Annotated in this window: 40 protein-coding genes (1 of these 40 running past the window's edge); 36 read left to right on the top strand and 4 right to left on the bottom strand. The window is 70.1% G+C overall.

Annotated features, from left to right (window positions below; genetic code table 11):
- The first annotated feature begins 489 nt into the window (after positions 1-489).
- The 18 genes from kduI to xylB all read left to right on the top strand — a co-directional run bounded on the left by kduI (position 490) and on the right by xylB (position 29,463).
- The gene (gene kduI / locus HNQ61_RS21005; protein WP_170038913.1) at positions 490-1,320 is read left to right on the top strand and encodes a 5-dehydro-4-deoxy-D-glucuronate isomerase; all 831 of its coding nucleotides are present in this window, start codon (positions 490-492) and stop codon (positions 1,318-1,320) included.
- A 421-nt stretch (positions 1,321-1,741) separates the two neighbouring features.
- The gene (locus HNQ61_RS21010; RefSeq protein ID WP_170038912.1) at positions 1,742-4,768 is read left to right on the top strand and encodes a SusC/RagA family TonB-linked outer membrane protein; all 3,027 of its coding nucleotides are present in this window, start codon (positions 1,742-1,744) and stop codon (positions 4,766-4,768) included.
- Between the two features lie 10 nt (positions 4,769-4,778).
- Positions 4,779-6,263: a RagB/SusD family nutrient uptake outer membrane protein gene (locus tag HNQ61_RS21015; RefSeq protein ID WP_170038911.1), complete on the top strand. Its 1,485-nt coding sequence runs from the start codon at positions 4,779-4,781 to the stop codon at positions 6,261-6,263.
- An 83-nt stretch (positions 6,264-6,346) separates the two neighbouring features.
- Positions 6,347-7,582 (top strand): YyaL domain-containing protein, encoded by a 1,236-nt coding sequence (locus HNQ61_RS21020; protein ID WP_170038910.1) that lies wholly within the window; start codon positions 6,347-6,349, stop codon positions 7,580-7,582.
- 508 nt (positions 7,583-8,090) lie between these two features.
- Positions 8,091-10,013, top strand: coding sequence for a glycoside hydrolase family 2 protein (locus HNQ61_RS21025; protein WP_170038909.1), 1,923 nt, complete (start codon positions 8,091-8,093; stop codon positions 10,011-10,013).
- A 155-nt stretch (positions 10,014-10,168) separates the two neighbouring features.
- A complete protein-coding gene (locus HNQ61_RS21030; RefSeq protein WP_170038908.1) occupies positions 10,169-10,978 on the top strand; it encodes an SDR family oxidoreductase in 810 nt (269 codons plus the stop codon).
- A 185-nt stretch (positions 10,979-11,163) separates the two neighbouring features.
- The gene (locus HNQ61_RS21035) at positions 11,164-12,270 is read left to right on the top strand and encodes an ABC transporter substrate-binding protein (RefSeq protein ID WP_170038907.1); all 1,107 of its coding nucleotides are present in this window, start codon (positions 11,164-11,166) and stop codon (positions 12,268-12,270) included.
- Positions 12,267-14,075 (top strand): methyl-accepting chemotaxis protein, encoded by a 1,809-nt coding sequence (locus HNQ61_RS29690; protein ID WP_170038906.1) that lies wholly within the window; start codon positions 12,267-12,269, stop codon positions 14,073-14,075. Before HNQ61_RS21035 ends, HNQ61_RS29690 begins: the two co-directional genes overlap by 4 nt.
- 4 nt (positions 14,076-14,079) lie before the next feature.
- Positions 14,080-15,117, top strand: coding sequence for a mannonate dehydratase (gene uxuA, locus HNQ61_RS21045; protein ID WP_170038905.1), 1,038 nt, complete (start codon positions 14,080-14,082; stop codon positions 15,115-15,117).
- A gap of 73 nt (positions 15,118-15,190) precedes the next feature.
- Positions 15,191-16,501: an MFS transporter gene (locus HNQ61_RS21050; protein ID WP_170038903.1), complete on the top strand. Its 1,311-nt coding sequence runs from the start codon at positions 15,191-15,193 to the stop codon at positions 16,499-16,501.
- Between the two features lie 735 nt (positions 16,502-17,236).
- Entirely contained in the window at positions 17,237-17,956 is a 720-nt protein-coding gene (locus HNQ61_RS21055) for a FadR/GntR family transcriptional regulator (protein ID WP_170038901.1), read from the top strand.
- The gene (locus tag HNQ61_RS29695) at positions 17,953-19,194 is read left to right on the top strand and encodes an enolase C-terminal domain-like protein (RefSeq protein WP_170038899.1); all 1,242 of its coding nucleotides are present in this window, start codon (positions 17,953-17,955) and stop codon (positions 19,192-19,194) included. The genes HNQ61_RS21055 and HNQ61_RS29695 overlap by 4 nt, the downstream gene beginning before the upstream one ends.
- Before the next feature lie 739 nt (positions 19,195-19,933).
- Positions 19,934-22,093: an alpha-glucuronidase family glycosyl hydrolase gene (locus HNQ61_RS21065; RefSeq protein ID WP_170038897.1), complete on the top strand. Its 2,160-nt coding sequence runs from the start codon at positions 19,934-19,936 to the stop codon at positions 22,091-22,093.
- Positions 22,094-22,096: 3 nt separating this feature from the next.
- Positions 22,097-23,179 carry an ABC transporter permease subunit gene (locus HNQ61_RS21070; RefSeq protein ID WP_170038895.1) on the top strand — a complete coding sequence of 361 codons (1,083 nt, stop codon included), beginning with the start codon at positions 22,097-22,099 and terminating at the stop codon, positions 23,177-23,179.
- Between the two features lie 722 nt (positions 23,180-23,901).
- Positions 23,902-25,023: a substrate-binding domain-containing protein gene (locus tag HNQ61_RS21075; protein ID WP_170038893.1), complete on the top strand. Its 1,122-nt coding sequence runs from the start codon at positions 23,902-23,904 to the stop codon at positions 25,021-25,023.
- Position 25,024: 1 nt separating this feature from the next.
- On the top strand, positions 25,025-26,557 hold the full coding sequence (locus HNQ61_RS21080) for an ATP-binding cassette domain-containing protein (RefSeq protein ID WP_170038891.1): 1,533 nt from the start codon (positions 25,025-25,027) through the stop codon (positions 26,555-26,557).
- Between the two features lie 226 nt (positions 26,558-26,783).
- Positions 26,784-27,959: a xylose isomerase gene (gene xylA, locus HNQ61_RS21085; RefSeq protein ID WP_170038889.1), complete on the top strand. Its 1,176-nt coding sequence runs from the start codon at positions 26,784-26,786 to the stop codon at positions 27,957-27,959.
- Between the two features lies 1 nt (position 27,960).
- Positions 27,961-29,463 (top strand): xylulokinase, encoded by a 1,503-nt coding sequence (gene xylB, locus HNQ61_RS21090; protein WP_170038887.1) that lies wholly within the window; start codon positions 27,961-27,963, stop codon positions 29,461-29,463.
- Positions 29,464-30,214: 751 nt separating this feature from the next.
- Here xylB and HNQ61_RS21095 read toward each other — a convergent pair.
- Positions 30,215-31,420, bottom strand: coding sequence for an SGNH/GDSL hydrolase family protein (locus tag HNQ61_RS21095; protein ID WP_170038885.1), 1,206 nt, complete (start codon positions 31,418-31,420; stop codon positions 30,215-30,217).
- A 113-nt stretch (positions 31,421-31,533) separates the two neighbouring features.
- Positions 31,534-33,492: a sialate O-acetylesterase gene (locus tag HNQ61_RS21100; protein ID WP_183685794.1), complete on the bottom strand. Its 1,959-nt coding sequence runs from the start codon at positions 33,490-33,492 to the stop codon at positions 31,534-31,536.
- Between the two features lie 374 nt (positions 33,493-33,866).
- Between HNQ61_RS21100 and HNQ61_RS21105 the strand changes: the two genes are divergently transcribed.
- The 3 genes from HNQ61_RS21105 (at position 33,867) to HNQ61_RS21115 (ending at position 39,094) form a co-directional block, all read left to right on the top strand.
- Positions 33,867-34,220, top strand: a complete 354-nt coding sequence (locus HNQ61_RS21105) for a hypothetical protein (protein ID WP_170038881.1) — start codon at positions 33,867-33,869, stop codon at positions 34,218-34,220.
- 121 nt (positions 34,221-34,341) lie between these two features.
- Positions 34,342-37,380, top strand: coding sequence for a SusC/RagA family TonB-linked outer membrane protein (locus HNQ61_RS21110; RefSeq protein WP_170038879.1), 3,039 nt, complete (start codon positions 34,342-34,344; stop codon positions 37,378-37,380).
- A 25-nt stretch (positions 37,381-37,405) separates the two neighbouring features.
- A complete protein-coding gene (locus tag HNQ61_RS21115; RefSeq protein ID WP_170038876.1) occupies positions 37,406-39,094 on the top strand; it encodes a RagB/SusD family nutrient uptake outer membrane protein in 1,689 nt (562 codons plus the stop codon).
- 529 nt (positions 39,095-39,623) lie between these two features.
- Here the strand turns inward: HNQ61_RS21115 and HNQ61_RS21120 are convergent.
- Positions 39,624-40,109 (bottom strand): TonB-dependent receptor plug domain-containing protein, encoded by a 486-nt coding sequence (locus HNQ61_RS21120; RefSeq protein WP_170038874.1) that lies wholly within the window; start codon positions 40,107-40,109, stop codon positions 39,624-39,626.
- A 115-nt stretch (positions 40,110-40,224) separates the two neighbouring features.
- Here HNQ61_RS21120 and HNQ61_RS21125 point away from each other — a divergent pair, with 115 nt between their 5' ends.
- The 3 genes from HNQ61_RS21125 to HNQ61_RS21135 are packed head-to-tail and all read left to right on the top strand — an operon-like array spanning position 40,225 to position 45,186.
- On the top strand, positions 40,225-42,525 hold the full coding sequence (locus tag HNQ61_RS21125) for a glycoside hydrolase family 3 N-terminal domain-containing protein (RefSeq protein ID WP_170038872.1): 2,301 nt from the start codon (positions 40,225-40,227) through the stop codon (positions 42,523-42,525).
- A 28-nt stretch (positions 42,526-42,553) separates the two neighbouring features.
- Positions 42,554-43,984, top strand: a complete 1,431-nt coding sequence (locus HNQ61_RS21130) for an MFS transporter (protein ID WP_170038870.1) — start codon at positions 42,554-42,556, stop codon at positions 43,982-43,984.
- Between the two features lie 8 nt (positions 43,985-43,992).
- Complete coding sequence (locus tag HNQ61_RS21135; protein WP_170038868.1) at positions 43,993-45,186, top strand: endo-1,4-beta-xylanase; 1,194 nt, start codon at positions 43,993-43,995, stop codon at positions 45,184-45,186.
- 542 nt (positions 45,187-45,728) lie between these two features.
- Here HNQ61_RS21135 and HNQ61_RS21140 read toward each other — a convergent pair.
- Entirely contained in the window at positions 45,729-46,718 is a 990-nt protein-coding gene (locus HNQ61_RS21140) for an aldo/keto reductase (protein WP_170038866.1), read from the bottom strand.
- Positions 46,719-46,934: 216 nt separating this feature from the next.
- On the opposite strand from HNQ61_RS21140, the gene HNQ61_RS21145 reads away from it, so the two are divergent.
- From HNQ61_RS21145 to HNQ61_RS21195, 12 genes are all read left to right on the top strand, one after another.
- On the top strand, positions 46,935-47,654 hold the full coding sequence (locus tag HNQ61_RS21145; RefSeq protein WP_170038864.1) for a FadR/GntR family transcriptional regulator: 720 nt from the start codon (positions 46,935-46,937) through the stop codon (positions 47,652-47,654).
- Between the two features lie 251 nt (positions 47,655-47,905).
- Positions 47,906-48,262, top strand: a complete 357-nt coding sequence (locus HNQ61_RS21150) for a hypothetical protein (RefSeq protein WP_170038862.1) — start codon at positions 47,906-47,908, stop codon at positions 48,260-48,262.
- 129 nt (positions 48,263-48,391) lie between these two features.
- Positions 48,392-48,835: a lysozyme inhibitor LprI family protein gene (locus tag HNQ61_RS21155; protein ID WP_221305276.1), complete on the top strand. Its 444-nt coding sequence runs from the start codon at positions 48,392-48,394 to the stop codon at positions 48,833-48,835.
- 92 nt (positions 48,836-48,927) lie between these two features.
- The gene (locus HNQ61_RS21160; protein WP_170038858.1) at positions 48,928-49,263 is read left to right on the top strand and encodes a hypothetical protein; all 336 of its coding nucleotides are present in this window, start codon (positions 48,928-48,930) and stop codon (positions 49,261-49,263) included.
- Positions 49,264-49,329: 66 nt separating this feature from the next.
- Entirely contained in the window at positions 49,330-49,785 is a 456-nt protein-coding gene (locus tag HNQ61_RS21165; RefSeq protein WP_170038856.1) for a hypothetical protein, read from the top strand.
- Between the two features lie 437 nt (positions 49,786-50,222).
- The gene (locus HNQ61_RS21170) at positions 50,223-50,540 is read left to right on the top strand and encodes a PqqD family peptide modification chaperone (RefSeq protein ID WP_170038854.1); all 318 of its coding nucleotides are present in this window, start codon (positions 50,223-50,225) and stop codon (positions 50,538-50,540) included.
- Entirely contained in the window at positions 50,537-50,944 is a 408-nt protein-coding gene (locus HNQ61_RS21175; protein WP_170038852.1) for a lasso peptide biosynthesis B2 protein, read from the top strand. Before HNQ61_RS21170 ends, HNQ61_RS21175 begins: the two co-directional genes overlap by 4 nt.
- Entirely contained in the window at positions 50,941-52,752 is a 1,812-nt protein-coding gene (locus tag HNQ61_RS21180; RefSeq protein ID WP_170038850.1) for an asparagine synthetase B family protein, read from the top strand. The genes HNQ61_RS21175 and HNQ61_RS21180 overlap by 4 nt, the downstream gene beginning before the upstream one ends.
- A 62-nt stretch (positions 52,753-52,814) precedes the next feature.
- Complete coding sequence (locus HNQ61_RS29310; protein WP_276510326.1) at positions 52,815-52,937, top strand: hypothetical protein; 123 nt, start codon at positions 52,815-52,817, stop codon at positions 52,935-52,937.
- A 45-nt stretch (positions 52,938-52,982) separates the two neighbouring features.
- Positions 52,983-53,111, top strand: coding sequence for a lasso RiPP family leader peptide-containing protein (locus HNQ61_RS21185; protein WP_170038848.1), 129 nt, complete (start codon positions 52,983-52,985; stop codon positions 53,109-53,111).
- Between the two features lie 500 nt (positions 53,112-53,611).
- Positions 53,612-56,521 carry a glycosyl hydrolase 115 family protein gene (locus HNQ61_RS21190; protein ID WP_183685790.1) on the top strand — a complete coding sequence of 970 codons (2,910 nt, stop codon included), beginning with the start codon at positions 53,612-53,614 and terminating at the stop codon, positions 56,519-56,521.
- A 71-nt stretch (positions 56,522-56,592) separates the two neighbouring features.
- A protein-coding gene (locus HNQ61_RS21195) for a glycoside hydrolase family 43 protein (protein ID WP_170038846.1) crosses the window boundary here: on the top strand, positions 56,593-57,671 show its 5' portion. It continues 643 nt past the right edge of the window; the window shows 1,079 of its 1,722 coding nt (coding positions 1-1,079); it begins with the start codon at positions 56,593-56,595; the stop codon falls past the right edge of the window.

Raw genomic sequence — 57,671 nt, forward strand, 5'->3', positions numbered from 1 at the left:
AGGTGGTCCATGACTCGCTCCTTCTGGCCGGAAGGGTTGCAAGCTCAGGGGCAAACTGCCTGCCGCTTTTGTCCACAAAGTGCTAAAGTCTAGATGAATCCGCCGCTCGAACAGCGGGAACCCCCGACTCGCGGCCGCTGTCGCGTCCACGATCGGGGCTTCAACCGCAACGAACCGGGCCGCCCCGCGCCGCTGGTCGCTGTACGCGCTGAGGTCTCCCCCTCTCCCGCTTGCGGGAGAGGGGGCCGGGGGGTGAGGGCTGCCCGCGGCCGCGCCGGACTGTCCGGAGCACATGATCCGCAGTTCTCCCCTCTCTGTGCGCAGTTTGCGCGCGGAAGTGCCGGGGGGAGAGGGCTGCCTGCCGCCGCGCCGGGCCGTCCGGAGCGCACGGATCTGCGTTTCTCCCCGCTCCGCGGTTGTTGTCTGAATGATGATCGATACAGGGCGCGCGGACGCCGCGAGCCGACACCACGGATTGCCTGGAGCACGATGAGCATGCACTACCTGCCGGGGCCGCAGCAGCTTCGCCGCATGACCACGGACGAAATCCGCGACGCGTTCCTGATCACCGGCCTCTTCCAGCCCGGCGCCATCACCCTGCGCGCGGTGGACCTGGACCGCGTCATCCTGGGCGGCGCCGTCCCCGGCGCGGAGCCGCTGCGGCTGGAGCCCGGGCCCGAGCTGGACACCGCCACCTTTCTGGAACGCCGCGAAGTGGGCATTCTCAACACCGGCGGCGCGGGCACGGTGACGGTCGATGGTGAAACGTACGAACTCGCCAGGCTGGACCTGCTGTACGCCGGCCGCGGCGCCGCCGAGGTGACCTTCGCCAGCGCGGACGCGTCGAATCCCGCGCGCTTCTACCTGGTGAGCTATCCCGCGCACGCGTCCCATCCCACGCGTCTGGTAAAGGCGGATGAGGCGCAGGGCGGGGACCTGGGCACGCTGGCGCAGGCCAACCAGCGCCGCCTGAGCAAGTACGTGCACCCCGACGCATTCCCCAGCGCGCAGCTGGTGATGGGCGTGACGCAGCTCAAGGAGGGGAGCGTGTGGAACACCATGCCCGCGCACACCCACCAGCGCCGCACCGAGGTCTACCTGTACTTCGGCCTGCCGCAGGATGGCGTCGTGTTCCACTTTCTGGGCGAGCCGGGCGAATCGCGCAGTGTGGTGGTGCGCGACGGCGACGTGGTGCTTTCCCCCAGCTGGTCCATCCACTCGGGGTGCGGCACCGGCGCGTACACCTTCTGCTGGGCCATGGGCGGCGAAAATCAGGCGTTTGCCGACATGCAGGGCGTGGCCATGGCCGACCTGCGCTGACGCACGGGACCCCCGCGTTCCACAGTCCGGAACACGGGGGTCTTGCCATTCTCGCGGAACGCGCTATCCTGACGCAGCATTAGTTTGAAGTCGCAACGAATTCGTGTCCGGTGATGTATCGGGCGGGTCGCGAAGGTGTCACTGGACGAAGGGTACGAACGTTAGGGAGGTGAAGAGCCCCATCGATCGCCTCCAGACGGGCGCTGGTGAGACACCGGGCCGCCCGGATGGACGCGGAAAAGCCGGTTCCGGGTAGTTTGCTGCAACGAGAAACAAATTCAGGTTCGCCATCGCGGCGCTCCCGCCGCCGATGCCCCCCATTCCCCCTCAGCCTCTTCGCAGTACCGCAGTACCAGTCCCGCAGATCTGCCAATTCCCGCCGTGCCGCAGGATCGCCGGAACCTCTTGAGGAGAGTCGACGATGAGATGGGCGAAGTTCTTTGTTTGTGCAGCCGCGCTGCTGCTGGGGGCGCAACCCGCCACCGCGCAGTCGACGGGCAGGATCGCAGGACTCGTGACGGATGCCGCCACGGGCGTGCCTCTTCCCGGCGCGCAGGTGAGCGTGGTGGGCGGGGCGGCCCGCACCTCCACCGGGGCTGACGGCCGCTACGTGCTGTCCGGCATCGCGCCGGGATCGTACACGGTGCGCGCCACCATGATCAGCCGCGCCACCCGCGACCAGACGGTGACGGTGGCCGCCGGCGCGCAGGCCACCGCCGACTTCGCGCTGGGCGTGCAGGCGCTGGTGCTGGAGGAAGTGGTGGCGGTGGGCTACGGCACGCAGCGCCGCGCCGACGTCACCGGCGCCGTGACCTCGGTGAACGCCGCCGAAATCGCGGAGCAGCCGGTGACGCGGGTGGACCAGGCGCTGGCCGGCCGCGCGGCCGGCGTGGACGTCATCACCACCAACAACCAGCCGGGCGCGCAGATGCGCATCCGCATCCGCGGCGGCAACTCGCTCACCGGCGGCAACGACCCGCTGGTGGTGCTGGACGGCGTGCTGGGCGCGGACCTGAACCAGGTGAACCCCGCCGACATCGCCAACATCGAGGTGCTCAAGGACGCCTCGGCCACCGCCATCTACGGCGCGCGCGGCGCCAACGGCGTCATCATCGTCACCACCAAGACGGGGGTGCCGGGCGAGACGCGGGTGGAGTACTCCGGCTACTACGGTACGCAGACGGTGAGCAACCGGCTGGACCTGCTGACCGCGTCGGAGCAGGCCGTGCTCATCAACGCCAACCCCAACCTCACCCTGCGCTTCGCCGATCCGGCCGCGCTGGGCAACGGCACGGACTGGCAGGACGTGATCTACCAGAGCGCGCCGCAGCAGAACCACGAGCTGTCCCTTTCCGGTGGCGCCGAGCGCACCAAGTACCGCGTGTCCGGCAGCTGGCTTGAGCAGCAGGGCGTGGTGAAGACGTCGGGATTCGACCGCGCCACGCTGAACGTGAACCTGGACCAGACGGTCAGCTCGCGCGTGCGCGCGGGAACGCGCCTCACCTACTCGCGCAGCGAAGCCAGCGGCGTCCGCGTGAACGACGGCTACGGCTCGCAGGGCGGCACGGTCACGCAGTCGGCGCTGGGCTTTTCGCCCATCGTCCCCGTCTTTACGGAGAGCGGCACGTACAGCGGGCCTCTCGTTGCCGGCGCCACGGTGGACAACCCGCTCGCCATCCTGCGCGAGCGCAGCGACCAGACGACGCGCAACTACCTGCTGGGCAACCTGTTCGCCGAGATCGACCTGCTTTCGGGGTTGACCTTCCGCAGCAGCTTCAGCTACCGCGGCAACGAGCGGCTGGCGGAGCGCTACACCTCGCGCCTGCTGCTGGCGGCTTCCGGGCTGGGGCAGGCCAACGTGGACAACGTGCGCAGCACCGACTGGATCGCCGAAAACACGGTGAACCTGCAGCGCTCGGTGTTTGGCGGGCACTCGCTGAACGCGCTGGCCGGCGTGACGGTGGAGCGCGAGCGCAACTGGGGCAGCTTCATCACCGGCCGCGGCTTTCCCAGCGACCTGCTGGGCACGGACGGGCTGGCGCTGGCCTCGGAGCGCACCGTGAGCGCGTTCGACAACACGGTGTCGCTGCTCTCCTTTCTGGGCCGCGTCAACTACAGCATTGGCGGGCGCTACCTGTTCACCGTCAGCGGGCGCAGCGACGGCGCCAGCAAGTTCGCGGAAAACAACAAGTGGGCCTTCTTCCCCTCCGCTGCCTTCGCGTGGCGCGTGAGCGGAGAAGACTTCATGGACGCGGTGCCGGCCATCAACGACTTCAAGCTGCGCGTGAGCTACGGCGAAGTCGGCAACCAGGCCATCAGCCCGTACCAGTCGCTGGCGGCGTACAGCAACGGCAACCAGTACGCGTTCGGCACCAGCTTCTTTACCAACGGCGTGCTTCCCAGCCGCCTGGCCAACCCGGACCTGCGCTGGGAAACCACCACGCAGTACGACGTCGGCGCCGACATGCGCCTGTTCAACAACGTCGTGGGGATCACGGCCGACTGGTACTACAAGCGTACGCGCGACCTGCTGTACAGCAAGCAGCTTCCCTCGCACACCGGCTTCACCTCGCAGATCCAGAACATCGGCAGCCTGGAGAACCGCGGCTTCGAGCTGGGGCTGGACGCGGAGAACTACGTGGGCGCGTTCCAGGTGCGGCTGGGCGGCAACATCTCCGTCAACCGCAACAAGGTGCTGGAGCTGGGCGGCGACAACGAGTTCACCGCCGCGGGCGCCAACAACGCGCTGCCGCGCTTTGCCGGGTCCGCGCTCGTCCGCGTGGGCGAGCCGGTGGGCAACATCTACGGCTACGTGTGGGACGGCATCTTTCAGACGGCCACCGAGGCCGCCGCCAGCGGGCAGACCGGCGCGGTGCTGGGCGGCGACCGCATCCGCGACCTGAACGGCGACAAGGTGATCAACGAGCTGGACCGCAAGATCATCGGCAACGCCCTGCCGGACTTCACCTACGGCTTCAACGGCGGGCTCAAGTACGGCGTGGCGGACCTCGCCTTTACGCTGCGCGGGGTGCGCGGCAACGAGCTGGTGAACCTGACGCGCGTGAACCTGAGCACGCCCGGCGGCACCGGAAACCAGCTGGCGGAAACGGCCAACTACTGGAGCCCCACCAATCCCACCAACACGATGACCGGGATCGGGATCGGGCCGTACGACGCCATGACCTCGCGCTGGGTGGAGGACGGATCGTTCCTGCGCCTGCAGAACGTGACGCTGGGCGTGTCCGTGCCCGAAAGCCTGCGCAGCCGCTTTGCCCGCCGCTCGGCGCGGGTGTACGTGAGCGCGCAGAACCTGTTCACCTGGACCGACTACTCCGGCTTCGACCCTGAAACCAGCTCGCGCGGCAACACCGACATCGAGCTGGGCTGGGACGACGGCAACTATCCCGGCACGCGCACGGTGACGCTGGGCGTCAACCTGGGCTTCTAGGAGCGAACCGATGAAACTTCGATACGCGCTGCCCCTGCTGGCCGTCACGGCCACCGCCGGGTGCGACAACTTTCTGGTGGAAGAGCCGCAGGACTTCTTCTCCCCCGAGAACTTTCCGGCCAGCGAGGCGGACGCCAACCTGGCGCTGGGCGGCATTCAAACGTACCACACGCGGCAGGACTACTTTTCGCGCGGGTGGTGGTTCGTGGCCGAGATCCCGTCGGACCACAGCCGGGTGACGGAGGCCAACGGCGCCCGCCGCGACCATGACGCCTTCAGCGTCACGGCGCAGAACGAGTGGATCCGCCGCGTGTGGCAGGCGGCGTACGGCTCCATCAACGCCAGCAACGTGCTCATTCAGCGCGTGCCCGAGATCACCGCCATCCCCGAGGCGCGCCGCGCGCAGATCGTGGCCGCGGCCAAGTTCTGGCGGGCGTTCGACTACCTGAACCTGGCCCGCGTCTACGGCGAGGTGCCCATCCACGAAACGCCGGTCGCCTCGCTGGAAGAGGCGCGCAACGCCACGCGCGCCCCGCTGGCGGACGTGTACGCGCTGATCGTAAAGGACCTGGAGGAAGGGTGCTCCGTCCTTCCCGCCACGTGGCCGGAAGGGCCGGGCAAGCCCACCAAGGGCGCGGCGTGCGCGGCGCTGGCCGACGCGTACCTGAACATGTCGGGCGAGCCGCTCAAGCAGAACAAGTGGGCGGACGCGGCGCGCGCGGCGAAGGTGGTGATGGACATGGGAACGCACCGTCTGCGGCCCAGCTTCCGCGAGCTGTGGCTGATCGCCAACAAGACGGACCCGGAGTTCATCTTCAGCATCCAGTTTCAGAACAACGACGCCGACGGCCTGGTGACCACGCAGTCGCGCCCCGGCGGCATCGGCACGGAAAGCGGCTTCGACTACTGGAACACCACCGAGGCGTTCATGAACACGTTCGCCACGGCGGACGCGCGCAAGGACCCCACGTTCCTTACCGAGGTGCTGTTCAACAACATCACCTACACCTACCGCGCCGGCGTGGCCGGAACCACGCAGTGGGGAACCAACGTGGAGAACCGCCGCCCGTACTGGGAAAAGTTCTTTGACGACAACCGCACGGTGCACACCGACCGCGGGCGCCGCACGGATGCCAACGTTCCCATCTACCGCTACGCCGACGTGCTGCTGATGTACGCCGAGGCGGAGAACGAGGCCAACGGGCCGGGCGCGGCGTACGCGGCCATCAACCAGGTTCGCCGCCGCGCGAACATGCCCGAGTTCTCGGGGATGAGCCAGGCGGAGTTCCGCGACGCGGTGCGGCAGGAGCGCTCGTACGAGCTGGCCTTTGAGTGCAAGCGCTGGTTCGACCTCAAGCGCTGGGGCACGTGGCTGGAGGTGCTGAAGGCCGACCCGGTGGCCGGGCCGCGCATTCAGCCGTTCCACCGCTGGGCGCCGCTGCCGCAGCAGGAGCTGGACAACAGCCCCGGCCTGGTGCAGAACCCCGGCTACTGAGTTCCATTCGTACGACGATCACCGGCCGGTGCGCCCCCGCGGTGCACCGGCCGCATCCTGAACCCCACTGGCTCCGGGACCGCGTGGCCCACAAGACCCTCGTTGCTTTCGCCGCCTGCGCGGCGCTGCTGGGCGCCTGCGCGCCCGCGGTTTCGTCCGGCGGCGCGCCGGCTCCGTCGTCGGAGCTGGACGCGCTTTCGGAGGACGCGCTGCGCTACGCCGCCGCGCACTACCTGAAGTCGGCGCGGCGGATGGACCCGTCCGCCGGGATTCCGCGAGCCACCACGGCGGACAGCGCGTGGCGCACGGTCAGCATCCACGACTGGACGAGCGGCTTCTTCGGCGGCACGCTCTGGCTGCTGCACGAGCACACGGGCGACGCGGAACTGCGTGCGCAGGCGGAGCGGTGGACGATGCCGCTGGCCGGCATCACGGCCGGGCGGTACGACCACGACCTGGGGTTCCAGTTTCACAACTCGTTCGGCAACGCGCTTCGCATTACGGGGGATGACCGGTTCCGCGCGCCGGTTCTGGGTGCGTCGCGGCTGCTGGCGGGGCGCTTCCGGCCGGCGGTGGGCGCCATCCGCTCGTGGGACAATCCGCAGTGGAAGTATCCGGTCATCGCCGACAACATGATGAACCTGGAGATGCTGCTGTGGGCGGCGCGCAACGGCGGCGATCCGGCGTGGACGGAGCTGTCGAAGCGCCACGCGGAAACCACGATGCGGGCGCACCTGCGTCCGGACGGCGGCTCGTATCACCTGGTGGATTTTGATTCGGCGACGGGCGCGATCGTGGCGCGGAAGACGGTGCAGGGCTACGCGGACAGCAGTACGTGGGCGCGCGGGCAGGCGTGGCTCACGTACGGCTACACGATGGCGTACCGCGAAACGCGCGACCCGCGTTTTCTGGACGCGGCGCGCCGCGTGGCCGCGTACGCCCTTGCCCGTCTTCCGGCGGACCACGTTCCGTGCTGGGACTATCAGGCGCCCGGCTGTCCGGATTCCGCGCCGCGCGACGCGTCCGCCGGGGCCATCACCGCGTCGGCGCTGCTGGAGCTGAGTACGCTGGTTTCGGGGGATGAGGCGGCGGGATACCGGCGGAACGCGGAGTCGATTCTGACGTCGCTGGCGTCGCCGCGCTACCTGTCGCGCGGCACGGACAAGCCGACGATTCTGCTGCACTCCGTCGGGCATCTGCCGGGGAACAGCGAGATCGACGTGGGGATCGTGTACGCGGACTACTACTTCGTGGAGGCGCTGATGCGGTACCGCGCGCTCCGCGGCCTGGGCCCGCGCGGCGTGCTCCGCGCACGCTGAGGTTTCGGCGGGGCGGGGTAGGCTCGGAGGCTGATCTGGGGCGACTGAAGTCGCGGCAACAACGGCGCGAAGTCCGCCTGCGCGGACTGCATCCGAAGCGCCGGCGCAAGCCGACGGGTTGGGCGCAGCCGCCATCCAGGAGCGAATGAATTCGCCGCTGGAAAAGCACGAAGTCCGCCTGCGCGGACTGTGGGGGACAGTGCGGCGCCGGTCGGAGGATGCCGTCCGTCCGCCGGGCGGGAGCCGCGGGTGCGTGCCGAAATTACCGCCACGCTGAGGTCTCCCCCTCTCCCGCTTGCGGGAGAGGGGGCCGGGGGGTGAGGGCAGCCCGCGGCCGCGCCAAACCATCCGGAACGCACGATCCTTTGTCCGCACCTCTTGTTCGCTGAGTATCGCCGCACCAAGGACAGCATTTGATCGACCGAAGCACCGGACGAAACCGTGTGAAAGCGGCTTCGTCCCTTTGATCCACAATCCCAATCTCTTTCGGACAGCGATGATCCACGGAATGACGTTTTCCGTCGATGACACGCGCGGCGCGTCCCTCGCGCGGCGTGCCGGGCGCGTGGCGCGGGCGATCGCATGCGCGGCGGTCTTCTGCGGCGCGGCCACGGCGGATGCGCAGGCACCCGCGGCGGCGGTTCCGGGCGTGGCGCCGCAGATGGTGAACGTGGCCGGGCGCTCCGCCACCACGCTCAACGGACGCTGGCGCAGCATCATCGATCCGTACGAGACGGGCTACTACAACTACCGCCGCCGCCCCGACGCAAACGGCTGGTTCCGCGACCGCAAACCCGCCAACGCGCAGGAGTTGATCGAGTACGACTTCGATCAGTCCCCGCTGCTGAACGTGCCGGGCGACTGGAACTCGCAGCAGGCGGAACTGCTGTTCTACGAGGGAACGGTGTGGTACCGCACCCGCTTTGAGCGCGCGCTGGCGCCCGGGCGGCGGCTGTTCGTGCACTTCGGTGGCGCGAACTACCAGGCGCGCGCGTGGATGGACGGCAACGAACTGGGGATGCACGAAGGCGGCTTCACCCCGTTCGGATTCGAGGTGACGGACGCGCTGGAAGCCGGCACGCACTCGTTAGTGGTCAAAGTAGACAACCAGCGGCACCCGGAAGCGGTGCCCACGGTGAACTCCGACTGGTGGAACTACGGCGGCATCACGCGCGAGGTCACGCTCGTGGAAACGCCCTCCACCTTCGTGCGCGACTACACGCTGCAGCTGGACCCGGCGGACCCGCGGCGGGTGCGCGGCTGGGTGCAGCTGGACGGGCCGGACTCCGCGCGCACCGCCGTCACCATCCGCATTCCGCGCGCGGGGCTGTCGCAAACGGTGACGCCCGACGCGAGCGGCCGCGCGGTGGTTTCGTTCGACGCGCGGCGGCTGGCGCGCTGGTCGCCCGATCATCCGAATCTGTATGACGTGGAGATCGCGACGGCGGCGGAGACCATCCGTGACCGCATCGGATTTCGCACGCTGGCGGTGCGGGGAACGCAGATCCTGCTGAACGGCGAGCCGATCTTCCTCCGCGGCATCAGCATGCACGAGGAGTCGCCGTACGAGGCGAGGCGCGCCTACAGCACCGACGACGCGCGCACCTCGCTGGGCTGGGTGAAGGAGCTGGGCGGCAACTTCGTGCGCCTTGCCCACTATCCCCACAACGAGGCCATGCTGCGCGCCGCGGACGAGATGGGCGTCATTGTCTGGGCGGAAATCCCGGTCTACTGGACGATCCAATGGGAGAACCCGGCCACGCTCGCCTCCGCCCGCCAGCAGCTGGGCGAGATGGTCACCCGTGACCGCAACCGTGCGTCCGTGGCGCTCTGGTCCGTGGCAAACGAGACCCCGCGCGACGCCAATCCCGCCGCGGGCCCGCGCATCACCTTTCTGCGCAACCTCGTCGCGCACGTGCGCGGGATGGACAACACGCGGCTGATCACCGCCGCGCTGGAGCACCGCTACGTGGGCCGCGACACCATCGTGATCGACGATCCGCTGGGCGAGGTGCTGGATGTGATCGGCAACAACGAATACTTGGGCTGGTACGACGGCAGTCCGGAAAAGGCTGATTCCATCACGTGGCGCAGCGCGTTCAACAAGCCGCTGGTGATGAGCGAGTTCGGCGGCGACGCGCTGCAGGGGCTGCACGGCCCGGCCGCCAACCGGTGGACGGAAGAGTACCAGGCGCGCATCTACCAGCGGCAGGCCGCGATGCTGCGCCGCATTCCCATGCTGGCCGGCACGTCGCCGTGGATTCTCAAGGACTTCCGCTCGCCGCGCCGCCCACTGCCGGGCATTCAGGACTACTTCAACCGCAAGGGTCTCATCAGCGACCGGGGCGAGCGCAAGCTGGCGTTCTACGAGCTGCAGCGCTTCTACCTGGAACTGCGCGCCGCCCATCCCGATCCCGGCGCGGAACGGTGATCCGCCCCCCCGTCCTCCCTCCATCGCGAGACAAACGTTGAACCATCCATCGGGTGTGTGGATGGCGGGAAGCGTGTGCTCGCGGCGGCCATTGACGTGGGTCACAGGCGCATCTACTGTGAGATTCATCTTATCACTCGATCTGTACCGGTCTGATGACTGATTTTCGTCTGGATGGACGCGTGGTGGTGGTCACCGGCGGATACGGCGTGCTGGGCGGCGGACTGGCGAGCGGGCTGGCCGCGGCGGGTGCGCGCATCGTGGTGCTGGGCCGGCGCCGCGAGCAGGCCGAGGCCAAGGCGGAGCAGATCCGCGCCGCGGGCGGCGAAGCGATGGCCGTGGTGGCCGACGCGCTGGACCGCGGGCAGCTGGCCGATGCCTGCACCGAGGTGGTGGGCGAGTGGGGGCGGGTGGACGCGCTGGTGAACGGCGCGGGCGGCAACGTGGCCGCGGCGCGCAACGACGACCGCCCCGTGTTCGAGGTGGCGCCGGACGCGTTCGACCAGGTGCTGCAGCTGAACCTGCACGCGACCATCACGCCGTCGCTGGTCTTCGGCAAGGCGATGGCGGATCGCGGTGCGGGGAGCATCGTCAACATCTCGTCGATGGCGGCCATGCAGGCCATCAGCGGGGTGATGGGCTACTCCATCGCCAAGGCGGGGATCGACAACTTCACCCGCTGGCTGGCCGTGGACCTCGCGCGCCGATACGGTGGCGGGATGCGTGTGAACGCCGTCGCGCCCGGCTTCTTCATCAGCGAGCAGAACCGCGCCGTGCTGGTGCAGCCGGACGGATCGCCCACCGCCCGCGCCAACACCATCATCAACCGCACGCCCATGGGCCGCTTCGGCGAGGCGGAGGAACTCGTCGGCGCGGTGCAGTGGCTGTGCAGCGACGCCGCATCCTTCGTGACCGGCATCGTGGTCCCGGTGGATGGCGGATTCAGCGCCTTCAGCGGGGTCTGAGGAGAAAAGAAGTGCCCAGGATCGAGTGCCCAGTGCCCAGGATCAAGGGCCCGGGGTAAGGCCTCATGCCCCAACGCGCACCTGACACTCTCGTACTTTCGTACTCCCGTACTCTCGTACTTCGCCGTCCCCCCTCCCCATCCGTTCCGCCACACTCGATGCCGACCCAACCCGCCATCCGTCATTTGGTCCGACTGGGAACAAAGCCTTTCCGATGTCTGTTTCCCGCCATCGCCGCGCTGATTGTCTCCGCGTGCGGCGGATCGCGCGAGCCGGTGGTGGTGGCCGCGGTGGGCGAGTGGAGCGGGCCCGACGAGATCGCCCTCAAGCAGGGGATTGAACTCGCCGTGCAGCAGGTGAACGACGCGGGCGGGGTGAACGGGCGCCCGCTGCGGGTGGACTTTCACGATGACAAGCACGACGTGACCGAAGCCGCGCGCGTGGCCGCCGAACTGGTCGCCGACCCCGAGGTCGTCGCCGTCCTCGGCCACACGCGGTCGGACCCCACGCTGGTCGCCATGAAGGTCTACGACGGGCAGATGCCCGTCATCAACCCGCGGCTGAGCTCGCCGGACCTCACCGGGCTTTCCACCTGGCTCTTCCAGGCCGTCCCCACGGATTCGGCGTACAGCGCGGCGGTCGTGCGCTTCGCGGCGGAGCGCGGGCTGCGGCGCACGGCGCTGCTCTTCAACAACACCGCGCGCGGGCGCGCGACGGCGGAGCACTTTCAGAAGCAGTACCGCGGCAGCGTGGTGGCCATGGACCCCGCCTACTTTCCCGCGCCGCTCCCGGGCGACCTCAAGACGTTCGTCGATTACCATCGGCAGCAGGCGCCGGACCTGGTGTTCGCCCCCATCGGCGAGCCCAAGGAGTACATCCAGCAGGCGCAGGCGCAGGGGCTGCGCGCCGTGGTGGTGGGGTGGGATGTGTGGTCGTCGCAGACGCGCGATCCCTCGCTCCCCGGCGACTTCTACCACGTCGTCCCGGTGGATCTGGCCTCGCAGCGGGACGAGACGCGCGCCTTCCTGCGGGCGTTCCGCAACGCGGCGCACGCGGAGCCTACGCCCTTTGCCGCCATCGGCTATGACGCCACGCGGCTCATCGCCCGGGCCGCGGCGGAGGGCGGCGACCGCGCCGGCATCCGCCGCTGGCTGGCGGCGCTGCGGCCGGAAAGCGCGCAGGCCGGAGTGATCGGCTCGCTTTCCTTTGCGCCGGACGGCACCGCGGTGGGGCCGGAGCCGGTGATCGTTCCCGTGCGGACGGCGGCGGCTTCCGCGGGAGGGCGGCCGTGAGGGCGCGGGGGCAGGCCCGCACCATGGCGGGCGCGCTGCGGGCGGGGATGGCCGCCGTCTGCGTGCTGCTGGTGGCGGGAGGGGTGATGAGCTGGTGGTCCGTGCGCCAGCAGTCGCGCGAGGTGCGCGCCACCATGAACGTGGTGCAGCAGGAGGTGGATCTGACGCTGCGCCTGTCCACGGGGATCGCGCAGGAACTGCTGGGGGCGGAGCGCTACCTGGACGGCGACCGCGCCGGGCGGCAGGACTTTGACAAGCTGGGCTTTCAGGTACGGCGCGACTACCGCGCCTTGGACCGGCTGGCCGGCCGCAATGCGCAGGACGCGGGGCTGGTGAGCGGCATCATGCGCAACGTGGCGGATGCGGAGGCTCACTACGCCATGGCGCACCGGCTGGCGGACCTGGGACGCGCGGGCGAGGCACAGGCGCGCGCCGCCCGGGCCGCCCCGCACACCCGCGACGCACTGGCCGCGCTGGCGGGGCTGGGCGAGGTGCAGCGGCGCGCCATCGCCGACGCGTCCGCCGGGCTGGAGGTGGCGGCGCAGCGGCGGATGTGGCTGCAGATGGCGCTGCTGCTGGGCGCCGTGCTGCTGGCCGCGTGGATCGCGCGCCGGACGATCCGCGCCGTCGCCGGGCCGCTGGCCTCCGTGGTGGACCACGCGCGGCGGCTGAGCGAGGGCGACCTGGGCGCGCGCACGCGGACGGACGGGCTCCCCGCGGAGTTCGTCGTCCTCGCCAGCTCCATGAACCAGGCCGCCGCGTCGCTGGAAGAGGTGGCCACCGTCGTCGTGCGCACCGCGGACCAGCTGGCGGAATCGGCCAACGCGGTGGCCGCGGGCGCGGAGCAGATCACCGCCACCGCGTCGGAGGTGGCGGAAAGCATGGGCCACGTATCCACCGGCGCGGAAGACCAGGTCGCCCAGCTACGGCGGGTGGACGCCGCGCTGGCCGGCATCGGCGACAGCGCGCGCGAGGCGGGGGAGGGCGCGGGAGAGGTTCGGACGCTGGCGGAATCCATCGGACAGTCGGCGCAGGCCCGGCGCGTGGAGGTGGGGCACTCGGTGGAGGTGCTGCGCGGCGTGCGCGATTCCGTGCACACCGCGGCGGAAGAGGTGGAGGCGCTGCGCGAGGCCACGGCGCACATCCGCCGCTTCGTGGACCTGGTGCGCGCCATCAGCAGCCAGTCGGACCTGCTGGCGCTGAACGCGGCCATCGAGGCGGCGCGCGCGGGCGAGCACGGCCGCGGCTTCGCGGTGGTGGCGGATGAGGTGCGCAAGCTGGCGGAGCAGACGCAGAACGCCGCCGCCGAGGTCATCGGCACCACGCGGCTGGTGACGGGGCGCATCGAGACCGCCGCGCGGTCGATGACGGAGGGCGTGGCGCGAGTGGGGGAGATCGAGCGCGTGTCGCACAACCTGGACGCCGCGCTGGCGGAGATCGCCGGGGCCGCGGCGCGCACCGGCGAGGCGGCGGCACGGGTGAGCGACGTCGTCATCCACAACACGCAGGCCGTGCACGCCGCGGCCGTGGGATTGACGGAAATCGCCGCGCGCGCCGAGTCCAACGCGGCGTCGGCGGAAGAGGTGAGCGCCGCCACGCAGGAGCAGAGCGCGGGGTGCGAGGAGGTGAGCGCCATCGCCGCGGACCTGCTCGTGGGGAGCACGCGGCTGCGCGAGGCGGTGGGGCGTTTCCGGCTGGGCGCGGCGGTGCCATCCACCGCGACGCTTTCGGAGGATGACGAGACACCCGCGCCGTGGACGGAATCCGCGCGGGGCGAACTGGTGGCGACGGGATCAGGGAGATAGACGGATGCGGATGACCTTTCGGTGGTTCGGCCCGGATGATCCGGTGCCGCTGGAGCACATCGGCCAGATCCCCGGCGTGGGCGGAATCGTAAGCTCGCTGCACGATGTGCCGCCCGGCGAAGCGTGGACGCGCGACGGGCTGGAGCGCATAAACGGCATGATCCGCGGCGCCGGGCTACGGTGGGACGTGGTGGAATCCATCCCCGTGCACGAGGACGTAAAGCTCGGCCGCCCGGAGCGCGAGCGGTGGGCGGACGCGTGGTGCCGCTCCCTCGAACTCGTCGGCGCGATGGGGATTCCCGTCGTCTGCTACAACTTCATGCCGGTGTTCGACTGGACGCGGACGGAGCTGGCCATGCCCATGCCGGACGGCAGCACCGCGCTGGCGTACGATGATGAAGCCTTGCGCCGCATCGACCTGTCCAACGGCACGGGCGACCTTCCCGGCTGGGCCGCCGCCTACGACGCGGAGGCGCTCGGCGCGCTGCTGGAGGGGTATCGCTCGGTAGATAACGAGCGGCTGTGGGACAATCTCGCCTGGTTCCTGGAGCGCGTCGTTCCCGTGGCGGAAAGCGCGGGGGTGCGGCTCGCCATCCACCCGGACGATCCGCCGTGGCCCATCTTCGGGTTGCCGCGGATCATCACGGACGGCGCGGCGCTGGAGCGCGTCTGCCGGCTGGTGGACAGCCCGATGAACGGGGTGACGTTCTGCACCGGATCCCTCGGCGCGGACCCGGCGAACGACCTGCCGGCCATGGTGCGCCGCCTCCCCGGGCGCATTCACTTCGCGCACTGCCGCAACGTGCGGGTGACGGGGGAGCGGGCCTTTCACGAGGCGCCGCATCCGTCGCGCTTCGGCAGCGTGGACATGCGCGCCGTGCTGGGCGCGCTTCGGGAGATCGGCTTCGACGGCCCCATGCGGCCGGACCACGGGCGGATGATCTGGGGCGAGCGGGGGCGTCCGGGCTACGGCCTGTTCGACCGCGCGCTGGGAGCGACGTATCTGCAGGGCATCTGGGAAGGGCTGGGCGGCGCGGACTGATCCGCGCCCCCATCCACACCTCTCACGCGGGGCGCGGTGACGCCCCGCCGCAACGTCATTGGAGGAGCACGCCATGGCCGCAGTCCACGTCCCGCAGACCCCGCCCGGCACCCCGCCCGCCGCTCCCGACGGAGTGATGACGCGCTACCGGTGGACGATCTGCGCGCTGCTCTTCTTTGCGACGACCATCAACTACATCGACCGGCAGGTGCTGGGCATCCTGGCGCCTTCCCTTGAAAAAGAGCTGGGATGGAGCGAGGTGGACTACGGCGCCATCGTGTCGTGGTTCACCTTTGCCTACGGCCTGGGATTCCTGGTGATGGGCCGCCTGCTGGACCGCATCGGCGTGCGGAAGGGGTTTGCGCTGGCGATCGTGTCGTGGAGCCTGGCGGCGATGGCGCACGCGTTCGCCCGCGGGGCGGGCGGATTTTCCCTCGCCCGCGCGGCGCTGGGGCTGGGCGAGTCGGGCAACTTTCCCGGCGCCATCAAGGCCACCGCGGAGTGGTTTCCCCGGCGCGAGCGCGCGTTCGCGACGGGGATCTTCAACGCGGGCAGCAACGTGGGCGCCATCGCCGCGCCCCTGCTGGTGCCGTGGATCACGCTGAACTACGGCTGGCGGATGGCGTTCATCGTCACCGGCGCGCTGGGCTTCGTGTGGCTCGCCTTCTGGCTGCTTCTGTACCGCGAGCCGGAGAAGCATCCGCGCGTGTCTGCAGCGGAGCTGGCGCACATCCGCAGCGATCCGGCGGAAAGCACGGCGCACGTGCCCTGGCTGCGGCTGCTGCGACACCGGCAGACGTGGGCGTTCTTTCTGGGCAAGCTGATGACGGACCCGGTGTGGTGGTTCTACCTGTTCTGGCTGCCCAAGTACCTGGATTCGCGCTGGGACGTGCAGCTTTCCGCGCTGGCCGCGCCGCTGGTGGTCATCTACCTGATCGCGGACGTGGGCTCGGTGGGCGGCGGATGGGTGAGCAGCGCGCTGATCAAGCGCGGATGGACGGTGAATGCGGGGCGCAAGACGGCCATGCTGATCGCGGCGCTGCTGATCGTGCCGACGATGCTGGCGCCGCGGGCGGGGAGCATGTGGGTGGCCGTGGCGATCGTGAGCGTGGCGGCGGCGGCGCACCAGTGGTGGAGCGCCAACCTGTTCACGCTGGTGAGCGACACCTTTCCGCGGCGCGCGGTGGGCTCGGTCGTCGGCATCGGCGGGTTCGCCGGGGCGATGGGCGGGTTCGCGTTCCAGCGCGCGACGGGGTACGTGCTGGAGCGCACGGGGAGCAACTACAGCATCATCTTTACCGTGTGCGGATTGGCGTACATCAGCGCACTGGTGATCATCCACCTGCTGGTGCCGCGGCTGGAGCAGGCGGATCTGGAGTCGTAGGGCTTCACGGCGGCCCCACCCGGGCCGGCACCACCGGCCCACCCGCCCCCCGCGAGAGCGGATGAATCCGCCGCTCAGACAGCGGGAACCCCCGACATACCGCGCTTCGCGCGATGTTCGGGGCTTCAACTGCATGGGCATCCGCATCGAGATTGCCATCCGCAGTCCGCGGAGGCGGACTTGGTGTCTTTCGAGGCGCGGTTTCAACCGCCGGGCGGAAGCCGCCGATCCGCGCCGCACCGGCCCCGGCGCTGAGGTCTCCCCCTCTCCCGCTTGCGGGAGAGGGGGCCGGGGGGAGAGGGGTGCCCGCGGCCGCGCCAATCCATCCGAAGCACACCAGACCGCGGTTCTCCCCTCTCCGCGCTTCTGCTTCGGCCGGGAGGGGAGCGGGGAGGGGAGCGGGGAGGGGCCGGGGGAGGGGCCTCCAAGCCGTCCGCCCGCACCGCACCATCCGCAACGCACGGCACTGGTGTGTGCTCCCTCTCCCACATCCGTTCGTGGGAGAGGGTCGTCGTGCGCAGCACGCGGGGTGAGGGCGCCACTCTCCGGCGCGCACCAGCCCTCCCTCGTCCCGCTGAGTTCCTCTTCCGCCGACGTCCGGACCCAGCTCCCGCCCCATCCCCGCCCATGCAGCAGCGCGGATTATCCGCACATCAACGTGCTTGACAGTCCGCGCGGCGAAGCATAGGTTCTCAGGTCATAAGATGAATTGATCTGTCGCCGTGATGGATGCCGATGGAAGACCGTCCAGGGCGGGTGCAGCGGCAGAGCCTGTCCGACGAGCTGGCGCAGCGGGTTCGGCGGCTCATTCAGCAGCGGGACCTGCAGCCGGGCGACCGGCTGCCCAGCATTCTGCGGCTGGCCCGCGACTTCGGCGTGGCGCCGCCCACGGTGCGCGAGGCGCTGCGCAAGCTTGAGATGCTGGGCGTGGTGGACATCCGCCACGGGCTGGGCGTGTTCGTGGGCAGCGACAGCGATCCGCTGCTGGTGCGCAACCCGTTCGAGGGCGCGCCCGGCGCGCGCATGCTGCTGGACCTGGTGGACGCCCGCATCAGCATCGAGCCCACCTGCGTCGCGCTGGCCGCGGAGAACGCCACCCCCGCGCAGCTGGCCGCCCTGGGCGCCCTGCTGGACCGCGCGGAAGAGGCGCTCCCCGCCGCCGAGGCCGCGCTCAACGAAGCCAACCTGGGCTTTCACCGCGAAATCGCCCGCGCGTCCGGCAACCTGGTGCTGCACCAGCTTCTGGACGCGCTGGGCACCGCCATGCGGCAGGAGCAGCGCATCGTGAACCACACCCGCCCGCTTCGCGAGCGGTTCCATGCGGAGCACCTGGCCATCCTGCGCGCTCTCGAGCAGCGGGACCCGGCACAGGCCGTCGAGAGGATGCGGACCCACCTGGAAGGCGTGCGACAAGCGCTGCTCACGGCCGGGTCCCCCGACATCAATCCAACGTGAAGATCACCGACATCCGGGCCACGCCCGTGACCGTGCCGCTGCAGGCGCCGCTGCGCCACGCCAACGGCGCCCACTGGGGCCGCTTCGTTCGCACCATCGTGGAGGTGGAGACGGACGAGGGGCTCATCGGGCTGGGCGAAATGGGCGGCGGGGGAGAGGCCGCGACAGCCGCCTTCGAGGGGCTCAAGCCCTACCTGCTGGGGCGCGACCCCGCCCAGCTGGAGGAAATGCGCTTTCTGATCGCCAACCCCACCGCCTCGCTGTACAACAACCGCACGCAGATCCTGGCCGCGCTGGAGTTCGCCTGCCTGGACCTGATGGGGCAGAAGTGGGGCGTGCCGGTGCACGACATCCTGGGCGGCAAGCTGCGCGACAAGGTGCCGTTCGCCTCCTACCTCTTCTTTCGCTACGCGGATGGGGACGGGCGCGGCGAGGTGCGCACGGTGGATCAGGTCGTGGCCGAGGCGCTGGCGCTCAAGGCGCAGCACGGGTTCACCTCGCACAAGCTCAAGGGCGGCGTGTTCGCGCCGCGCTACGAGCTCGAGGCGTACCGGGCGATGGCGGAGGCGCTTCCCGGCGACTCGTTCCGCTTCGATCCCAACGGCGTGTGGAGTACCGAGCAGGCCATCTGGTTCGGCCAGCACATCGAGGACCTGAACAACGACTACCTCGAGGACCCCGTCTACGGGATGCACGGCATGCGGCGCGCGCGCGAAAAGCTGCGCATGCCGCTGGCGACCAACACCGTCGTCGTGGGCTTCGAGCAGCTTGCCGCCAACGTGCTGCAGACGGCAGTGGATGTGATCCTGCTCGACACGACGTTCTGGGGCGGCATCCGGCCGTGCGTAAAGGCGGCGTGCATCTGCGACACGTTCCAGCTGGGCGTGGCGGTGCACAGCAGTGGCGAGCTGGGGATTCAGCTGGCGACCATGCTGCACCTGGGCGCCGTGCTCCCCAACCTGACCTTCGCCGCGGACGCGCACTATCACCACCTTGCGGACGACGTGATCACCGGCGGGCTGATGAAGTACCGCGACGGGTGCATCGACGTCCCCACGGGGCCGGGGCTGGGGGTGACGCTGGACCGCGACAAGCTGGCGCAGTACCACGAGAATTTTCTGCGGCTGGGGGGATACCCCTACGATCAGGATCCCATGCGGCCGGGGTGGACGCCGCTGATCCCCAACAGCCGCTGGGCCGATCCGCTGGATGCACGGACGCCGGTGATTCCGCGGTAGTACGGCGGTTCTGGTGGATGGATCGAGCGCGGCGGGCGGAGTTCACGGGCGGCCCCCACCCGGGCTCGTACTACTCGCCCACCCTCCCCCAAAAAAGACTGGGGGAGGGTTGGGGCGCGGCGGAGGGTCTGGTGCAATAGGCGGAGATTGGCGGTTGAGCGGATTCTCTTGAGCGAATGAATCCGCCGCTCGAACAGCGGGAACCCCCGACACGGCGCTATTCGCGCCCCGTTCGGGGCTTCACCTGCGACAAGCGATAGTCGCCGGATCGCACTGGACGCCGCGCTCGCGCTGAGGTCTCCCCCTCTCCCGCTTGCGGGAGAGGGGGCCGGGGGGAGAGGGGCGCCCGAGGCCGCGCCAAACTCCGTCGCGCCGGGCAGCAAACTCCGCCCGCGACCAACCGCGCGCCCGGAGCCGCAGCCGGCGCTCGCGCTGAGGTCTCCCTTTCTCCCGCGGAGCGGGGGAGAGGGCCGGGGAGAGGGGGCCCGTCCGCGTGCGCCGCACCGTCCGGAACGCAGCCGACCCGCAGTTCTCCCCTCTCCGTGCGTCTGTTTGCACGGGGAGGGGCCGGGGGAGGGGCCTCCCCGCAGAGGACGCACGCTGTACCTGATCGTCCACACCGAACCGGCTCGTGATACAGCCCGGCTTGGTTCGCCGCGTTTGTCAGCCGGCAGCACAAAAGAACTGCACGCGGGCCCGCGCCACGGTCCGCCCCTTCAGCGGACCAGTGAACGGGACCATGAAGACTGCCCTCCTCCGCATCGCCCTCGTCCTCGCCGCGCTGGGCACCGCCGCCCCTCTGCGCGCCGACGACGGCTACGACCTGTGGCTGCGCTACTCGCTCGTCAAGGACGCCACGCGCCTGGCCGAGTACCGCGCCGCCATTCCGCGCATCGTCATCGACTCGCGCACGCCCACGCTGGCCGCCGCCCGCGACGAGCTGGGCCGCGGCCTGCGCGGGCTGCTGGGCGCCGAGCTCCCGTTCACGCCGCGGGGGCCGCGCGGGCCGTATCTGCTGGCGGGGACGCCGTCCTCATCCCGCGAGATCGACGCGCTGGAGCTGAAGCGCGAACTGCTCGCGGCGGGGAGCGAGGGCTACGTCATCCGCTCCATGGACGTCGGCGGGCGGCAGGCCACGGTGATCGCGGCGAACACCGACGTCGGCGTGCTGTACGGCGTGTTCCATCTCCTCCGCCACATGCAGACGGAGGGCTCGCTGGAAGGGCTGCGCATCGAGGAAAAGCCCCGGGTGGAACGGCGCATCCTCAATCACTGGGACAACCTGGACCGCAGCGTGGAGCGCGGGTACGCCGGCCGCTCGCTGTGGGACTGGAACGCGCTTCCCGGCACGCTGGACCCGCGCTACACCGACTACGCCCGCGCCAACGCATCCATCGGCATCAACGGCACGGTGCTGACCAACGTCAACGCCAACGCGCAGGTGCTGACCCCCGCGTACCTGCAGAAGGTGCGCGCCCTGGCCGGCGTATTCCGCCCGTACGGCATCCGCGTGTACCTGACGGCCCGCTTCAGCGCGCCCATCGAGATCGGCGGGCTGCGGACGGCGGACCCGCTGGACCCCGCCGTGCGTGCGTGGTGGAAGGCCAAGACGGACGAGATCTACCGCATCATCCCCGACTTCGGCGGCTTTCTGGTCAAGGCCAACTCCGAAGGCCAGCCCGGCCCGCAGGACTACCGCCGCACCCACGCGGATGGCGCCAACATGCTGGCCGAGGCGGTCGCCCCGCACGACGGCATCGTGATGTGGCGCGCCTTTGTGTACAGCCCGGACGAGCCGCGCGACCGCACCATGCAGGCGTACGACGAGTTCCATCCGCTGGACGGCCAGTTCCTTCCCAACGTGCTGGTGCAGGTCAAGAACGGGCCGCTGGATTTTCAGCCGCGCGAGCCGTTCCATCCGCTCTTCGGCGCTATGCCGCGCACGCCGCTGATGCTGGAGCTTCAGGTGACGCAGGAGTACCTGGGGCAGCACAGCGACCTCGTCTACCTCGCCCCCATGTGGCAGGAAGTGCTGGACGCCGACACGTACGCGCGCGGCGCGGGATCGACCGTGGCGAAGGTGATCGACGGCTCGCTGGAGGGGCACCGGGTGACGGGCGTGGCCGGCGTGGCCAACACGGGGACGGACCGCAACTGGACCGGGCATCCCTTTCATCAGGCCAACTGGTACGCATTCGGGCGGATGGCGTGGAACCCCGCAGCGCGCTCCGACGCGATCGCGGACGAGTGGATCCGCATGACGTTCACCAGCGACGAGGCGTTCGTCCGGCCGGTGAAGCGGATGATGATGGAGAGCCGCGAGGTGGCGGTGAACTACATGACGCCGCTGGGGCTGCACCACATCATGGCGCGCAGCCACCACTACGGCCCCGGCCCCTGGGTGACGGGCGGGCGCGCGGACTGGACGGCGCTGTACTACCATCGCGCGGACACGCTGGGGATCGGCTTCGACCGCACGGCGGCGGGGAGCAACGCGGTGGGGCAGTACGTCGGCCCCGTGCGCGACCGCTTCAACGATCGCGCGACGGTGGGGGACAGCCTGCTGCTGTGGTTCCATCGCGTGGGATGGAACGACCGCGTGGAGAGCGGGCGCACGCTGTGGAACGAGATGGTGCACCGCTACAGCGCCGGGGTGGATTCGGTGCGCGCCATGCGCCGCGCGTGGGACGGCTTGGCGGGAAAGATCGACGCGGAGCGGCACGGCGAGGTGGCGCGGCGGCTTGCGACGCAGGAGCGGGCGGCCCGCTGGTGGCGCGATGCGTCGCTCCTCTACTTTCAGCAGTTTGCCAGACAGCCCATTCCGCCGCAGTATGAACGTCCCGCGCGGCCGCTGGAGTTCTACACGGCCCACACCAGCGACACGATCCCCGAGTTCTGACGCGTGACCAACCCCCCGTCCACCCGGACCAACGCCGCGCGCTCGCTGGGGCGCAGACTGATGGGGCGCCAGGAAGCCGGCCTGGTGCTGGTGACGGCATTCGTGGCGGCCGCGCTGACGCTGCTGGCGGGCAGCCACCTGGACCGCCGCGCCGGCGTGATGGTGAACGACTTCTGGAACTCGCACACGCTCGTGCAGACCGCCACGGACGCCAGCTTCTTCGCCATCATGGCGGTGGGGGCCACGGTGGTCATCATCTCCGGCGGCATCGACCTGTCGGTGGGGTCCATCTATGCGCTGAGCGGGGTGGCATCTGCCATCCTGCTGCGGTCGATGGGAGAGATGCCGGCGGCGGCGACGGTGCTGGTGGCGCTTCTGGTCTGCGCGGGGGTGGGGCTGCTGTGCGGGATCGTGAACGGCGCGCTGGTGGTGGGGCTCAAGGTGCACCCGTTCATCATCACGCTGGGGACGATGTGGGTGCTGCGGGGGATCGCGTTCGTGGCGACGCGCGCGGAAAGCATTCTGCTGCCCCCCGCGCTCACGGGGTTCGCCAAGGCGTCGCTGGGGCTGGGGGGCGGATTGTATCCCGTGCCCATGCTGCTGATGCTGGGGGTGACCGTGGCCGGCGCGCTGTACCTGACGCGCACGGTGCCGGGGCGGCACGTCTTTGCCTTCGGCGGCAACCTGGAGGCGAGCCGCTTTGCCGGGCTGCCGCTGGGGCGCATTCAGATCGGCGTGTTCGCGGTGTCCGGACTGACGGCGGGATTGGCGGCGTTTCTGGGGGCGGGGTTCTACGGATCGGTGTCGTCGGGGGACGCGCAGGGATACGAGCTGTACGTGATCGCGGCGGCCGTGGTGGGCGGGGCGTCGCTGATCGGGGGGCGGGGGAGCGCGGTGGGGGCGTTGCTGGGCGCGCTGCTGATCGTGCTTTTCCGGCAGAGCATCCGCACGCTGCGGTTTGACCAGAACTACGAGTGGATCGTGGTGGGATGCGCAATCATCGTGGCGGTGGTGGTGGACCAGTGGAGCACCCGCGCGGCCGCCCGCCGCATGAGCCGCGCGGCCGAAGCGGCCCCAGCGGCGTAGGCGAATGATCGTGCTCGGGTACGGTGTGGAGGTTTCCGATTGCCCGTGAGCATGTCATTCTGAGGGAGGCGCCGGCCGATGCATCCGTCGGCGCTGGAGTGTGGCGCCGACCGAAGAATCTAGCCAGCGCCAAGCCAACTCTCCATGTTGGAGCGGAATGTCCGCGGCACCGTTCGAGGTGGGCTGAGCAGGGTTCGGGCGATGGGTCCCGTGGGTGGCGCGAACATCCCTGAGCGAATGAATCCGCCGCTCGAAAAGCGGGAACCCCCGACTCATGGCCGCTGACGCGTCCATGATCGGGGCTTCAACAGCCCGAGGCCGCAGGTCCGGCGATGATCCACGCCGGCGATGAGCGTCGCCGCCGGTGCCGACCCATCCGCTCGCGCTGAGGTCTCCCCCTCTCCCGCTTGCGGGAGAGGGGGCCGGGGGGTGAGGGCTGCCCGCGGCCGAGCCAAACCATCCGGAACGAGCTGAGTTGCCGTTCTCCCCTCTCCGTGCGGCAGTTTGCACGGGGAGGGGCCGGGGGAGGGGCCCGCCCGCCGCCGCGCCACACTCCGCTTCTCGCTCCATATTCTCCCATCCTCCGGAGAAGCCGGGCATTGCGGGGAATGATCCGCCGCGCCATTTGTTCGCAGTCGGGCCGAATGCATTCCATCAACCCCGCCATTCACGCCGCGCCCATGCGGCGCGCAGATGCGGGCAACACTCACCGGGTGAGCGAGATGATCCGAAAAGGCGTGGTGGTGCTGGCGGCGGCCCTTCTGGCGGCGTGTGGCGGCGGCGGTGACGCGGGGCAGGCAAAGACGGCGGAGCAGCCCAAGGGCGGCGCCCCCGCCGGGGACGGCACCATCCGCATCGCCGTCATCGCCAAGAGCAGCAACAACCCCGTGTTCCTGGCCGCGCGCACCGGCGCGGAGGCGGCGGCCAGGGAGATCAGCGCCAGGCCCGGCGGCCCCAAGGTGGAGATCATGTGGCTCACCCCGCCGCAGGAAGACGGGCAGGTGCAGGCCCAGCGCATCGGCCAGGCGGTGAACGAGGGCGCCAACGCCGTTCTCATCTCCGCCAGCGACGCGGGCAAGGTGGCGGGCGCCATCGACGACGCCGTCGCGCGCGGCGTGGAGGTCATGACGTTCGACAGCGACGTGCCGCAGTCCAAGCGCTTCGCCTTCTACGGCGTGGACGACATCGAGATCGGCCGCACGGTAATGCGCGAACTGGCCGTGCAGTTGAACGAGCGCGGCTCCGTGGCCATCCTGGCCGGCAACCAGAACGCGCCCAACCTGCAGCGCCGCGCGCAGGGCGTGCGCGAGGAGGCCGCCAAGCACCCCGGCATTCGCGTGGTGGACACGTTCAACCACATCGAAACGCCGCAGGACGCCGCCGCCGAGGTCATCCGCGTCAACAACGCCTATCCCGAAGTGACGGGCTGGGCGATGGTGGGCGGATGGCCGCTCTTTACGCAGACGCTGCTGACGGACCTGGATCCCGCGCGCACCAAGGTCGTTGCCGTGGATGCGCTGCCGGCGCAGCTGGCGTACGTGGAAAAGGGGATCGCGCCGGTGCTGGTCGCGCAGCCCGTGTACCAGTGGGGCTACGTGGGCGTGCAGAACATCGTCACCAAGCTGCAGGGCGGAACTGTCGCGCAGCGCATTCCCATGGAGCCGGTGCGCGTGACGAAGGACAACCTGAACCAGTGGGCGGCGCAGCTGCGCGACTGGGGCTTCACGGACGTGCCCGCGCGCTTTCTGACCGGCGCTCCGGCCGCTTCGGCTCCCGCGCAGTCGACCGCCGCTCCGGCCGCTTCGGCGCCCGCGACGACCGCCGCTCCGGCCGCGCGGCCCTGACGTGAGCACGCCCGCCGTCCGCTTCGAGGACGTCCGCAAGCGCTTTCCCGGCTCCGTGGCGCTGGACGGCGTCACGCTGGAGATCGCCGAGGGAAGCTGCCACGCGCTCTGCGGCGAGAACGGCGCGGGAAAAAGCACGCTGGGCAAGATCCTGGCGGGCATTCATGCGCCGGACGGCGGGCGGGTGCTGGTGCACGGCCGCGAGGTGCGCTTCGGCGGGCCGCGCGACGCCTTGGCGGCGGGGGTGGGGATGGTGCACCAGGAACTCGCCTTCTGCGACAACCTTTCCGTGGCGGAAAACCTCTGCCTGGGCGCCCTTCCCGCGCGGCGGGGATGGACGGACCCGGCGGAGACCATCCGCCAGGCGGAAGCGCTTCTGGCCGAAACGGGCGCGGAGCTGGACGTGCGCCGCCCGCTCGGTGAGCTGAGCACGGCGCAGCGGCAGCTGGTGCAGATCGCCGCGGCGGTGGGCGGCGGCGCGCGCATCATCATCTTCGACGAGCCCACGAGCAGCCTGGGGCAGCACGACGCCGAGCGGCTGTACGCGCTCATCGGGCGGCTGCGGGCGCGCGGGGTGACGTGCATCTACGTGAGCCACCGCATGCCGGAGATCTTTCACCTCTGCGACGCGGTGAGCGTGCTGCGCGACGGACGCCACGTGGCCACGCGCCCCACCGCCGGCCTTACCGAGGCGGAGCTGGTGCGGATGATGATCGGCAGGCCGGCCGCGGAGTACCTGCCCGCGCCGCCGATGACGGGCGAGGCCACGGAGCTGCTGCGGGTGGATGGACTGACGTCGCCCGGCCGCTTTCACGACGTGGCCTGCACGCTGCACGCGGGCGAGGTCGTGGGCCTGGCGGGGCTGGTGGGCGCAGGGCGCAGCGAGGTGGCCGAGGCCATCTTCGGGCTGGACCCGGCGGCGCGCGGGAGCGTGTGGGTGGAGGGAAAGCCCGTACGCATCCGCACGCCGCGGCAGGCCATCGAACTGGGCCTGGGCCTGGTGCCGGAGGATCGCAAGAAGCAGGGGCTGGTGCTGGGCGCCAGCGGCGTGCACAACACCTCGCTCCCCATCCTGCGCCGCCTGTCTCCCGGCGGATGGATCCGGCGGCGGGCGGAGCGCGCGCTGGCGGTGGACTACTTCGGGCGGATGAAGGTGCGCACGCCCAGCCCCGAGACGCCGGTCGCGGGCCTTTCCGGCGGCAACCAGCAGAAGGTGGTGCTGGCGCGATGGCTGGCCGCGCAGTCGCGCATTCTGATGCTGGATGAACCGACGCGCGGCGTGGATGTGGGTGCCAAGGCCGAGATCCACGCGCTGATCACCGAGCTGGCCGCCCGGGGAAGCGCCGTGCTGCTCATCTCCAGCGAACTGCCGGAGCTGCTGGCCCTGTCCACGCGCATCGTGGTCCTGCGCGGCGGCCGCATCGCCGGGGAACTGCACCGCGCCGAGGCCACGCAGGACCGCCTTCTGCGCATGATGGCCGGCCTCGCGGACGAGGCCCCATCATCCACCGGCGCGGGATCGATGGAAAACTGACGAGGCACGACGACGGACGCTGATCCTCCGTGTCCTCCGTGCATCCTCCGTGGCCTCCGTGTGAAACGGCAGTTCCCAAGCCGTCCCGCACGCGGGCACCGATCGAACGAAATCAGGACCGCGATAAGGCTCGCGGCGACGTTGCCACACCGCAGGACATCCCAGGCCTTCTCCGTATCGTGGAGCCGGCCCGACATGCCACATTCACGCGTTCCGAAGAGATAAGATGACATTGCGAACTGACGAGTACACGCCCAAGCCCGAGCACCACTTCACCTTTGGCCTGTGGACGGTGGGCAACACGGGGCGCGACCCGTTCGGCGATCCGGTGCGCCCGGCGATTTCGCCCAACTACATCGTGCAGAAGCTGGGCGAGATCGGCGCGTACGGCGTCAACTTTCACGACGAGGACCTGGTGCCGCGCGATGCGTCGGCCGCGGACCGCGACCGCATCGTGCGCGAGTTCCGCGCGGCGCTGGACGCCAGCGGCGTGCGCGTGCCCATGGCGACCACCAACCTGTTCGGCGACCCGGCCTTCCGCGACGGCGCGTTCACCAGCAACGACCCGCGCGTTCGCCGCTACGCCCTGCAGAAGACGATGCGCAGCATGGACCTGGGCGTGGAGTTCGGCGCGGAGACGTACGTGTTCTGGGGCGGGCGCGAGGGGACGGAAACCAACGCCGCCAAGGACCCGCGCGAGGCCATGAAGTGGTTTCGCGAGGCCATCAACTACCTGTGCGAGTACAGCAAGTCACAGGGATATGAGTACCGCTTCGCGCTGGAGCCCAAGCCCAACGAGCCGCGCGGCGACATCTATCTCCCCACGATCGGCCACGCGCTGGCATTCATCCACACGCTGGATCATCCGGAGATGGTGGGCGTGAACCCCGAGGTGGCGCACGACACCATGGCCGGGCTGGACTTCGCGCACGGCGTGGGGCAGGCGCTGGACGCGGGCAAGCTGTTCCACATCGACCTGAACGACCAGAAGGCCGGCCGCTACGACCAGGACTTCCGCTTCGGCGCCGTCGATCCCAAGAGCGCCTTCTTCCTCGTAAAGCTGCTGGAGGATTCGGGATACGACGGGATGCGCCACTTTGACGCGCACGCCTATCGCACGGAGGATGAGGACGGCGTGTGGGACTTCGCGCGCGGATGCATGCGCACGTACCTGATCCTCAAGGACAAGGCGGCGCGGTGGAACGCGGACGCCGAGATCCAGCAGATCGTGGGCGGCTTCCGCACGCGCGGTGGCGAAACGGGTGAGGCGGTGCGCTTTTCCGCGGAGCACGCGGCGGGGCTCAAGGAGCAGACGCTGGATCTGGAAGCCATCCGCGCGCAGGGCTACGGCTACGAGCGGCTGGACCAGCTGACGATGGAGATTCTGCTGGGGGTTCGCTGAGGTGGCCGGCGCGCTGTTCCTGGGGCTGGATGTAGGGACGAGCGGCGTCAAGGCGATCCTTGTGCGCGAGGACGGCGAGGTAGCCGCGTCCGCGCTCACTCCGCTGACGCTGAGCACGCCGCAGCCCGGGTGGGCGGAGCAGGACCCGGACGCGTGGTGGCAGGCGACCATCGCGTCTATCCGCCAACTGCGGGCGGAGATGCCGGACGCGCGCATCGTGTCGGTGGGCATCAGCGGGCAGATGCACTCGTCCGTGTTTCTGGACCGCGCGGGCGAGGTCATTCGCCCCGCGCTGCTCTGGTGCGACGGGCGGACCACGGAGCAGTGCGCCGAGATCACCCGCCGCGCGGGCGGCGAAGACCGCCTGCGCGACTGGGTACGCAATCCCGCGCTCGAGGGCTTCACGCTGCCGAAAGTCCTGTGGCTGCGGCAGCGCGAGCCGGAGGCGTACAGCCGGCTGGCCACGGTGCTGCTGGCCAAGGACTTCATCCGCTACCGGCTGACGGGCGCGCTGGCCACGGAGCCGTCGGACGCATCGGGCACGCTGATGTATGATCCGGCCAACCTGCGGTGGAGCGACGACATCCTGAACGCGGTCGGCGTGCCTCGCGCGCTGCTTCCGGAGGTCGGCGGCTCGTCGGAGGTGCTGGGGACGGTGACAGCGGATGCGGCGCGGCTCACCGGGCTGGACGCGGGAACGCCGGTCGTCGGGGGCGGGGCGGACAACGCGTGCGGCGCGGCGGGGGTGGGCGTCGTGACGCCGGGCGAGGCGGTGGCGAGCTGGGGGACGTCCGGCACCGTGCTGGCGCCCACCGCGCAGCCGCTGGTGGACCCGGGGCTGCGGGCGCACACCTTCTGCCACGTGGTGCCCGGCGTGTGGTACCTGATGGGCGTCGTCCTGTCCGCGGCGGGTGCGTTCAACTGGTACCATCAGCAGTTGGCGCGCGAGCTGGACGAGAGCGGGGCATCACGCCGCGCGCTGGACGCAGAGGCGGCGTCGGTGCCGCCCGGGGCGGAGGGCGTGACGTTTCTGCCGTACCTGCAGGGCGAGCGCACGCCGCACCGCGACGCGTCGGCGCGGGGCGCGTTCGTGGGGCTGAGCCTGGCCCACACGCGGGCGCACCTGACGCGCGCCGTGCTGGAGGGCGTGTGCTTCGCGCTGCGCGATTCCGTGGCGATTCTGCAGGAACTGGGGCTGTCGCCGCACTCGCTGCTGCTTACGGGCGGTGGCGCGAAGAGTCCGTTTCTGCAGCGGCTTCAGGCGGAGGTGTTCGGGCTTCCTGTGGGCACGGTGAACCGCGAGGAGGGGCCGGCATACGGCGCGGCGCTGCTGGCCGCGGTAGGCGCGGGCGCGTTCCCGGACATGGCCGCCGCCGTCCGCTCCACCCTCACGCGCATTCCCGGCGACACCCCCTCGCCGTCGTCGCACGCCGCCTACGACGAGGCGTACGCGCGCTTCCGGGCGCTGTATCCCGCGCTCAAGGGCGTGGCCGGGGCGAACTGATTGGGCGGTGCTGGTTTGCGATTGACGAGCGGGCGCTCCCTCGCGGTTGGAGGGAGCGCCCGTTTGGATTGTCGAGTTGCTCAGGTTCTGGCGCAGCCGCGGGCACCCCTCTCCCCCCAACCCCCTCTCCCGCAAGCGGGAGAGGGGGAGCCGTTCGGCGCGTGGGCATGATCAGGCACGGCGCCGCGTCTCCGTTGAGCGAATGAATCCGCCGCTCAAACAGCGGGGAACCCCCGGCTCGTGGCCGCTGGCGTGTCCTCGCCCGGGGCTTCAACCACGTTCAAGATGCCCCGCCCACGGCGGAACGAACCGCTGTCCCGTAGCTCAACGAACCGTTAACCCGTAGCTCAACGAACCGTTATTCCGTAGCGGAACGAATCGTTATCCCGTAGCGGAACGAACCCGCGTCCCGCGCTCCCGGTCGTTCCCGCCACACACGCCCAAGGCGTCATCCTGAGGAGGCGCCGGCCGAAGTCTCGGCCGCGCAGATGTTTGGCGCCGACGAAGGATCTACCATCCGCCCGTTCCAACCGTCCCGGCGCGCGTCGAACCTGCCCCGCGATGCGGTTGAAGCCCCGATCGTGGACGCGTCAGCGGCCACGAGTCGGGGCTTCCCGCTGTTTGAGCGGCGGATTCATTCGCTCAACGGAATCGCGGCGGCTTCCTGCTTGTCGGAACGGTCAGGATCGTCGGCGCCGCGCGCCGCAATCACTGTCAAACCGCTGCTCGGTCACTCTTCTGGCGATACGATTCAGCGGATGAACAGCGCCAGGTCGATGGCTTCGCCGATCATGCGATGGCCCTCTTCGTTGGGATGCAGGTGATCGCCCGTGTCCGCGATCTCCTGGAGGCGCGACGGGTTCGCGGGATCGCGCATCGCCGCGTCCAGGTCGATGACGGCGTCGAAGCGGCCGCCGGTGCGGATCCACGCGTTTACCGCCTGCCGCGCGGCTTCGCGCTCCGGCGAATCGTAGAACGATCCGCCAAAGGGCAGCAGCGTGGCGGCGTACACGCGGATTCCCTGCGCGTGCGCCCGGTCAATCATCTGCCCGTACGCGGCGATCAGCCCGCGCGCCACGCCCTGCGCGCCCTCCGCTCCCTGCGCCTGCCCGATGTCGTTGATCCCCTCCAGCACGATCATCCACCGCACGCCCGGCTGGCGCAGCACGTCGCGCTCAAAGCGGGCGACGGCGGCGGGGCCCAGGCAGTCGCGCAGCACGCAGTTGCCGCCGATGCCGGCATTCAGCACCGCGACGTCCGCCGTGCGCGCATCATCCCGAAGCCGCCGCGAAAGCTCGTCTGGCCAGCGGTTCTGGCGATTGGTGCCCGACCCTCGCCCGTCCGTGATGGAGTTGCCGAGGGTGACCACCGCGCCGCCCGCCCGATCATCATCCACCACGTCGATGCCGGCGAGCGCGTACCAGTGGTCCGTGCGCGCCGCCCCGTCCAGCGTCGCCGCGGACACGTGATCTCCCGCCGCGAGGTACGAGGTCGTGCGCGAACCCGGATGCCCCGTGACGGCGGCGGGAAAGGCGCCGAACCGCATTGTGACTGCCACGTTCTGCAGCGGCGTCAGCGGGAACGCCAGCCGATCGGACATTACCTCCTCCCCGGCGGCAATGGTGATGGACGGCTGTCCGCCGAACGACAGCGGACGCGCGGTTTCCGCCACGACCGTGTCTGCCCAGCGCGCCGCCGCAATCCGCGCGGCGGTGATGGTCATTGGCCCGTCGCCGAACAGGTTGCTGAAGCGCACCCGCACCACGTTTCCGCCCGTGGACACGTGGACGATCTGCCGCAGCGTGTTTCCCGGCAGCCCCGGCGCGGGCGGAAGGTTCGCGGGCTCCGTCAGCTGCTGCGACGTGCTCCACGTCCCCACCCACCGGGTGTTGTCCACCACGGGCGCCGGAGCCGCCGTCGCGCACGCCCCGCAGGCCAGCAGCAACCCCGCAACCATCGCCCGTAATCCACCGGAACGGCGCTGATCACGCAGAGCAGCAGAGGAGCAGAGAAGACCTCTCTGCTTCTCTGCTGCTCTGCGTGAGACCGTCTTTTCCCGCCGCGGCGCCATCACCATGCGTCCGTCCGGAAGGGCCGCGCGGGAAAGCCCGCGGCGTTGCGGAGGGGCGTGCTCGCGGGGCTGTTGCTCCACGCGTAGCGCACGGCGACGGGGTTCGGCACCTCCGGGCTCCAGACCACGAGCCGCCCGTCGCGCACCTCCGCGCGCGCCCACACCCAGCGCCGGTCCGCGCCGGCCACGGCGAACACGCGGTCCGCCGCGCCGCGCAGCGCCAGGCCCGCGGCGTGGTCCATCTCCACCGTCACCCGCCCGTCGCGCACCTCGTGGCGGCGGTAGGTGGGGCCGGAGTCCTCCACCCGCTCGCCATAGACCACCCGCCGCGCCACCGCCGCCAGCCGCTCGCCGACGGGCCGCTTGTCGCGCGGATGCAGTTCCCCCGCTTCGCCCAGATCGATCGCGACGACCTGGCCTGTGGCGGGAAGGGCAAGGGCCGCCGTCTGCGACTCGCGCAGGAGCGCCCATCCACCGGTGGCGGGCGGCACGGAATCCACCGCGCCGTAGTTGGGAAGCTGCACCCAGAGGAAGGGCATCTCCCGCCCCCCGGTCCACCGCCCGCGCCAGTCGCGGATCATCCCCGCGAACAGCCCGGCGTAGGCGCGCGCCTGCTCATCGTTGTTCGCGTTGGATTCGCCCTGGTACCAGATCACGCCACGCACGGGGTAGCGCAGAAGCGGGTGGATCATGCGGTTGTACAGGTACGACGGCACCTTGTTGATCCGCTGCCCGTCCTCGCGGAAGCTGACTTCGCCGACGCGGAACTTCCACGTCCCCGCCAGCGGCCGCCGCCCCGCGGAGGTCTCCACCCACACGCGGTCCGCCGGCCCGGTGATGCCGCCGCCCCCGCCGCCATCCGCCACGCGGATCGCGATCACGTTGCGCCCCGCGCGCAGGGCGGTGGCGGGAAGGGTGTACGTCCGCGCCACGTTGTATCCCGAGGTGCGCCCCGCCTCCACGCCGTTGATCCAAGTGAGGTCGTCGTCGTCGATGGCGCCAAGGGAAAGGCGCACGCCGGCCCGCGCCTCCTCCGCCGTCAGCGTGAACGCGGTGCGGTACCACGCCACGCCGTCCAGCCCGCCGAAGCCCGCGTCCTCCCACGTCCCCGGCACGCGAAGCTCCGTCCATCCGCCCTCGTCCAGCGCCGGGTCCGCCCACACGGCGCGCCCGTCCACCAGCCCCGCGTCCTGTTCCGGCAGCGCGCCGATTTTGCGCGTCAGCGTGTCGCGGACGGCGGCCTCGCGCCCCCGCTCGCGCTGGAGCACGGCGGCCCAGGCGGCGTCATCCATCCCCAGCCCCGGCCGGCTCGTCCACGATTCCACGTTGGCGCCGCCCCACGACGTGTGGATGATGCCGACGGGAACGCGCTGCGTCGCCCGCACCTGCCGCGCGAAAAACCAGGCGACGGCGGAAAAGGTGCCCGCGTGCGCGGAATCGGAGCGCGCCCAGCTTCCCCCCGCGAGGTCCTCCGCCGGGTCCGCCGCGTACGAGTGCGGAACGGCGAACTCGCGCAGCATGGGATCGTTCGCCGCGGCAATCGCCTGCGCGCCGCCCGTGGCCATGGCGAGCGGCCATTCCATGTTGGACTGCCCGCTCGCCACCCACACGTCGCCCACGAGCACGTCCGCGACGGCGACCCGCGCCCCGCCGCCCTCCACCGCCAGCGTGTGCGGCCCGCCCGGGGGAAGGCCGGGGAAGCGCACTTCCCACCCGCCGTCCGCGCCGGCGACGGTCCGCTCCGTCCGTGCATCCAGGGCCACGGTGACCGCGGTTCCCGGCGGCGCCCACCCCCACACGGGAATGCGGGCGCCGCGCTGCAGCACCATTCCGTCCTGAAACAGACGGGGAAGCCGCAGTCCGTCCGCGCGCTGCGCGGCAACCGGCGCGGCGCCGAGCGCGAGAAGGAGGGCCAGCGCGGACGCACGGGCGCGTCCGCCAGAGCAACGTGGGAGCATGGTCACCGGTGCACGAGGGGCGGAGAAGGCCGAACCGCGGGACGACCCCGCGCATCGGAGAAAGAAGGATGATGCAGCAAACATGCGGGCGTTGCGCGGCGACTCGCAAGGTGATCTTATGACGCGATCCGTGCCGCCGCTCCGGCCCGCTCCGCCGAACACCGTTCGTCGCGAAACGGATTTGCCCATCCGAGTAACAAAGTCTTGACGCTTTTGTTCTCGGCGTGTACTATGGCAAAGTCATATTATCACCTGCCGTATTTCTCCCCAGAACCACCACGGGGAGAGTGGTTCCCGAAGCACCGCTGGACCCGCTGCACAGGCCTGACGCCGGCCCGATCCGCCACCCCTTCCATTTCCGGAGGACCTGTACGATGCAACGACGTACACGCTGGACCGCACTGCTGTTGACCGCCGCCGTGACCGCGGGCGGTGCGGCGGCGTGCGGGGACCCGCTCCGGCCGTACCCGCAGTTCACCATCAACCCGCGCGCGGTGAACGTGGCCCGGGGCGCCACCGTCCCCGTAAAGATCGTGCTGGCGGGCCCCAACAAGTCGGAAAGCTGGACGGTGGAAAGCGGCAACCCCGCCGTGGCCACGGTGGTCCAGACGGAAACCGGCGCCACGGTGAGCGGCGCGTCCACGGGCTCCACCAGGCTGTACGTGGTGACCCGCACCGAGGGCTTCGGCACGGTGCGCGACTCGGCCACCATCAACGTCGCGCCGTAGGCAGGCTCCCCGCGGCCGCGCCGGCCGCGAATCCACACCGGGACGCCCCGCACCCCGCAGCCGGCGGGCGGCGCGGGCGCACACGATCCTCCTCACCACCCGCTCCGCGAGGCATGCCCCAATGAGATGTTGGATCCTGCCGCTCGCCGCGTGCCTGCTGTTCGCAGGAAGCGCGCGTGCGCAAAGCACCGGACAGATCAGCGGTACGGTCACCGAGGCCGAGGGCGGCCCCGTGGCGGGCGCCACGGTGGCCATTCCGGCCATCAACCGCACCGTCGTGACCAATGAGCGGGGCCGCTACACGCTGAACGCCGTTCCCGCCGGCAGCCAGACCGTCACCGCCAGCCGCATCGGCCGCACCAGCCAGACGCGCCAGGTCACGGTCACCGCCGGGCAGACCGCCACCGCCGACTTCTCGCTGGGCGCCTCCACCCTGGTGCTGGACGAGGTCGTGGCCATCGGCTACGGCACGGCGCGCCGCGCCGACGTCACCGGCTCGGTGAGCTCCATCCGCTCCGAAGACATCACCCAGGTGGTGGCCGCCAACCCGGTGGACGCCATCAAGGGGCGCATTCCCGGCGTGGACGTGACGCTCAACAGCCCCGAGCCGGGCGCCACCGCGCGCATCCGCATCCGCGGCGCGCGCAGCATCGGCGCCAGCAACGACCCGCTCTTCGTGGTGGACGGCATTCCCATCCAGGGCGACCTGCGCGACATCGACCAGAACAGCATCGAGAGCATCGACGTGCTCAAGGACGCGGCGGCGGTGGCGGTGTACGGCAGCCGCGGCGCCAACGGCGTCATCCTCATCACCACCAAGCGCGGCGCGGCGGGCCCCACCCGCTTCAGCTACAGCACCTCCATCGGCACCAGCCGCATCCTGTCCCCCGTGGACCTGATGAACGGCGAACAGTTCGTGGAGATGCGCCGCGAGGTGGCCCGGGCCGGCGGCACGTACAACTGCCCCGGACGCACCGCCTGCGCGGCGGGCGACGCGGCGATCCTGGACCCGCTGAGCCTGCAGAACTACTCGGCCGGCGTCAGCACCGACTGGCAGAACGAGATTCTGCGCACCGGCTCGCTGCAGAGCCACGAGGTCAGCATCAGCGGCGGCAACGCGGCCACGCAGTTCCGCGTCTCCGGCGGGCTGCTGGACCAGACCGGCATCACCATGGGGCAGGGCTTTGACGCCAAGCGCGGCAGCGTGAGCCTGAGCCACAACTACCGCCGCCTGAGCCTGCAGGCCACGGCGCAGGGCTCGCGCACCTTTCGCGAGATCGGCGTGGGCGCGCGCCTGTGGGACGAGGCGCTGTTCAACTCGCCGCTGGGCCGCGCGCGCAACGACGACGGCACGCTCCCCTTCCGCCCCACCGGCGACGACCTGCGGGTGAACCCCATCCTGGAAGGGGAAAACAACATCCGCGAGCTCACCCGCACCAACCTGCTGGGCACCTTCAGCGGCACCTTTCAGCTGACGGACTGGCTTTCCGCCGTGTCCAGCTTCGGCCCGCAGCTCAGCACGGAAAACGACGGCTCGTTCGTGGGCACGCTCACCCGGCGGCAGTCGGGCACCAGCCTTCCCGCGGCCTTCGTCGACATCGAGCGGCGCCAGAGCTACACCTGGAGCAACTACCTGCAGATGAACAAGGCGTTCGGCGCCGCGCACCGCCTGCAGGGAACGCTGCTGTACGAAGTGGCCTCGGTGCGCGCCGAGTTCGACTCGCTGGGCGCCAACGACCTGCCGTACTCGCAGCAGCTGTGGCACAACCTGCGGACCGGCTCCGGCGCCACGGTGGTGAACAGCAACCTGTCGGAGTTCGAGCTGCAGTCCTACATGGGCCGCCTGAACTACACCCTCAACGACCGCTACACCATCACGGCCACGGGCCGCGTGGACGGCAGCAGCGTGCTGGCGGAAGGGAACAAGTACGCCTTCTTCCCGGCCGTGGGTGTGATGTGGCGCGCCAGCCAGGAGCCGTTCTTCAGCCGGATGGGCTTTCTGGACGACCTCAAGGTGCGCGCCAGCTTCGGCCGCGTGGGCAACAGCGCCATCGGGCCGTACCAGACGCAGGGCCAGCTGAGCCAGCAGTCGTACACCTTCGGCACGCAGCTCGTCGTCGTCGGATTCGCGCCGGGCGCCATTCCCAACCCGGACCTGAAGTGGGAGACCACGGACAAGTACAACGCCGGAATCGACTTCGCGGTGTTCAACAACCGCGTGTCGGGCGCGCTTGACGTGTACCGCGAAAACACGCACGACCTGCTGCTTCCCCGCGCGCTCCCCTACACGTCGGGCTACACCAGCGTGCTGCAGAACGTGGGCAGCACCACCAACGCCGGCGTGGAGTTCAACATCAGCACGGTGAACCTGGACGGGTGGAAGGGGCTGAACTGGGAGTCGGACTTCAACATCAGCACCAACCGCAACCGCATCACCGCGCTGCAGAGCGGCTCGTACTTCGACGTGGGCAGCGGCCGCTGGGTCAACGCCCCCATCAACGTCAACTTCGAGTACGAGTTCGACGGGATCTGGCAGACCGAGGACGCCGCGCAGGCCACCGCCATGTGCGGGTGCAAGCCGGGCGACATCCGCGTGTCGGACACCAACGGCGACGGGGTGCTGAACTCCGACGACCGCGTCTTCATCGGCAACCACTACAACTTCCCGCGCTACCAGGGAAGCTTCAACAACCGCTTCACCCTGGGCGCGTTCGACTTCGCGGTGCTGGCCACGGCGCGCGTGGGCTACCACGTGAGCAACGGCTTCATCCAGGCGTACAGCAACCTGCAGGGCCGCTTCAACGGCCGCGAGGTGGACTACTGGACACCGGAAAATCCCAGCAACGAAAACCCCCGCCCCAACGCGGGCGGCCGGGGCACGTACGGCGGCGCCAGCTACTACCAGAACGCCTCGCACATGCGCATCCGCGACATCACGCTGGGCTACCGGCTGCCGGAGTCGCTGCTGGGCCGCGTGGGCGGCGACCGCATGCGCGTGTACCTGAAGGCCCAGGACCCCTTCCTGTACGCCCCGCACTTTGACGGATGGGACCCGGAAGCGGGCTACAGCGTGGGCGACGGCAACCAGACCTTCTCCCAGCCGGACGTGGGCGGGCCGTCGTTCCGCACCTTCTTTCTGGGCGCCGACCTTTCCTTCTGACCGCCAACGCAACGCGAGAGACATGATGAAGAGCAGAATCACGGTCCTGGCGCTGGCCGCGGCGACGGCCGGTCTGGGCGGATGCAAGGACCTGGTGGAAACGCCGGTTTCCGGCGTCACCGGCGAGTACTTCGCCACGCCGGAGGGCGCCGACGCGGCCACCTCCGGCGCGTACGCCCGCCTGCGCGACTACTACGGGCAGCAGCAGGAGATCTACCTGGGATGGGCGGGCACGGACGTGTGGAAGCGCGGCGAGCAGCTGGTGGCCAACGGCGCCGGCTGCTGGAACGACTACACGCCGCAGATGTCGCCCACGGGGTGCACCAACGAAAACCGCGACATGTGGCAGCAGTCGTACTTCGCCATCAACTCGGCGAACACGGCCATCCAGTACATCGGCGCGTCCACGGCGCTGGCCCCGGCGCTGCAGGCCACGCGGCTGGGTGAAATGCGGTTTCTGCGCGCCCTGTACTACCACAACCTGGTGCGCAACTACGGCGCGGTGCACCTGACGCTGGCGCCCACCGAGGGCGCGGTGGTCACGGCCAGCCGCACCGCCCCGGCGGAGATCTACGCGCAGGCCATCATCCCCGACCTGGAGTTCGCGGTCGCCAACCTGCCGGCCACGCAGTCGCAGCGCGGCCGCGCTACCAAGGGCGCCGCGCAGACGCTGCTGGCCGAGGTGTACCTCACCCGCGGCGCGCCGGGCGACTTCGACCGGGCGCGCGACCTGACGACGGCGGTCATCGGCAGCGGAACGTACACGCTGAACGCCAGCTACCGCTCGCTCTTCTGCGGGCCGGAGCGCCCCACGGGCCCGTGCGACTTTGTCCCCGCCACGGAAACCAATCCGGAGTACGTGTTCCAGGTGCAGTTCAGCGGCGACGGGGTGCAGGGGCGCGACCTCTACGGCAACAGCCTGCACTGGTACATCACCATGGCGTACGACGCGGGGCTCAACGCCCCGGGCATTTCCCGCTCGCTGGAGTACGGCCGCCCGTTCCGCCGGGTGAGCCCCACGCGCTACACCATCGACCTGTGGAACCGCGCCACCGACAGCCGCTACGCCGCCACCTTCCAGACGGTGTGGCGCAGCAACAACGGCTCGTCGGAGCCGGGCCGCGGCGGCGACACCGCCATCTACCTGCCCGGCACGGACGTGGTGGACCCCATCTACACCACCAACAAGCGGTACCGCACGCTGGGGCAGAACCAGTACACCGAGCTGCACTTTCCCACGCTGCTCAAGTGGCAGGACCAGACCAAGGCCAACGTGGCCGCAGGCCCCAGCCAGCGCGACCGGCACCTGTGGCGCTTGGCGGATGTGTACCTGCTGCGCGCGGAGGCCAACATCCGGGCCGGGCGCGGCGCCGAGGCCATCGCCGACTTCAACGTGATCCGGCGGCGCGCGGCGTTTCCGGGGATGGAGTCCGCCAACGAGCTGAGCGCGGCGCAGGCCGACAGCGCGCGCGGCCCCGTCGCCACGCAGGGGCTAGAGCTGCTGCTGAACGAGCGGGCACGGGAGCTTACGGGCGAGGAGCAGCGGTGGTACGTGCTGGCCCGCACCGGCAAGCTGGGCGAGCGGGTGCGCCGCTACAACCCGACGGCGACCGGCTTTACGGAGCCCAAGCACCTGCTGCGCCCCATTCCGCAGCAGCAGATCGACGCCACCGAAGGCAACGCCGCGGCGTTCCCGCAGAACCCCGGCTACTGACGCGGGTCTGCGGGGCAGGGTCGGAAACGGCTCCCGGAGCGGAGTGCTCCGGGAGCCGTTTCGGTTGATGGACAGCGGCGGCTCGCCGGTCGGTTTTCGGAGGATGGCGATCAATCGACCGCGGCTGGCCGGAGCGCCGCAAAGGACCGGCTGGCGCACGTGCGTCACGCGACGCTGGCTTGGCGCAGGCCAGATCCTTCGGTCGCGCATGGGCTCGGCGCTACGGAACGCGCGGCGCACGCTCCCTCACGATGACGCCTCTCGGCGCAGGGACGGCGACACACGCAGTCAAACGCCATCGGCGTCATCCTGAGGCCCGGGCGCGCCGGACCGGCCCACGAACCGGGGCCATGCGGGCCGAAGGATCTACCGTCCGCCACGCCTCAACCCGGGCGCGGCAGCGGCACGCAGCGCCGCGAGGGAACGCGGGTCGGGCGAGGGTGATGGAAACGGCGCGGATCGGTTGATCCTGATCCGCGCCCTTGCAGGATGGACCGCGGCCGGCCGTCATGCGGCCGCGGGATGATGGTCAGGGCGCGTCGCGGGTGGTGATGAGGATCACCCCGTTGGCGCCGCGCGCGCCGTACCCGGCCAGGGTGCCCGCGTCCTTGAGCAGCTCGATGCGCACGATGCTGGACGGCGCGATGGCTTCCAGCGAGGTGAGCGTCCGCGGCATCCCATCCACCACGAACAGCGGCTCGTCGCTCCCCGCGAATGTGCGCGAGCCGCGCACGCGAACCGTGAACTGCCCGCCGCCCCGCCGGTTCACCGTCACGCCGGGCACGCGGTCCAGCAACTCGACGAGCGTGGTGTTGCCGCCCCGGGGCATGTCGTCTTCCGCCAGCGACGAGACGGCGGCGGTGCTGGTGGCGCGGCGCTCGGTGCCGTAGCCGGTGCCCACCTGCTCCTCCTCGGGCGCGGGTTGCGGTCCAGGCGCGACGGACGGCGCGCAGGCGGACAGCGCCAGCACGGCGGCGGCGCGGAGGACGGCGGATGGACGGGAGCGCGGGTGCATGGACGTCCTTTCCGCCGCGGGCGGCGGGGCGGGGAAGGGCCGCGCGGCCGGAACGGCGGCGGGGCATGAACACGATGGTTCTTCGCACAGTGAATCACAAGCGTTTCGGAGCACGATGACGCGTTACCGCGATTCCGGAGTCCCCGCGCACGAGCGGGTGGCGGACCTGCTGTCCCGCATGACGGTGGACGAAAAGGCCGCGCAGATGATGTGCGTCTGGCAGAAGAAGGCCGAGACGCTGGTGGATGAGCACGGCGCGTTCAGCGCGGACAAGGCGCGCGCGGCGTTCGCCGACGGCAACGGCATCGGCCAGGTGGGCCGCCCCAGCGACGCCGGCGGCAGCGGGCACGAGCCGGAAAAGGGCCGCGGCCCCCGGCAGATGGCCGAGCTGACCAACGCCATCCAGAAGTTCTTCATCGAAGAAAGCCGCCTCGGCATCCCCGTGATCTTTCACGAGGAGTGCCTGCACGGGCTGGCGGCCGTGGGTTCGACGAGCTTTCCGCAGCCCATCGCGCTGGCCTCCACGTGGAATCCCGAACTCGTGGAGTCGCTGTACGCCATGACGGCGCACGAGGCCCGCGTCCGCGGTACGCACCAGGCGCTCACGCCGGTGGTGGACGTGGCGCGCGACGCCCGCTGGGGCCGTGTGGAAGAAACGTTCGGCGAAGACCCGCACCTGGTTTCGCGCATGGGCGTGGCCGCCGTCCGCGGCTTTCAGGGCGACGCGAGCTTTCAGGACGGCACGCGCGTGCTGGCTACCATGAAGCACTTCGTCGCGCACGGGCAGCCGGAGGCGGGAATGAACTGCGCCCCGGTGAACGTGTCCATGCGCGAACTGCGCGAAGTCTTTCTCCCCCCGTTCGAGGCGGCCATCCGCGAGGGCGGGGCGGCCAGCGTCATGGCCAGCTACAACGAGGTGGACGGCGTTCCGTCGCACGCCAGCGAGTGGCTGCTGCGTGACGTGCTGCGCCAGGAGTGGGGCTTCGAGGGCTTCGTGGTCAGCGACTACTACGCCATCTGGGAACTCAACGACCGCCCCGACACGCACGGCCACTGGGTCGCGGCCGACAAGCGCGAGGCGTGCGCGCTGGCCGTCCGCGCCGGCGTCAACATCGAGTTCCCCGAGCCGGACTGCTACCTCCACCTGGCCGAACTGGTGGCGGACGGAACGCTTTCCGAGGCGCAGCTGGACGACATGGTCGCCCCCATGCTGCTGTGGAAGTTCCGCATGGGGCTGTTCGACGATCCGTACGTCGATCCCGCGGAGGCGGAGCGCGTCGTGGGCTCGGAGGAGAACCGGAAGCTGGCGCACCAGGCCGCGTGCGAGTCCATCACCCTGCTCAAGAACGACGGCGTCCTTCCGCTGGATGCGGCCAAGCTGTCGACGATCGCCGTCGTGGGGCCGAACGCGGGGCGCGCGCTGCTGGGCGGCTACAGCGGTGTCCCCCCGCGCACTGTCAGCGTGCTGGACGGCATCCGCGCGCGTGCCGGCGAATCCGTCGAAGTCCTCTACGCCGAAGGCTGCAAGATCACCGTCGGCGGCTCGTGGAACGAGGACGCGGTCGTCGCCTCCGATCCCAAGCAGGACCGCAAGCAGATCGCGGAAGCGGTGGAGATCGCCGCGCTGGCGGACGTCATCATCGTAGCGGTGGGCGAGAACGAGCAGACGTCGCGCGAGGCGTGGTCGCGCGCGCACATGGGCGACCGCACCTCCCTCGATCTGGTCGGGCGGCAGCAGGAACTGGTGGACGCCATGATCGCGACGGGAAAGCCCGTCATCGTCCTCCTCTTCAACGGCCGCCCGCTCGCGCTTCCCGCCATCAAGGAGCACGCGCCCGCCATCCTGGAATGCTGGTATCTGGGCCAGGAAACCGGGCACGCCGTGGCGGAAATCCTCTTCGGCGACGCCGATCCGTCGGGACGCCTGCCGATCAGCTTTCCGCGCTCCGTGGGTCATCTGCCCGTCTTCTACAACCACAAGCCCTCCGCCCGCCGCGGCTACCTGTGGGACGACGCCTCTCCCCTGTGGGCGTTCGGCGAAGGCATCGGCTACACGACGTTTTCGATCGATAACGTGCGGCTGGATGACGCGGAGATTGGGATCGACGGAACCACGCGCGTGCTGGCGGACGTGACCAACACGGGCGACCGCGCGGGGACGCAAACGGTGCAGATGTACGTGCGCGACCGGGTGAGCTCCGTCACGCGGCCCGTCAAGGAACTCAAGGGATTCCGGCGCGTCACGCTGCAGCCCGGGCAGACGGAGACGGTGCAGATCCCCATCGGCCCGGAGCAGCTGGCGTTCTGGGACGTGCGCATGAACCGGGTGGTGGAGCCCGGCGAGTTTGAAATCCGCGTGGGCGCCTCGTCGCGCGACGCGGACCTGCAGACGGTCGTTCTGCGGGTCACCGGCTGATCCGCCCCACACACCAGAGAGCACACGCATGGCGCAGACGATAGAGGCGGCCGCGGTCCCGGTGGCGTCCGGGCCGCGCGCGGCGGATGGAACCGAGAAGCTTTCCGTACGGGAGAAGGTGGGCTACAGCCTGGGGGATACGGCGGCCAACTTCATCTTCCAGACGATGATCATCTTTCAGCTTGCCTTTTACACCGACACCTTCGGGATCTCGGCGGCGGCGGCGGGCACGCTGTTCCTGGTAGTGCGCGTGTTCGACGCCGTGTTCGATCCGGTGATGGGCATCATCGCCGACCGCACCAACACGCGCTGGGGCAAGTTCCGCCCGTGGATCCTGTGGACGGCCGTCCCCTTCGGCATCATGGGGCTGCTGACCTTTACCACGCCGGACCTGTCGCCCAGCGGGAAGCTGTTCTACGCCTACACCACCTACATCATCCTCATGATGGTGTACAGCGCCAACAACCTCCCCTATTCCGCCCTCAGCGGCGTGATGACGGGCGACGTGGGCGAGCGCACCAGCCTGAGCCAGTACCGCTTCATCTTTGCCATGCTCGCCCAGCTCGTCATCCAGGGCCTGGCGCTGCCGATGGTGAACTACTTTGGCCAGGGCAACGACGCGGTGGGCTACCAGTGGACCATGGGCATCTTCAGCGTCCTGGCCATCGCCTTCTTCTTCATCACCTTCTCCACCACCAAGGAGCGGATTCTTCCGCCGCCGGACCAGGAGCAGAACGTCAGCCGCGACTTCGCGGACCTGGGACGCAACCGGCCGTGGCTGGTCATGTTCGTCCTGACGCTCGTGCTCTTCATCACCCTCGCCCTGCGCGGCGGGACGGTGTTCTACTACTTCCGCTACTACGTGGGGCGCGAAAACCTGTTCAGCATGTTCAACGTGCTGGGCACGGCGACGACGATCCTGGGCGTCATCCTCAGCAAGCCGCTGGGGCTGCGCTACGGCAAGCGCAACCTGTTCATCGGCGGGCTGGCGTTCACCACGCTGTTCACGGCCGCGTTCGCCGTCATCCCGCGCGAGGCGGTGACGATGATGTTCGCGGCGGAGATGCTGCGGCAGTTCGCGTACGGATTCACCATCCCGCTGCTCTGGGCGATGATGGCCGACGTGGCGGACTACTCGGAGTGGAAGAACAACCGGCGCGCGACGGCCATCGTGTTCTCGGCCATCGTGTTCGCGCTCAAGGCGGGGCTGGGCTTCGGCGGGGCGATCGGGGCATGGCTGCTGGCGGCCTACGGCTACGTTCCCAACGTGGAGCAGAGCGCGCGGGCGCTGGACGGCATCCGCATGAGCATGAGCGTGTACCCGGCCATCGCCTTCGGCCTGTGCACTGTCATCCTCTGCTTCTACCGCATCGACCGGCGGATGGAAACCACGATCGCGGATGAGCTTGCCGCCCGCCGCCGCGCCTTTTCGCACACGCCCATCGCCAGCGCACCGTGAGGATGATGATGAAGATGCAGACGCGCGGCGCCCTGGCCGCGGTTCTCCTGCCCGCCGCGCTGGCCGCCCAGCCGGGACGGATGGAGCCGCCCGCGCCGGTGTCGTCGTTCCCGTCGCTCAAGGCCGCGTACCCCGGCCTGCGGATGGGAACCACGCTGAACCTGGACGAGGTGTACGGGCGCGACCTGCGCGGCGGCGAGATCATCCGCCACCACTTCAGCGCCATCAGCCCGGAGAACCTGCTGAAGTGGGAGTCCGCGCAGCCGCAGCCGGGGCGCTTCGCCTTTGAGGCGGCGGACCGCTACGTGGAGCTGGGGGAGCGCAACGGGCAGTTCATCGTGGGGCACGCGCTGGTGTGGCACAGCCAGACGCCCGCGTGGGTCTTTCAGAACGCGGACGGCTCGCCGGCCAGCCGCGACACGCTGCTGGCGCGGATGCGCAACCACATCCACACCGTCGTGGGCCGGTATCGCGGCCGCATCGGGGGATGGGACGTGGTGAACGAGGCGCTGGACGAGGACGGCACGCTGCGCCGCTCGCCCTGGCTCAACATCATCGGCCCGGACTTCATCGCGCAGGCGTTCCGCTTCGCCAACGAGGCCGATCCGCAGGCGGAGCTGTACTACAACGACTACTCGCTGGAAAATCCCGCCAAGCGCGCCGGTGCCGTCCGCCTGATCCGCGACCTGCAGCGGCAGGGCGTGCGGGTGACGGCGGTGGGGCTGCAGGGCCACCACAAGATGGATTGGCCGACAATTGCCGCAGAGGACAGCACCATCACCGCGTTCGCCGACCTGGGCGTGAAGGTGGCCATCACCGAGCTGGACATCGACGTGCTGCCGCGCGTGGTGCCCGGCAACACGGCGGAGATTTCGGCGCGCGGCGAGGCGGCGGGGTGCAACTGCGAGTCGAACCCGTACGTGCTGGGGATGCCGGACTCGGTGCAGCAGGCGCTGGCGCAGCGGTACGCGCAGTTCTTTGACCTGTACCGCCGCCGATCGGACGTGGTGAAGCGGGTGACGTTCTGGGGCGTGTCGGACGATGACTCGTGGCTCAACGACTGGCCCCTGCGCGGGCGGACGAACCACCCGCTGCTCTTTGGGTGGCGCGGCGAGCCCAAGGCGGCCTTCTTCGCCGTCCTGCGCGCCGCCTCGCCCGGTGGCGGACAGGCGGCCACGGCCACGCAGTCGGAGCCGGAGTAGCGCGTTCGACCGGCCGCCCGCGCCGTCCATCGGGCAGGATGGGCGGTGCGCGGAGGGTTCGCGGGCGGCCCCAACCCGGGCCGGCACCACCGGCCCACCCTCCCCCAAAAAAGACTGGGGAGGGTTGGGCGGGGCGGAGGGTTCGACGCGGATGGCGAGCACCAGCGCGGCGCAGGATCTTCTGAGCGAATGAATCCGCCGCTCTAACAGCGGGACCCCCCGACACGGCGCTATTCGCGCCCCGTTCGGGGCTTCAACCGCTCAACAGCGCGGGGGACGTGCCGAACGTCGCCCTCGAGCTGAGGTCTCCCCCTCTCCCGCTTGCGGGAGAGGGGGCCGGGGGGTGAGGGCTGCCCGCCGCCGCGCCGAACCATCCGGGACGTGATGACCCGCAGTTCTCCCCTCTCCGTGCGGCAGTTTGCACGGGGAGGGGTCGGGGGAGGGGCCTCACAGTCCGGCGATGAGCAAAGTCTTCCACAGCGAGCCTGAAACGCCGGTTCCTGCTCTAAAGTACGTGCAGGCCCGAACCTTTCCGCCTCGCCCTACCAGCGCGGATGCACCGCGGCGCGGAAGTGGCGATCGTACACGTCGCGGACCTTGGCCATCGCCTCGGCGGAGAGCGGCGGAAGCCCGGCGGCGTGCACGTTGGCCTTCGCCTGCCGCGCGTCGCGGGCCCCGGGAATGGTGGTCGTCACTTCGGGGAACATCAGGATCCAGCGGAGCGCCACCTGCGCCAGCGTGGCGCCTTCAGGAACGAGCGCGCGGAGTTCCTCCACCGCGGCCAGGCCGGCCTCGAACTCCACCCCGCTGAACGTTTCGCCTTGGTCGAACGCCTCGCCGCGCCGGTTGAAGCGGCGATGGTCCTCCGCGGAGAACGGCGTGTCCGCGCGCATCTTTCCGCTCAGCAGCCCGCTGGCGAGCGGAACGCGGGCCAGGATGCCGACCCTGGCCTCGCGCGCGGCGGCAAAGAACTGTTCCGCGGGCTTCAGGCGGAACATGTTGACGATGATCTGCACCGACTGCACGGCGGGGTGGCGGATGGCGGCCAGCGCCTCGTCCACCCGCTCCACGCTGACGCCGTAGTGGCGGATCGTTCCCGCCGCCACCAGGTCGTCCAGCACGCCGAACACCTCCGGCATGTGGTAGACCTCGCCGGGCGGACAGTGCAGCTGCAGCAGGTCGATGCGGTCCACGCCCAGGTTCGTCAGGCTGCGCTCGGCAAAGGCCGTCAGGTTTCTGCGGTCGTAGCCGGACGCCACGTGCGGGTCCAGCCGGCGGCCGGCCTTGGTGGCGACGACAAGCTCCTCGCCCGGGCGCTCGCGCAGCACCTGGCCGATCAGCCGCTCGCTGTGGCCGTCGCCGTACACGTCGGCCGTGTCGATGAAGTTTACGCCCAGGTCGATGGCGCGGTGCAGCGACCGCAGCGACTCGGCGTCGTCGGTGCGGCCCCAGGCGTCGCCGCCAATGGCCCAGGCGCCGTAGCCGATGGCCGACACCTTCCACCCGGTGCGGCCCAGTTCACGATGCTCCACGTCGGTCTTCCCGCGCTGAGGTGAGGGAACGCGCGGCCCCCGTTTCGCGACGGCCGCCGTACGGACGGCGCGGTTTGGAGCGGGGCCCCGGAACTGTTATTATGATCTGATCTGTTGCGGGTCTCTGCAAGCGTCGTGCGGGCGGGGACGGCAACGTGCCGGCGAACGGTCCGATTCTGGTCATCGGGCATTCGCCGCGACCCGAGCGAGGTGTGCATGAAAGACGCGTTGGCGCCGGTGATGAAGCAGAGCCTGGCCGACAAGCTGGCCCAGCTGATCTGGCAGCTGATCCAGACGTCCGGGTACAAGGCGGGCGACAGGCTTCCCACCATCATGGAGATGGCCCAGCGCTTTCAGGTGGGGCACCCCACCGTCCGCGAGGCGCTGCGCAAGCTGGAAACGATGGGCACGGTGGAGATCCGCCACGGCTCCGGCGTGTACGTCACCCGCAGCGACGACGTGCTGGTGCTGGCCAGCCCCGGCTACGCGGGCGAGGTCACCAAGAAGCTGCTGCTGGATCTGATCCAGGCGCGCATCCCCATCGAGGTGCAGTCCGTGGCGCTGGCGTCGCGCAACGCCACGGCCGAGCACCTGGCCGAGCTGCGCAGCCTGCTGGACAATGCCGGCCGCAGCCTGGACGACGACGCGCTGCTGAACCGTATCAACATGGAGTTTCACCGCTCCATCGCGCTCAGCAGCGGCAACATGGTGCTCACGCAGCTGCTGGACGTGCTGCGCGAACTGTTTGCCGAAGAGCAGCGGCTGATTCTGGACATCTTCGGCTCGCGCCGCCGCGACCACGAGGAGCACGTGGAGATCCTGGCCGCGCTGGAGGCCCGCGACGAGGCGCTGGCAGTAGAGCGCATGCGGCTGCACCTGGAAGGCGTGCACAAGGCGCTGCTGCGCTGGGATTCGGAGAAGCACCCGGTCAAGTAGCGCGCGGACGCGGCGGCGGGGAAAAAGAGGAGGGCAGGGTGGACGATCGGCGTCCGCCATGCCCTCCTTTTCCGTCGCCGAACGAACTTTGGCCTCCATCGCTGGACCGCGTGAGCGCGAATGCAATCGCCGCGACAATCCCGGAGGGGAGGATGATGCGCCGAACCGTTTCGGCAGGCTCCTCGATGGGAGTCCGCCGATTGCTCCTGCTCGCCATCATGGTTCAGGCGTGTGCCGGTGCCGGAGCGCGGGTGACGGCTCCCGCCGAGCCCGGCTTCATGATCCCCGGCTTGGCCGCGGCCCGCACGTTCGGCCTGCCTGCGGGAGACACGCTGTACGAGGTGGCTCCCGCGGAGGTCCCCGCATCCGTCAGCGGCAACGCCGCCGAGTACGCCCGCCGCGCGCACCGCGATCCCGTCTGCACCCGCTTCTTTGGGGGAGCGGACGTGTACCTTGCCCTGTTCACCGCATTCTGTGGGGAGAATCTGGGCAGGGAGGCCGATTCACGGCCGATGGCGGCTTTCACCCGCGCGGGCGTTCCGCTCGGCGAAATCAGCTGGCGGCCGTCAGAAGCCGGGGCGAAGGTCGTTCCCTGGCGGCGCTTGTGATCATCAGCTCCCGCGGCGTTGCCCCATCCTCACCAGTATCGAAGTCCATCGATGATGACATCCCGCGCGATCGGGCGGCTCTCATCGCGCCACCGGATGAGCAACTCCGTGCACTCGAGAGATCGATCAATGCGGATGCCGGCCTGGCCGGCTCTCGCGATCGTGCTGCTCGCCGGGTGCCACGCGCCTCGCGAGGGCAGCGTCGATGTACGTGAAACCCAAGCCGCCTCGCCCGCCGTTGGCCAGTCTTTCGCGCAGGCCCGGCCGGAGTGCGACGCGCCGATGCCCATCGTGGAAAAGAATGCGTGCCTGGCGCGCGAACTGGCGATGGCGGAAGCCGAGCTGCGCCGCACGGAAGCCGCGATCCTGCAATCGCTTCCGGACTCCGTGGCGGCCGCAACATTCCGGCGGGCGGCCCGTGCCGGGACCGAGTATCGCGACCTGCTCTGTCTCAGCCTGTACCAGTCGTACCAGGGAGGGAGTCTGGGCGGCATGTCGATCATGCTCTGCAAGATCCGCCTGACGCGTGAACGGACGCGTGCCGAAAAAGAGCAGTTTACCATGAATGGATGATGCTCGTGCGCGTGCACACTCCCTCTGGCCAGCGCTCGGCCGGCGGAGGGGGCGCGATCGCACGGGTACCACACTCTGTGCTCCGGACCGAAATGGATGGCGGACTGGCGGTGGGACTGGCGCATGTGATTCTGCTCAGCCTGCTGGCTGATCGGTTCAGCCATGCGCACGCAAGGCGTTGGATCCCGATCCTCGCCGTCGCGGCGACCGTGGCATGCTCGCTCACGTGGATGGTCACGGGATTCTATGCTGACGCGTCGCGGGAATTCATGGCGGTGTTCAGCGCCGTCTACGTGACTGCGACGTTGCTGAGCGTACTTGCCGTCGCCCGGCGCGAACAAAGCGCGCTGCTGCGGATCGGCGCGGGTGTCCTGGGCGGGATGGCCGCGTTCTTTCTTGCCGCGCCGCTGTTGTTCCTGATCCTCTAGCCAAGCTCCAGGCTCATCCGTTTGCCGCAGACGTATGCCATCCACCGCCATCCACCTCGGCCGATCATGATGCGAGCATTGCTGGGCCTGTGCGTTGTGCTGGGATGCGCCCCGGCCGGCGCCCCACACCCCACCCCCCGCGAGCAGGGTTGCGACCGAAGTCACGTAACGTCGCGTGCGCAACTCGCCTCCATCCTCACGCGCGGCGGGTTCAGCGGGATCATCGATCGCGCGGCGTCCATCCGGCTGGTGGGATGCGTGCGGTCCGCGCAGGGCGGGGTGGGCGTCTACTACTACCAGCGGGTGTTCGGAAATCATCGGATGACGCACCGGCTGATCTTCATCTCCAACGTGGAGGGCTACATGGGGATGTACGACGTCCCCGGTCCGCCGTCGCGGATTGAAGGCGAGCGAATCATCTATGATCTTCCCGTCGATGAAGGAAACGAGATCCGCATCCGCGACGGCCGTCCGCCCCGCAGCGTGCACCTGGATGGTGAGGTGAAGGAACTCTTCCGCTAGCCTGCACCGAAGCCGCCGAACCGTGGTGCGGCCGATGGTCGTCGAACGCTCAAGCCACGACAACGAAAGAGGATGCGGAGCTTCGGCCCCGCATCCTCTTTTCCGTCCAGCGTGGCCGCCGGCCGCGCGGCATCGCAGAAATCCGTCGATCATAGCCGTATCGAGGCACGGCGTTGCGCAGCGAAGCCCATCCGCCACACAGGTCTGGGGTGTGCTCCCTCTCCCACATCTGTTCGTGGGAGAGGGTCGTCGTGCGCAGCACGCGGGGTGAGGGCCCACCCCGGCACCGTCCGCACACTCTCCAACTGTCCACGCCGAACCCTTCCCGCGGCGCTGGAACAATTCTTCCGTCCCCCTGTAATCATGGAATCAGACAGATTTCGACAGTGACTCTCCCCCACGCGCAGCTCGCCTGAGCGCTTGAGAAAGGACGTCTCGTGCTGAACCTGTTTCGCCGTGGCAGCGCAGCGACCGCCGCGGCGCCCGGACCGGAGGCGCGCTTCCGCCATTCGCCGCAGGTGACGTCCACGCGCGAGGGAGACCGCACCGTGCTGCTGGATCACCGCGGCGGCGCGTACTTCGGGCTGGACGAGGTGGGCACGCGCCTGTGGGAGCTGCTCGGCGGCGGATCGTCGCTGAACGAGGTGGCGGGCGCGCTCGCCGCGGAGTACGACGCGCCTGCGGACGTCTTGCGCCGCGACACGATAGAGCTTGTTTCGCGCCTTCGCGCAGCCGGACTGGTGGTGGAAGGATGACCAGCCGTCCATCTCCCGAAGCACCGGGCGTGCTGCGCTCCATGCTCACGCTGCTCGCGGTGCGCCTGCACCTCAAGACGCGCGGATTCGGGCGCTCGGTGGCCCGCGCGCGGTGGATGGCGGAGCGCGCGCCCGTGGCGGGGTTTGATCCGGACCTGCCGGAGCGCACGGCGCACCGGGTGGCCGTCGCGGGCGCCTTCTTTCCCGGCCGCGCCGTCTGCCTGGAGCAGTCGCTGTCGCTCTACCTTCTCCTTCGCCGCCGCGGCGTCCCGGCGGAATTGCGGCTGGGCGTGACCCCGTCGCCCTTTCACGCGCACGCCTGGGTGGAACTCCACGGCGAGCCGGTGAACGAGGACGCGGAAACGGTCGCCAAGTTCCTTCCCATGCCCGTCGCCCCCGCATGAGCGCGTTCGTCTGCACGCTGTCGCCCGACGCGGCCCCGTCCGCCGACGCCGCGGGCCGGCTGCGCCATCTGGGGATCGCGGCGCATTCGGTCATCAGCGACGGACCGTTCTGCGCCGCCGCCGGAGAGCCCGTGCTGCGTCCGCTGACCGCCCGGCGCGGCGCGCTGGCCGCGGCGGGAGACGTGCGGCTGGACAACCGCGCGGACCTGCTGCGCTTCGCCGCGCCGGTGCGGCCGGACGCGCCGGACCTGGAGTTCGTACTGGCGCTCTTTGACGTGCACGGCGAGCACTGCATCCCCATGCTGGCGGGCGACTTCGCCGTGGTGCTGTGGGATGGCCGCACGCGCACCCTAGTGGCCGCGCGCGACGCGTTCGGCGTCCGCCCGCTCTTTCACGCCACGGCGGGCGGCACGCTCCGCATCGCCTCCCGGCTGGAGGCGCTGGCCCAGGACGCGGCCTACGACGAGGCGTGGGTGTCGGGCTTTCTGCTGGGCGGCAGCAGCAACCCCGAGCGCACGCTGTGGGAAGGGCGCCGCGCCGTTCCGCCGGGCGGCGTGCTGGTCGCCGCGGAGGGCAGGGTGCAGGAGCGGCGCTGGTGGCGGGCGGAGGACTTTGTTCCCGCGCGGCACGCGGACGGCGCGGAGGCCGCCGCCCAGGTGCGGCGCCTGTTCGCCGACGCGGTGCGCGTCCGCCTGGGCGCGCCGGGCGAAACGTGGTCGCAGCTTTCCGGCGGACTGGATTCGTCCGCGGTCGTGTCCACGGCGCAGTGGCTGGCGGAGGCGGGAGAAGCGCCGGGGCTGGCGGGAACGGTGTCGGTGGTGGACTCGCTCGGGGATGGGGACGAGACGCGCTATTCGGATGAGGTGCTGCGGCGGTGGAACGTGCGCGGCGAGTCCGTCCGCGACCCCTGGCCCTGGCAGGACGATGGCGAGCCGCCCGTCGCCACGGATGAGCCGCGCCCCATGTTCCCGTACTGGGCGCGCGACCGGCGGATGTGCGCCATCGTCCGCGACGCGGGCGGGCGGGTGATGCTGAGCGGGCAGGGCTCCGACCACTACCTGGACGGCCCCGGCACCTTTGCCGCCGACCTGCTGCGGACGGGGCGCGTGGGCGAGGCGCTGCGGACCGTGACGCTGCACGCGGTGGCGCGCCGGCAGTCCTTCTACCACGGCTTGTGGCGCGACGCGCTCCGTCCCCTGCTTCCCGCCGCGCTGAGCGGCGCGGGGGCGCGGCCGGCGGCGCCCGCCTGGGTGCAGCAGCGGTTCGCGCGCCGCGCGGGAATGACAGCGGCGCGCCCCCGCTCGCGCCCGGGGCGCGTGTGGAGCGACGAAACGGGCGTCTACCTGCGCATCCTGGCCGGGCAGCTGGAACGCGGGCCGTTCACGGAGGGGATGGAGGTGCGCTACCCCTTTCTGGACCGCCGCCTGGCCGAGTTCTGCCTGCGACTGCCGGTGGAGCAGCGCGTGCGCCCCGGGGGCTCCAAGTGGGTGCTGCGCGAGGCGATGCGCGGCATTCTCCCCGAGGCGGTGCGCACGCGCCGCGGCAAGGGCGGCATCGACGCGCGCATCCTGTGGGCGCTGCAGCACGAGGCGCCGCGCGTGGGCTGGCTGCTGCGCGACCCGTGGGTGGCGCAGGCGGGGTGGGTTGATGCGGACGCACTCCGCGCGGCGGTGGAGCGCGCGCGGCAGGGCGAGGTGGACAACCTGTCGCACCTGCTGGGCACGCTGTCGCTGGAGACATGGCTGCGGGTGCGCGCCGGCGCGTGGGCACCGGTGCGTGCGGAGACGCGGGACGCCGTCGCGGCGTAAGGCGTGAAGGCCGCCGCGGCCCGGCCGCGGCGGCGTAGTTCAACCCAGACCGGAGGTGCACGATGGAAGCACGCAAGCGCTACACGGCCCCGACCCTCACCCGTCTCGGCGGCGCCGTGGAGAAGACGCTGGGACGCTTCGGCAACCGGCCGGAGTTCATCAGCTTCTTCATCTTTCTCCGGTAGCCCGCCCGGGCCGCCGGCGTTCACCGACCAGACTCGGAGGATCGCATGCAGAACCACAAGAAGCCGTACACGGCGCCGACCCTCACTGCGCATGGCACCGCAGTGGAAAAGACGCTGGGGCAGCGCGGCAAGGTGGCGGAATTCATCAACTACTGGATTCCGCCGCTCCCCTGATCGCGCGGGGCTGAATGAACGGGGAGCAGCGGAGAATGTCTCCGCTGCTCCCCGTTTCTCGTCAATCACTCCGGGTCGGCAGATGGCCATCCGTGTCATGGATCGTTCGGCGGGCGCGGCGAAGATCGCACCACGCTCCATGCCTTCGTTGATCGAACGAATCCGCCGCCTCGGACAGCGGGCCCCCCGAATCGTCCGCTGTCGCGTCCACAATCAGAGCTCAAACTGCATCATGGGACGTGTGCCGCATCCGCCGCCCGCGCTGAGGTCTCCCCCTCTCCCGCTTGCGGGAGAGGGGGCCGGGGGGAGAGGGCTGCCGGCCGCCGCGCCACACCCTCCGAAACGGGATGAGTTGTCCTTCTCACCGCTCCCGTTCGTGGCGCCTTGTGGATGCGGATTCATGCGGATTGTCATCCCGGGGGACAAAAGCCTTGTGTCAGGGCATCAAGTCATATTATGAATCAGGCTCACACGTCGAACTTGTCCCGCATGGACGGCTGATGCCCCGGTTTCTTTCGCTCGTCTCCATTCTCCCGCGCCGCGCCCTCATCATCCTCGGCGCGCTTCTGCTGGCGGCGGGGGACGCCGCCGCGCAGGCGGCGCCCTACGTCACGGACCGCGCGGAGCGGTCGCGGTTCGCTCTCGCGGCGGGCGGGCGGCCGGTGCCGCTGCACGTGTCCGCGGGGGAGCACGCGGGCGTGGTGCGCGCCGCGCGCGACCTGCGCGCCGACATCGAGCGGGTGACGGGCGCCGCGCCCGAGCTGGCCGTGGGCGACGTTCCCGCCGCGCGGCAGATCGTCCTCGTCGGCACGCTGGGGAGCGATCCGGTCATCGACGGGCTGGTGCGCGCGGGAAAGCTGAACGTGTCGGCCGTGGCGGGAAAGTGGGAAACGTTCGTGCTGCAGGTCATCGAGCGGCCCCTCCCCGGCGTGGACCGCGCGCTGGTGATCGCGGGCAGCGACAGGCGCGGTACCATCTTCGGCATCTACGAACTTTCGCAGCAGATCGGCGTCTCGCCCTGGTACTGGTGGGCCGACGTCCCCGTCCGTCATCAGCCAGAACTGCACGTTTCCCCCGCGCGGCACACGCTGGGCGAACCGGCGGTGCGCTACCGCGGCATCTTCATCAACGACGAGGCGCCCGCGCTCAGCGGCTGGGCGCGCGAACGGTTCGGCGGGTTCAATCACCAGTTCTACGAAAAGGTGTTCGAGCTCATCCTGCGAATGCGCGGCAACTATCTGTGGCCGGCCATGTGGGGGAGCGCTTTCTATGCGGATGATCCGCAGAACGCGCGGCTGGCGGATGAATACGGCGTGGTGATCGGCACCAGCCACCATGAGCCCATGATGCGCGCCCACGACGAGTGGCGGCGCTTCGGGGGGGGCGGTGTCTGGAACTATGCGACCAACGACAGTTCCCTGCGCGCGTTCTGGCGGGAGGGGATCCGGCGGATGGGGAGCAACGAGAGCATCGTCACCCTCGCCATGCGCGGCGACGGCGACGAGCCCATGACGCAGGGCACCGCCATCGCCCTCCTGGAGCGGATCGTGGCGGACCAGCGCACGATTCTGGGCGAGGTGACGGGGCGCAATCCGTCCGCACAGCCGCAGGTGTGGGCGCTGTACAAGGAGGTGCAGGACTACTACGACCAGGGAATGCGCGTTCCGGAAGACGTGACGCTGCTCTTTGCGGATGACAACTGGGGGAACATCCGGCGCCTGCCGCGCGCGGCGGACCGTGCGCGTTCGGGCGGATTCGGTGTGTACTACCACTTCGACTACGTGGGCGGGCCGCGCAACTACAAGTGGATCAACACCACCCAGGTGTCGCGCGTGTGGGAGCAGATGCACGGTGCGTGGCGCCAGGGCGCGGACCGCATCTGGATCGTGAACGTCGGCGACATCAAGCCCATGGAGATGCCCATCTCCTTCTTTCTGGACTACGCGTGGAATCCGGAGGCCTGGCCCGCGGAGCGCATTCCCGAGTGGACGCGGCAGTGGGCGCAACGGCAGTTCGGCGCGGAGCACGCGGACGCCATCGCCCGCATCCTGAGCGAGTACACGCGCTTCAACAGCCGCCGCAAGCCGGAACTGCTGGATACCGCCACCTACGGCCTGACCGCGTACAACGAAGCGGAGCGCGTCACCTCGGAGTACGCCGCCCTCGCCGCGGAGGCGGAGCGCATTGGCGCGCTGCTGCCGGCGGACGCGCGCGATGCGTACTTCCAGCTCGTTCTCCATCCCGTTCACGCCAGCGCCAACCTGCACGACCTCTACGTCTCCGCCGCGCGCAACCGCCTGTACGCGCGGCAGGGGCGGGCGTCCACCAACACCTTTGCGGACCGCGTGCGCGCGCGCTTCGAGACGGACGCCGCGCTTTCCCGCCGGTACAACACGGAGATCGCGGGCGGCAAGTGGGCCCACATGATGGACCAGACCCACATCGGCTACACCTACTGGCAGGAGCCACCGCGCAACGTCATGCCGCGCGTGGAGGTGATCCAAGTGCCGGTGATGGCGGAAATGGGCGTGGCGGTCGAGGGATCGGACGCGTGGTGGCCGGCCTCGCGCGACACCGCCGTCCTCCCGCCGATGGACGCCTTTTCCCGCCAGACGCGGTGGATCGAGATCTTCAATCGCGGCTCCGTGCCGTTCGCCTTTTCCGCCGCATCCGCGCAGCCGTGGGTGACCGTCTCGCCGTCCGCCGGGCGGGTGGATGCGGAAACGCGCATCACCGTCTCGGTGGATTGGGATCGCGCGCCCGCCGGCATCCAGCGCGTGCCGGTGACGATCACGGGGGCGGATGGCCGGCGAGTCGTCGTCCACGCCGTCATCCACAATCCCCAGACGCCACAGCGCGGGCAGGTGCGCGGCTTTGTGGAGGGCGGGGGAGTGGTGGCGATGGAGGCGGAGCACTACACCCGCGCCGTGAACGCGGGCGCCATCCGCTGGACGCGGATTCCGCAGATCGGCCGCACGCTGAGCGGAATGACGGTGCCCATCGACGCGCCCAGCCAGACGCCGGGCCGCGGCACGCCGTCCCTCGAATACCGCATGCACCTGTTCACCCCGGGCGAGGTGGAGGTGCGCGCGTACTTCTCGCCCTCGCTGGACACGCGCGGCGGCGAGGGGCTGCGCTACGCGGTGTCGATCGATGGCGGCGCGCCCGTCATCGTAAACGCGCACGCGGACGGCAGCAGCCGCGCGGGCGACCGCAACGCGGCGTGGGAGCAGATGGTGGCGCAGAATATCAACGTTTCCATCAGCCGCCACCGTGTGGACGCGGCGGGGGAGCACGTGCTGCGCTTCTGGATGGTGGATCCCGGCCTGGTGCTGCAGCGCATCGTGGTGAACACCGGCGGGCTCAAGCCCAGCTACCTGGGCCCGCCAGAAAGCTTCCGGGCGCCCTGACTCCGCGCTTCCGGCCGCCCGGCATCCCGCCGCGCGGCCGCACCTTCGTTCCTCCCGCACCCGTCCGCCCGATGCGCGCACCGTCCGCCCTCCGCCCGCTCGCCCTGCTCCTTCCGCTCGCGGCGGCCTGCGCCACCGCCCAGCCGGAACCCGCCACCGCGCAGCCGTCCGACGCGCGCTTCGAGTGGTTCGAGTACATGGGCGACGATCCCGCTTTCCGCCAGAACCGCGCGGGCGCGAACGAGTACCTGAACCCCGTGCTGGCCGGCTTCTATCCCGACCCCAGTATCGCGCGCGCGGGCGACGACTACTACATGGTCACATCAAGCTTCGCGTACTTTCCGGGCGTCCCGCTCTTTCACAGCCGCGACCTGGTCAACTGGACGCAGATCGGCCATGTGCTGAGCCGTCCGTCGCAGCTGAACCTGGACAGCGCCGGCATTTCGCGCGGCATCTTCGCCCCGGTGATTCGCTACAACGCGGGCACCTTCTACATGATCACGACCATCGTGGACCGCGGCGGAAACTTCATCGTCACCGCCACCGATCCGCGCGGGCCATGGTCCGATCCCGTCTTTCTCCCGGAAGTGGACGGCATCGATCCTTCCATCTTCTTTGACGACAACGGCAAGGCGTACATCGTCAACAACGGTCCGCCCATCGGCGCGCCGCTGTACGAGGGGCACCGCGCCATCTGGATGCAGGAATTCGACGCCGCCAGCCAGCGGATGACCGGCCCGCGGCGTCTGATCGTGAACGGCGGGGTGGATCTGGCCAGGAAGCCGATCTGGATCGAGGCGCCGCACATCCTGAAGGTGGACGGCCGCTACTACCTGATCTGCGCGGAAGGCGGCACGGCGGAGCAGCACTCCGAAGTCGTGTTCCGTGCGGATTCGCCGTGGGGACCGTGGATTCCGTGGACGGAGAATCCCATCCTCACGCAGCGCCACCTAGACCCCGCGCGCCCGCTGCCCATCACCACGACGGGCCACGCGGATTTCGTGCGGACGCCCCGCGGCGAGTGGTGGGCGGTCTTCCTGGGCGTGCGCCCGTACCGCGGCGACCACTACAACAACGGCCGCGAGACGTACCTGCTTCCCGTTCGATGGACGGAGGACGGCTGGCCGGAGATCCTGCGCGGCGACGCGAC

The sequence above is a fragment of the Longimicrobium terrae genome (assembly GCF_014202995.1).
GTDB lineage: Bacteria > Gemmatimonadota > Gemmatimonadetes > Longimicrobiales > Longimicrobiaceae > Longimicrobium > Longimicrobium terrae.

Bases quoted from the DNA above. Each gene is read 5' to 3' on its own strand.
- HNQ61_RS21145 (WP_170038864.1), top strand. From the start codon at position 46,935: ATGAAAGACGCGTTGGCGCCGGTGATGAAGCAGAGCCTGGCCGACAAG.
- HNQ61_RS21010 (WP_170038912.1), top strand. From the start codon at position 1,742: ATGAGATGGGCGAAGTTCTTTGTTTGTGCAGCCGCGCTGCTGCTGGGG.
- xylA (WP_170038889.1), top strand. From the start codon at position 26,784: ATGACATTGCGAACTGACGAGTACACGCCCAAGCCCGAGCACCACTTC.
- HNQ61_RS21100 (WP_183685794.1), bottom strand. From the start codon at position 33,492: ATGCTCCCACGTTGCTCTGGCGGACGCGCCCGTGCGTCCGCGCTGGCC.
- HNQ61_RS21055 (WP_170038901.1), top strand. From the start codon at position 17,237: ATGGAAGACCGTCCAGGGCGGGTGCAGCGGCAGAGCCTGTCCGACGAG.
- HNQ61_RS21120 (WP_170038874.1), bottom strand. From the start codon at position 40,109: ATGCACCCGCGCTCCCGTCCATCCGCCGTCCTCCGCGCCGCCGCCGTG.
- HNQ61_RS21105 (WP_170038881.1), top strand. From the start codon at position 33,867: ATGCAACGACGTACACGCTGGACCGCACTGCTGTTGACCGCCGCCGTG.
- HNQ61_RS21190 (WP_183685790.1), top strand. From the start codon at position 53,612: ATGCCCCGGTTTCTTTCGCTCGTCTCCATTCTCCCGCGCCGCGCCCTC.
- HNQ61_RS21015 (WP_170038911.1), top strand. From the start codon at position 4,779: ATGAAACTTCGATACGCGCTGCCCCTGCTGGCCGTCACGGCCACCGCC.
- kduI (WP_170038913.1), top strand. From the start codon at position 490: ATGAGCATGCACTACCTGCCGGGGCCGCAGCAGCTTCGCCGCATGACC.
- HNQ61_RS21025 (WP_170038909.1), top strand. From the start codon at position 8,091: ATGACGTTTTCCGTCGATGACACGCGCGGCGCGTCCCTCGCGCGGCGT.
- HNQ61_RS29310 (WP_276510326.1), top strand. From the start codon at position 52,815: ATGGAAGCACGCAAGCGCTACACGGCCCCGACCCTCACCCGTCTCGGC.
- HNQ61_RS21065 (WP_170038897.1), top strand. From the start codon at position 19,934: ATGAAGACTGCCCTCCTCCGCATCGCCCTCGTCCTCGCCGCGCTGGGC.
- HNQ61_RS21185 (WP_170038848.1), top strand. From the start codon at position 52,983: ATGCAGAACCACAAGAAGCCGTACACGGCGCCGACCCTCACTGCGCAT.
- HNQ61_RS21155 (WP_221305276.1), top strand. From the start codon at position 48,392: ATGCGGATGCCGGCCTGGCCGGCTCTCGCGATCGTGCTGCTCGCCGGG.
- HNQ61_RS21130 (WP_170038870.1), top strand. From the start codon at position 42,554: ATGGCGCAGACGATAGAGGCGGCCGCGGTCCCGGTGGCGTCCGGGCCG.
- HNQ61_RS21160 (WP_170038858.1), top strand. From the start codon at position 48,928: ATGGATGGCGGACTGGCGGTGGGACTGGCGCATGTGATTCTGCTCAGC.
- HNQ61_RS21110 (WP_170038879.1), top strand. From the start codon at position 34,342: ATGAGATGTTGGATCCTGCCGCTCGCCGCGTGCCTGCTGTTCGCAGGA.
- HNQ61_RS21180 (WP_170038850.1), top strand. From the start codon at position 50,941: ATGAGCGCGTTCGTCTGCACGCTGTCGCCCGACGCGGCCCCGTCCGCC.
- HNQ61_RS21125 (WP_170038872.1), top strand. From the start codon at position 40,225: ATGACGCGTTACCGCGATTCCGGAGTCCCCGCGCACGAGCGGGTGGCG.
- HNQ61_RS21095 (WP_170038885.1), bottom strand. From the start codon at position 31,420: ATGGTTGCGGGGTTGCTGCTGGCCTGCGGGGCGTGCGCGACGGCGGCT.
- HNQ61_RS21165 (WP_170038856.1), top strand. From the start codon at position 49,330: ATGATGCGAGCATTGCTGGGCCTGTGCGTTGTGCTGGGATGCGCCCCG.
- HNQ61_RS21115 (WP_170038876.1), top strand. From the start codon at position 37,406: ATGAAGAGCAGAATCACGGTCCTGGCGCTGGCCGCGGCGACGGCCGGT.
- HNQ61_RS21050 (WP_170038903.1), top strand. From the start codon at position 15,191: ATGGCCGCAGTCCACGTCCCGCAGACCCCGCCCGGCACCCCGCCCGCC.
- HNQ61_RS21075 (WP_170038893.1), top strand. From the start codon at position 23,902: ATGATCCGAAAAGGCGTGGTGGTGCTGGCGGCGGCCCTTCTGGCGGCG.
- uxuA (WP_170038905.1), top strand. From the start codon at position 14,080: ATGCGGATGACCTTTCGGTGGTTCGGCCCGGATGATCCGGTGCCGCTG.
- HNQ61_RS21030 (WP_170038908.1), top strand. From the start codon at position 10,169: ATGACTGATTTTCGTCTGGATGGACGCGTGGTGGTGGTCACCGGCGGA.
- HNQ61_RS21175 (WP_170038852.1), top strand. From the start codon at position 50,537: ATGACCAGCCGTCCATCTCCCGAAGCACCGGGCGTGCTGCGCTCCATG.
- HNQ61_RS21135 (WP_170038868.1), top strand. From the start codon at position 43,993: ATGAAGATGCAGACGCGCGGCGCCCTGGCCGCGGTTCTCCTGCCCGCC.